This window comes from Streptomyces alboflavus (assembly GCF_000716675.1).
Lineage (GTDB): Bacteria > Actinomycetota > Actinomycetes > Streptomycetales > Streptomycetaceae > Streptomyces > Streptomyces alboflavus.
This window is the reverse complement of the sequence record NZ_JNXT01000060.1, coordinates 1-51,891: the sequence shown is the minus strand read 5'-3', so window position 1 is coordinate 51,891 and position 51,891 is coordinate 1. Positions and strand designations below refer to the sequence as shown.

At 72.3% G+C, this 51,891-nt stretch carries 41 protein-coding genes and 1 pseudogene; 29 read left to right on the top strand and 13 right to left on the bottom strand.

What is annotated here, in order from left to right:
• Nucleotides 1-1,195 (bottom strand): glycosyltransferase 87 family protein (locus OO63_RS42590; protein WP_169786650.1); only part of this gene is annotated, 1,195 nt, incomplete at its 3' end.
• A gap of 409 nt (nt 1,196-1,604) precedes the next feature.
• On the opposite strand from OO63_RS42590, the gene gatC reads away from it, so the two are divergent.
• The 12 genes from gatC to OO63_RS33695 all read left to right on the top strand — a co-directional run bounded on the left by gatC (nt 1,605) and on the right by OO63_RS33695 (nt 16,461).
• Nucleotides 1,605-1,901 carry an Asp-tRNA(Asn)/Glu-tRNA(Gln) amidotransferase subunit GatC gene (gatC, locus tag OO63_RS33750; protein WP_010984178.1) on the top strand — a complete coding sequence of 99 codons (297 nt, stop codon included), beginning with the start codon at nt 1,605-1,607 and terminating at the stop codon, nt 1,899-1,901.
• A gap of 6 nt (nt 1,902-1,907) precedes the next feature.
• Nucleotides 1,908-3,410 (top strand): Asp-tRNA(Asn)/Glu-tRNA(Gln) amidotransferase subunit GatA, encoded by a 1,503-nt coding sequence (gatA, locus tag OO63_RS33745; protein WP_030358966.1) that lies wholly within the window; start codon nt 1,908-1,910, stop codon nt 3,408-3,410.
• A complete protein-coding gene (locus OO63_RS33740; RefSeq protein WP_030358967.1) occupies nt 3,407-3,652 on the top strand; it encodes a hypothetical protein in 246 nt (81 codons plus the stop codon). Before gatA ends, OO63_RS33740 begins: the two co-directional genes overlap by 4 nt.
• Before the next feature lie 18 nt (nt 3,653-3,670).
• A complete protein-coding gene (gatB, locus tag OO63_RS33735) occupies nt 3,671-5,188 on the top strand; it encodes an Asp-tRNA(Asn)/Glu-tRNA(Gln) amidotransferase subunit GatB (protein WP_030358968.1) in 1,518 nt (505 codons plus the stop codon).
• Nucleotides 5,189-5,564: 376 nt separating this feature from the next.
• Complete coding sequence (locus OO63_RS33730) at nt 5,565-5,981, top strand: hypothetical protein (RefSeq protein ID WP_030358969.1); 417 nt, start codon at nt 5,565-5,567, stop codon at nt 5,979-5,981.
• A 196-nt stretch (nt 5,982-6,177) separates the two neighbouring features.
• A complete protein-coding gene (locus OO63_RS33725) occupies nt 6,178-8,274 on the top strand; it encodes a phosphocholine-specific phospholipase C (protein WP_030358970.1) in 2,097 nt (698 codons plus the stop codon).
• Nucleotides 8,275-8,535: 261 nt separating this feature from the next.
• Nucleotides 8,536-10,779: an MMPL family transporter gene (locus tag OO63_RS33720; RefSeq protein WP_030358971.1), complete on the top strand. Its 2,244-nt coding sequence runs from the start codon at nt 8,536-8,538 to the stop codon at nt 10,777-10,779.
• Between the two features lie 35 nt (nt 10,780-10,814).
• Nucleotides 10,815-11,393: a GNAT family N-acetyltransferase gene (locus OO63_RS33715; RefSeq protein WP_030358972.1), complete on the top strand. Its 579-nt coding sequence runs from the start codon at nt 10,815-10,817 to the stop codon at nt 11,391-11,393.
• A gap of 130 nt (nt 11,394-11,523) precedes the next feature.
• On the top strand, nt 11,524-12,174 hold the full coding sequence (locus OO63_RS33710; protein ID WP_030358973.1) for a hypothetical protein: 651 nt from the start codon (nt 11,524-11,526) through the stop codon (nt 12,172-12,174).
• A gap of 366 nt (nt 12,175-12,540) precedes the next feature.
• Complete coding sequence (locus OO63_RS33705) at nt 12,541-12,732, top strand: hypothetical protein (protein ID WP_030358974.1); 192 nt, start codon at nt 12,541-12,543, stop codon at nt 12,730-12,732.
• Nucleotides 12,733-13,027: 295 nt separating this feature from the next.
• Nucleotides 13,028-16,120, top strand: a complete 3,093-nt coding sequence (locus OO63_RS33700; protein WP_033264712.1) for a helix-turn-helix transcriptional regulator — start codon at nt 13,028-13,030, stop codon at nt 16,118-16,120.
• A gap of 107 nt (nt 16,121-16,227) precedes the next feature.
• Nucleotides 16,228-16,461 (top strand): DUF6191 domain-containing protein, encoded by a 234-nt coding sequence (locus OO63_RS33695; protein WP_033264711.1) that lies wholly within the window; start codon nt 16,228-16,230, stop codon nt 16,459-16,461.
• Between the two features lie 206 nt (nt 16,462-16,667).
• On the opposite strand, the gene OO63_RS33690 is transcribed toward OO63_RS33695, so the two are convergent.
• Together OO63_RS33690 and OO63_RS33685 are read right to left on the bottom strand one after the other, a co-directional pair.
• Nucleotides 16,668-17,846: a PQQ-dependent sugar dehydrogenase gene (locus tag OO63_RS33690; protein ID WP_234311198.1), complete on the bottom strand. Its 1,179-nt coding sequence runs from the start codon at nt 17,844-17,846 to the stop codon at nt 16,668-16,670.
• A 162-nt stretch (nt 17,847-18,008) separates the two neighbouring features.
• Nucleotides 18,009-19,007 (bottom strand): aldo/keto reductase, encoded by a 999-nt coding sequence (locus OO63_RS33685; protein ID WP_030358977.1) that lies wholly within the window; start codon nt 19,005-19,007, stop codon nt 18,009-18,011.
• 106 nt (nt 19,008-19,113) lie between these two features.
• On the opposite strand from OO63_RS33685, the gene OO63_RS33680 reads away from it, so the two are divergent.
• The 6 genes from OO63_RS33680 to serA all read left to right on the top strand — a co-directional run bounded on the left by OO63_RS33680 (nt 19,114) and on the right by serA (nt 29,413).
• Nucleotides 19,114-20,061, top strand: a complete 948-nt coding sequence (locus OO63_RS33680) for a 2-hydroxyacid dehydrogenase (protein WP_030358978.1) — start codon at nt 19,114-19,116, stop codon at nt 20,059-20,061.
• Nucleotides 20,062-20,538: 477 nt separating this feature from the next.
• Nucleotides 20,539-23,670, top strand: a complete 3,132-nt coding sequence (locus OO63_RS33675) for a putative bifunctional diguanylate cyclase/phosphodiesterase (RefSeq protein WP_030358979.1) — start codon at nt 20,539-20,541, stop codon at nt 23,668-23,670.
• Between the two features lie 253 nt (nt 23,671-23,923).
• A complete protein-coding gene (locus OO63_RS33670) occupies nt 23,924-25,783 on the top strand; it encodes an acetolactate synthase large subunit (RefSeq protein ID WP_078619528.1) in 1,860 nt (619 codons plus the stop codon).
• Nucleotides 25,784-25,825: 42 nt separating this feature from the next.
• Complete coding sequence (gene ilvN, locus OO63_RS33665; RefSeq protein WP_030358981.1) at nt 25,826-26,350, top strand: acetolactate synthase small subunit; 525 nt, start codon at nt 25,826-25,828, stop codon at nt 26,348-26,350.
• A 129-nt stretch (nt 26,351-26,479) separates the two neighbouring features.
• Nucleotides 26,480-27,478, top strand: a complete 999-nt coding sequence (gene ilvC, locus OO63_RS33660) for a ketol-acid reductoisomerase (protein WP_030358982.1) — start codon at nt 26,480-26,482, stop codon at nt 27,476-27,478.
• 330 nt (nt 27,479-27,808) lie between these two features.
• Complete coding sequence (serA, locus tag OO63_RS33655; RefSeq protein ID WP_030358983.1) at nt 27,809-29,413, top strand: phosphoglycerate dehydrogenase; 1,605 nt, start codon at nt 27,809-27,811, stop codon at nt 29,411-29,413.
• A 114-nt stretch (nt 29,414-29,527) separates the two neighbouring features.
• On the opposite strand, the gene OO63_RS33650 is transcribed toward serA, so the two are convergent.
• The gene (locus OO63_RS33650) at nt 29,528-31,132 is read right to left on the bottom strand and encodes an MFS transporter (protein WP_078619527.1); all 1,605 of its coding nucleotides are present in this window, start codon (nt 31,130-31,132) and stop codon (nt 29,528-29,530) included.
• 122 nt (nt 31,133-31,254) lie between these two features.
• Here OO63_RS33650 and OO63_RS33645 point away from each other — a divergent pair, with 122 nt between their 5' ends.
• The 3 genes from OO63_RS33645 to OO63_RS33635 all read left to right on the top strand — a co-directional run bounded on the left by OO63_RS33645 (nt 31,255) and on the right by OO63_RS33635 (nt 33,720).
• Entirely contained in the window at nt 31,255-31,848 is a 594-nt protein-coding gene (locus tag OO63_RS33645; RefSeq protein WP_030358985.1) for a TetR/AcrR family transcriptional regulator, read from the top strand.
• A gap of 94 nt (nt 31,849-31,942) precedes the next feature.
• Nucleotides 31,943-32,950, top strand: a complete 1,008-nt coding sequence (locus OO63_RS33640; protein WP_030358986.1) for a GlxA family transcriptional regulator — start codon at nt 31,943-31,945, stop codon at nt 32,948-32,950.
• Between the two features lie 146 nt (nt 32,951-33,096).
• Nucleotides 33,097-33,720, top strand: coding sequence for an isochorismatase family protein (locus tag OO63_RS33635; protein WP_030358987.1), 624 nt, complete (start codon nt 33,097-33,099; stop codon nt 33,718-33,720).
• A gap of 15 nt (nt 33,721-33,735) precedes the next feature.
• On the opposite strand, the gene OO63_RS33630 is transcribed toward OO63_RS33635, so the two are convergent.
• On the bottom strand, nt 33,736-35,043 hold the full coding sequence (locus tag OO63_RS33630) for a helix-turn-helix domain-containing protein (protein ID WP_397622191.1): 1,308 nt from the start codon (nt 35,041-35,043) through the stop codon (nt 33,736-33,738).
• A gap of 171 nt (nt 35,044-35,214) precedes the next feature.
• Between OO63_RS33630 and OO63_RS33625 the strand changes: the two genes are divergently transcribed.
• Both OO63_RS33625 and pruA read left to right on the top strand, forming a co-directional pair.
• Nucleotides 35,215-36,141, top strand: a complete 927-nt coding sequence (locus OO63_RS33625) for a proline dehydrogenase family protein (RefSeq protein WP_030358989.1) — start codon at nt 35,215-35,217, stop codon at nt 36,139-36,141.
• Between the two features lie 50 nt (nt 36,142-36,191).
• A complete protein-coding gene (gene pruA / locus OO63_RS33620; protein WP_030358990.1) occupies nt 36,192-37,823 on the top strand; it encodes an L-glutamate gamma-semialdehyde dehydrogenase in 1,632 nt (543 codons plus the stop codon).
• 114 nt (nt 37,824-37,937) lie between these two features.
• Here the strand turns inward: pruA and OO63_RS33615 are convergent, their stop codons facing one another.
• The 5 genes and pseudogenes from OO63_RS33615 to OO63_RS33595 all read right to left on the bottom strand — a co-directional run bounded on the left by OO63_RS33615 (nt 37,938) and on the right by OO63_RS33595 (nt 42,694).
• Entirely contained in the window at nt 37,938-38,807 is an 870-nt protein-coding gene (locus OO63_RS33615) for an alpha/beta fold hydrolase (protein WP_030358991.1), read from the bottom strand.
• A gap of 130 nt (nt 38,808-38,937) precedes the next feature.
• Nucleotides 38,938-39,669: a nitroreductase family protein gene (locus tag OO63_RS33610; protein WP_030358992.1), complete on the bottom strand. Its 732-nt coding sequence runs from the start codon at nt 39,667-39,669 to the stop codon at nt 38,938-38,940.
• A gap of 102 nt (nt 39,670-39,771) precedes the next feature.
• Nucleotides 39,772-40,926, bottom strand: a pseudogene (locus OO63_RS33605) (lysophospholipid acyltransferase family protein); the annotation flags it as partial.
• Nucleotides 40,927-41,150: 224 nt separating this feature from the next.
• On the bottom strand, nt 41,151-42,014 hold the full coding sequence (locus OO63_RS33600) for a phosphatidate cytidylyltransferase (RefSeq protein WP_030358994.1): 864 nt from the start codon (nt 42,012-42,014) through the stop codon (nt 41,151-41,153).
• Nucleotides 42,011-42,694, bottom strand: a complete 684-nt coding sequence (locus tag OO63_RS33595; RefSeq protein ID WP_234311200.1) for a CDP-alcohol phosphatidyltransferase family protein — start codon at nt 42,692-42,694, stop codon at nt 42,011-42,013. The genes OO63_RS33600 and OO63_RS33595 overlap by 4 nt, the downstream gene beginning before the upstream one ends.
• Before the next feature lie 77 nt (nt 42,695-42,771).
• Here OO63_RS33595 and OO63_RS33590 point away from each other — a divergent pair, with 77 nt between their 5' ends.
• On the top strand, nt 42,772-43,332 hold the full coding sequence (locus OO63_RS33590; RefSeq protein WP_234311201.1) for a GNAT family N-acetyltransferase: 561 nt from the start codon (nt 42,772-42,774) through the stop codon (nt 43,330-43,332).
• Nucleotides 43,333-43,393: 61 nt separating this feature from the next.
• On the opposite strand, the gene OO63_RS33585 is transcribed toward OO63_RS33590, so the two are convergent.
• The gene (locus OO63_RS33585; RefSeq protein WP_030358997.1) at nt 43,394-44,404 is read right to left on the bottom strand and encodes an NADP-dependent oxidoreductase; all 1,011 of its coding nucleotides are present in this window, start codon (nt 44,402-44,404) and stop codon (nt 43,394-43,396) included.
• 124 nt (nt 44,405-44,528) lie between these two features.
• On the opposite strand from OO63_RS33585, the gene OO63_RS33580 reads away from it, so the two are divergent.
• Both OO63_RS33580 and OO63_RS47435 read left to right on the top strand, forming a co-directional pair.
• A complete protein-coding gene (locus OO63_RS33580; protein WP_030358998.1) occupies nt 44,529-45,431 on the top strand; it encodes a LysR family transcriptional regulator in 903 nt (300 codons plus the stop codon).
• A 282-nt stretch (nt 45,432-45,713) separates the two neighbouring features.
• Nucleotides 45,714-45,842, top strand: coding sequence for a hypothetical protein (locus tag OO63_RS47435; RefSeq protein WP_087885970.1), 129 nt, complete (start codon nt 45,714-45,716; stop codon nt 45,840-45,842).
• A 36-nt stretch (nt 45,843-45,878) separates the two neighbouring features.
• On the opposite strand, the gene OO63_RS33575 is transcribed toward OO63_RS47435, so the two are convergent.
• Nucleotides 45,879-47,468: a purple acid phosphatase family protein gene (locus OO63_RS33575; RefSeq protein ID WP_030358999.1), complete on the bottom strand. Its 1,590-nt coding sequence runs from the start codon at nt 47,466-47,468 to the stop codon at nt 45,879-45,881.
• Nucleotides 47,469-47,644: 176 nt separating this feature from the next.
• Between OO63_RS33575 and OO63_RS33570 the strand changes: the two genes are divergently transcribed.
• Both OO63_RS33570 and OO63_RS33565 read left to right on the top strand, forming a co-directional pair.
• A complete protein-coding gene (locus tag OO63_RS33570; protein ID WP_030359000.1) occupies nt 47,645-48,685 on the top strand; it encodes a 3-isopropylmalate dehydrogenase in 1,041 nt (346 codons plus the stop codon).
• A gap of 249 nt (nt 48,686-48,934) precedes the next feature.
• The gene (locus OO63_RS33565) at nt 48,935-50,023 is read left to right on the top strand and encodes a branched-chain amino acid aminotransferase (RefSeq protein ID WP_030359001.1); all 1,089 of its coding nucleotides are present in this window, start codon (nt 48,935-48,937) and stop codon (nt 50,021-50,023) included.
• 147 nt (nt 50,024-50,170) lie between these two features.
• Here OO63_RS33565 and OO63_RS33560 read toward each other — a convergent pair whose 3' ends face one another.
• Nucleotides 50,171-50,833, bottom strand: coding sequence for a TetR/AcrR family transcriptional regulator (locus tag OO63_RS33560; RefSeq protein WP_030359002.1), 663 nt, complete (start codon nt 50,831-50,833; stop codon nt 50,171-50,173).
• Nucleotides 50,834-51,001: 168 nt separating this feature from the next.
• On the opposite strand from OO63_RS33560, the gene OO63_RS33555 reads away from it, so the two are divergent.
• Nucleotides 51,002-51,891: zinc-binding dehydrogenase (locus OO63_RS33555; protein WP_051811422.1), on the top strand; the 890-nt coding region annotated here is incomplete at its 3' end.

Here is a 51,891-nt window from a genome sequence, read left to right as displayed (position 1 = left end):
CCGAATCCCCCCACCCCCCGAACACCCACACCGCCCACACCACGAACCCAAGACCGACCCACACATAGAAGTTGCCCGACAGGAAGTGGAACGGGTCCCAGTCCTGCTCGCGGTGCCAGTGGGGCGTGTACCAGAGGAGTCCGTAGGGCAGCAGCGGCCGGGTCGGGTCCCAGGTGCCGAAGCCGTCGATGCGGATCGGCCACGCCGCGAACAGCGTGAACAGGCCAGCCACCCACAGCCAGGCGCGGGCCGTGGCCCGCCGGGCCGCCGCGTCGGCCGCGAGGACCAGGGCCGGGACGATCCACACCCAGTGGTGGGTCCACGACAGCGGCGAGCACAGCAGCGTCAGCGCCCCGACGACGCAGATCGCCACCAGTTCCCGGCCCCGCCGCGACGCCACCGCCGCCGCGGCGAGCCCGGCCACCACGAGCAGCCCGCACACCGCGCCCCACACCGGCCCGCCGACCCCGTCGCCACCGAAGCCGAGCCGGACGAAGACGCCGTTCAGGGACTGGTTGGCCAGATAGTCGCGGCCGCCGGGGCTGCCCGCGAGCGCCCCGCCCCAGAAGTCCGCCGACGCTTCCGGCAGCGCGATCCAGCCCGCGAGCACGGTTCCCGCGAACGCCGCCGTCGCCAGGCCCGCCGCCCGGAACCGCCGGGTGAGCAGGAGGTACACGATGAACAGGCCCGGCGTCAGCTTCAGGCCCGCCGCGACGCCGACGCCGAGCCCCTTCCACAGCCGCCGGTCGGACGTCGCGAGGTCCATGACGACCAGCGCCATGAGGACGAGGTTCACCTGCCCGAAGTCCAGGTTCTGCAGCACCGGCTCGGTCCACAGCGCGGCCCCGGCTACGGCGCACGCGCATCCGGCGGTGACCGCACCGGCCGCCCACCGGCTCCCCGCCCGCCCTCCGGACCCCGTCGCCGCCCGCGCCCCGCGCGCGACCCGCACCGCCGCCCACGCGACCAGCACCATCGCCACGACCGAGACCCCCGCGAGGACCCGCACCGCCACCGTCAGATCCGCGCCCGCGAAGGCACGGAACGGCAGCAGGGCGAACGGCGGATACAGGTACGGCAGCCCGTGGATCCCGTATTTGCCCGCGTACAGGCCCCGGTCCGGCGCGTCCGCCGCGTCCAGGTACACGCTCAGGTCGGCCGGGCTGCGCGCCCCCGTGTACGCCGGGTCCGTCACGACGTACCACCAGGCGATGAGCGAAGCCGTGAGGAGCAGCGCGCCGCCGAGGGGCGCCGCGAGGGCGAGGCCCCGTCCGCCCCCGGTGGCGCGCAGCCCCGTGAGAGCCCGATCCCTTAGTGCCCTGCCGGTCTGACGCAGTCCCATGCACGCATGGTCGGCCCCGCCGCGCGCCCCGTCCGGGCAGCTCACCGGCGGCTCACCGGGGGAGCGGGGGAACAGTGCGCCGGGTGGCGCAACGACGGAGCCGCGGCACCGCACAAGCACCGCACAAGCACCGCACAAGCCCCCCGCACGCACCCCGCCGGGACCCCGCGCGCGGCCCCGGAGGGAACTCGGGCGCGGGCAGCACGGCCAGCCCCATAGGATTGGGGGCGAAACCATCACACTCACCCCTGAGGATCGCTGCATGCCTGGCATCACGCGCGAGGAGGTCGCCCACCTCGCCCGCCTTGCACGTCTGGAGCTGAAGGCCGAGGAGCTCGACCACTTCGCCGGACAGCTCGACGACATCATCGGCGCGGTCGCACGCGTCTCGGAGGTCGCCGACCAAGACGTACCGCCGACCTCCCACCCGCTGCCGCTGACGAACGTCATGCGCGCGGACGAGGTCCGTCCGTCGCTCACCCCCGAGCAGGCGCTCTCCGGAGCCCCGGCACAGGAGCAGCAGCGTTTCAAGGTGCCGCAGATCCTGGGGGAGGACTAAGAAGTCATGACGGACCAGAACCACATCATCAAGCTCACCGCTGCCGAGATCGCCGAGAACATCGCCTCCGGCGTGCTCACCGCGGTCGAGGTCACCGAGGCCCACCTGGCCCGCATCGAGGCCGTCGACGAGAAGGTGCACGCCTTCCTGCACGTCGACCGCGAGGGCGCGCTCGCGCAGGCCCGCGCCGTGGACGCCAAGCGCGCGCGGGGCGAGAAGCTCGGCCCGCTCGCCGGTGTCCCGCTCGCGCTCAAGGACATCTTCACCACCGAGGGCGTGCCGACCACGGTCGGCTCCAAGATCCTCGAAGGCTGGATCCCGCCCTACGACGCGACGGTCACCAAGCGCCTCAAGGCCGCCGACGTCGTCATCCTCGGCAAGACCAACATGGACGAGTTCGCCATGGGGTCCTCGACGGAGAACAGCGCGTACGGCCCGACGGGCAACCCGTGGGACCTCACCCGCATCCCCGGCGGCTCCGGCGGCGGCTCCTCCGCGTCCCTCGCGGCGTACGAGGCCCCGCTCGCCATCGGCACCGACACCGGCGGCTCCATCCGCCAGCCCGCGGCCGTCACCGGCACGGTCGGCGTCAAGCCGACCTACGGCGGCGTCTCCCGCTACGGCATGGTGGCGTTCTCGTCCTCCCTGGACCAGGGCGGCCCCTGCGCCCGCACGGTCCTGGACGCGGCCCTCCTGCACGAGGTCATCGCCGGGCACGACCCGATGGACTCCACGTCCATCGACGCCCCGGTCCCCGCGGTCGTCGAGGCCGCCCGCAACGGCTCGGTCCAGGGCATGCGCGTCGGCGTCGTGAAGCAGTTCCGCGGCGAGCACTACCAGGCCGGCGTGATGCAGCGCTTCGACGAGTCGGTGGAGCTGCTCAAGGAGCTCGGCGCCGAGGTCGTGGAGCTGGACTGCCCGTCCTTCGACCTGGGCCTGTCGGCGTACTACCTGATCGCGCCGTCCGAGTGCTCCTCGAACCTGGCCCGCTTCGACGCCATGCGCTACGGCCTGCGCGTCGGCGACGACGGCACCCGCTCCGCCGAGGACGTCACCGCGCTCACCCGCGAGGCCGGCTTCGGCGACGAGGTCAAGCGCCGCGTGATGCTCGGTACGTACGCCCTCAGCTCCGGCTACTACGACGCGTACTACGGCAGCGCCCAGAAGGTCCGCACGCTCATCACGCGCGACTTCGAGAAGGCCTTCGAGCAGGTCGACGTGATCGTCTCGCCGACCACGCCCACCACCGCCTTCCCGATCGGCGAGCGCGCCGACGACCCGATGGCGATGTACCTGGCCGACCTGTGCACCATCCCGACCAACCTGGCGGGCAACGCCGCCATGTCGCTGCCCTGCGGCCTGGCGCCGGAGGACGGCCTGCCGGTCGGACTGCAGATCATCGCCCCTGCCCTGAAGGACGACCGCCTTTACAAGGTGGGCGCGGCCGTAGAGGCCGCCTTCGTGGAAAAGTGGGGCCACCCGCTGCTTGAGGAGGCACCGTCGCTGTGAGCAGTAAGACACTCTCCAAGGCCAAGGGCTTCAAGAAGTCCAAGACCGGCACGTATCTGTCCATCGGCACCACCGCGTTCGGCGCGCTCGGCACGCTCAAGCAGGTCAAGAAGGCCCGCGCCGAGCACGACACGCTCAAGCTCGTCGACGCGGTCGTCTCCGCCGCCGCCATCGTCACGGGCATCGCCATCCTGGTGCGCGAGCTGAAGCGCATCGGCGACGACGACGTTCTGCTCGGCTGAGAGGGAAGTTCCAACACCGTGACTGCCACGACCACCCCCGAGCTGGTGTCGTACGAGGACGCGCTCGCGACGTACGACCCGGTCATGGGCCTTGAGGTCCATGTCGAGCTCGGCACGAAGACCAAGATGTTCTGCGGCTGCTCCACGGAGCTGAAGCAGGACGCCAACACGCAGACCTGCCCCACCTGTCTCGGCCTGCCCGGCGCGCTGCCGGTCGTCAACGAGATCGGCGTGGAGTCCGCCATCAAGATCGGCCTCGCGCTGCACTGCGAGATCGCCGAGTGGTGCCGCTTCGCCCGGAAGAACTACTTCTATCCGGACATGCCGAAGAACTTCCAGACCTCCCAGTACGACGAGCCGATCGCCTTCAACGGCTATCTGGACGTCCAGCTGGAGGACGGCGAGGTCTTCCGCGTGGAGATCGAGCGCGCCCACATGGAGGAGGACACCGGCAAGTCGACGCACGTCGGCGGCGCGACCGGCCGCATCCACGGCGCCTCGCACTCGCTGCTCGACTACAACCGCGCGGGCATCCCGCTCATCGAGATCGTCACCAAGCCGATCGTCGGTGCCGGGGAGCGCGCCCCCGAGGTCGCCAAGGCGTACGTCGCCGAGCTGCGTGAGCTCATCAAGGCCCTCGGCGTCTCCGAGGCCCGCATGGAGCAGGGCCAGATGCGCTGCGACGTGAACCTCTCGCTGCGCCCGCACGGACAGGAGAAGTTCGGCACCCGCTCCGAGACGAAGAACGTCAACTCGCTGCGCTCCGTGGAGCGGGCCGCCCGCTTCGAGATCCAGCGCCACGCCGCCGTCCTCGGCGCGGGCGGGACGATCATCCAGGAGACCCGGCACTTCCACGAGGACGACGGTTCGACCACGTCGGGCCGGGTGAAGGAAGAGGCGGAGGACTACCGCTACTTCCCGGAGCCGGACCTGGTGCCGGTCGCCCCGTCCCGCGAGTGGGTCGAGGCCCTGCGCGCCACCCTGCCCGAGCTGCCGCTCGCCCAGCGCAACCGGCTGCGCGAGGAGTGGGGCGTGTCCGCCCACGACATGCAGTCGATCCTCAACGCCGGTGCCATCGGCCCGATCGTCGCCACGATCAACGCGGGCGCGGACGCCGTCTCCGCCCGCAAGTGGTGGATGGGCGAGCTGGCCCGCAACGCCAACGAGCAGGGCGTGGACCTCGGTTCGCTGCCGATCACCCCGGAGCACGTGGCGCGGGTCTCCGCGCTCGTCACCGCCGGTGAGCTGAACGACAAGCTGGCCCGTCAGGTCATTGACGGCGTCCTCAAGGGCGAGGGCACGCCCGACGAGGTCGTCGACAAGCGCGGCCTGAAGGTCGTCTCGGACGAGGGCGCGCTCAACGCGGCCGTCGAGGAGGCCATCGCCGGCAACCCGGCCATCGCGGACAAGATCCGCGGCGGCAAGGTGGCGGCGGTCGGCGCCCTGGTCGGCGCGGTCATGAAGGCCACCCGGGGGCAGGCCGACGCGGCCCGCGTCAAGGAGCTGATCCTGGAGCAGCTGGGCGTCGAGGGCTAGCCCTTCGCGATCCTCCCGCCCGCACGAGGGGCGCCGCACCACACGGTGCGGCGCCCCTTCGCGCTGGTGATGGCCAGTGCCAGAACCAGCCCTTGCCGGGATCAGTTGCCCAAGCGACTTGTCCCTGCCAACTGCTGCTCACTCGCGCCCCTCTGGAGACGCATCGACCGGCACCGGCCACGGGGGCGTGCCTGGGCCGGGGTCCCGTCGTCGGTCCCGCCGCCGAGCCGACGGCAGAAGGACGAGGTCAGCAGGCGTTCCGCAAGGTTGGCCCGTTGCCGTTCCCTGGCCGGTTGGCGCGCCTGCGCATCCCTGTGCCACGCACCTACCGTCGGCCCTCCTTGCTCACCCGGGTCAACCGAAGGAAGTGATCCACGTGGCCGTGACCGCTCTGACCGTCCTGGAAGGCGACCAGCCCACCCCCGAAGGCTGGGTGAAGATCAACAAGGACCTGAACGCCGGGGCCGGCGGCGCCTATCTGTACTTCGCGTACGAACTGAGCGGCTCGCACCTGCCGCTCACGAACATCATCTTCCTGCTCGACCCGAGCCAGGAGGTCCCGCCGACCTACATCAAGATCCCCTTGGACCTCAACAAGGGCGCGGGCGGCAAGTACATCTACGCGGCCTACACACGCGACCCGGACGCCGGTTCGCCGATCCAGTCCCTCGACGTACTGCTCAGTGACGACTCCGGGGCCGAGCCGCAGAAGCCGTGGCAGCGCTACGACACCGACCTCAACATGGGCGCGGGCGGCAAGTACGTGTATCTGAACCACCTTTCGGTCAGCTAGGTCCGGGCGGGCCCCGACGGCTCCTCGGAGCGGTCGGCCGGGCCGTGCCCGCCGCGGGCGCGGCCCGGTGGCCGGGGACGTTCACCATTACTTCCGTCCCGCGTCTTCCCTGAGCAACCAGGTGTCACTAGCGTCCCCGGCGAGCGCATGCAATGGATCGGTCCTGAACCATTGGGCGTTGACCGGGAGGTTGAGCGTGACCGCGGAGATTTCGCGCAGACGGCTGATGGCAGTGGGAGGCGGGGCGCTCGGTGCCGCCGCCGTGGGGTCGTTCCTGCCCCCGTCGTTGCAGCAGGCGCTCGCCAAGGAGCCGCCGAAGGGCGGGCTCGGCGCCATCGAGCACGTGGTGATCCTGATGCAGGAGAACCGCTCCTTCGACCACTACTTCGGGACGCTGCGCGGTGTGCGCGGCTTCTCCGACCGCAACGCGATCCAACTGCCCGGCGGCAAGAGCGTGTTCGAGCAGCCGGGACCACTGCGCTCGGTGCTTCCCTTCCCCGTCCGCGAGGCCGCGGCCGCGCAGCGACAGGACCTGCAGTACATCGGCGCCCTCGACCACTCCTGGAGCGGCGGCGCCAAGGCCTGGCACGACGGCTGGATGGACGGCTGGATCACCGCGAAGACCGCGGCCACGATGGCGTACTACACGCGCGAGGACATCCCGCTGCACTACGAACTCGCCGACACCTTCACCGTCTGCGACGCCTACCACTCCTCCATCCACACCTCCACCAGCCCCAACCGCAACCACCTGTGGAGCGGCAAGACGGGCTTCGAGGCGAACGGCAAGCGCGCCGTCGAGAACGACGCGTACGCCGAGGGCACGCACCCCGGCTACGACTGGGGGACGTACGCGGAGCGCCTGGAGAAGGCCGGGATCAGCTGGCAGACGTACACCGAGTGGGAGAACTTCACCGACAACCAGATCGAGTTCTTCACCACCTTCAAGGCCATCGCGCGCAAGGTCCTCGCCAAGACCGGCGACACCTTCATGGAGGCGTTCTACGCGAAGGTCCGCGACGCCAAGGACGAGGTGGAGCGGGGCAAGCTGCTCGCCGCGCTCGACGAGGGTGTCAAGACGCTCAGCAAGCGGGAGCGGTCGCTGTTCGAGCGGGGGCTCAGGCGGGTGCCCACCGGCACGCTGGCCGACCGGTTCGCCAAGGACGTGGCGCGCGGCAAGCTGGCCAGGGTCAACTACCTGGTGCCGTCCGCCCTGGACTCCGAGCACCCCTCGGTGTCCTCGCCGGTGCACAGCGCCACCATCGTCTACAAGGTCCTGGACGCGCTCGCCTCGCACCCCGAGGTGTGGCGGCGCACCGCTGTCTTCATCAACTACGACGAGAACGACGGCTTCTTCGACCACGTGCCGCCGCCCGTGCCGGGCGGGGACTCCGCCGAGGAGCAGGCGGAGCGCTGGCAGGGGCGGCCGACCGGGCTCGGGGCGCGGGTGCCGATGCTCGTCGTGTCGCCGTGGACCGTCGGCGGCTACGTCTGCTCCGAGGTCTTCGACCACACCTCCGTCGTGCGCTTCCTGGAGAAGTGGACGGGTGTGCGCGAGCCCAACATCGGCTCCTGGCGCCGGAAGGTCGTCGGCGACCTCACCAGCGCCTTCGACTTCCACCGCGGCCACCGCCAGCCCGAGGTCGAACAGCCCGGCACCATCCCGGTGTTCTCCGGCCGCTGGCAGCCGAAGCCGCCGGAGAAGCAGGTCATGCCCGTGCAGGAGCCCGGCGCCCGCCGCGCCCGCCCGCTGCCGTACCAGCCGGACGCCGACCTCAAGCGCACCAAGGACGGCGCCCTGAAGGTGCGGCTGCGCAACGGCGGCCGGCGCGCCGCGCACTTCGCGCTGTACCCGTACGCGGGCGAGTTCCCGATCCCGCAGCACCAGGACGTGTCCCACGACGGCTCCTGGATCCTGCCCGAGCAAAGTGACGCGTATCACTTCACCGTCACCGGGCCGAACGGATTCCGCCGCGAATTCGTAGGACAGAGGGAAGGCGCGGCCGCCCTCTCCTCGGCGATCACCCGGCGCGAGATCCATCTGACGCTGGCCAACCGGGGCAAGGGGAGCCTCGTCTTCACGGTCAAGCCGCTCGGATACGTGGAGGAAGCGGACGTCCGGCGGCGCACCCGCACGGTCCGGATCAAGGCAGGAAGCAGCCGCACCATCGCCTGGCAGACGGGCGACGAGCGCGGCTGGTACGACATCGAGGTCACCGCCGAGGGCGACAAGGGCTTCCGGCGGCGCCTGATGGGACACATCGAGAACGGTCGCGCCAGCGTCTCGGGGTGATCTGTGCACCGGGAGTCCCAGCGGGCTTCGAGGGTTTCGATGCCCTCTGGGATTCCCCTTGTGCCCTTGTGAGTAAGGCCACGAAAGGGACTAAGGATCTCCGGGGACTGTCAGAGTGTCTGCGCATGGGTCATCTCGCCGCATAAGCGATGATCATGATCCATTTCCCCGCTCATGTCGCTCATGTGTTCTTTACGGGTCACTCCGACGCTTCCCGGCTGCTCCCGCTGAAGATCCAGGAATCACTCAGGGAGCCCGTTCGTGGCAGCACTCGCCCGGTGGTGCGTCCGGCACCGCCTAGTCGCCGTACTGCTCTGGCTCCTCGCACTCGGCGGCACGGCCGCCGCTGCCGCCGCCGTCGGCTCCGCGTACTCGAACAACTACGAAGTGCCCGGCACCGAGTCCGACCGCGCCACCAAGCTCCTCGGCGAGGGCTTCCCCGACCTCGGCGGCGACAGCGACACCGTCGTCTGGCACACCGGAGCCGACCAGAAGGTCCGCTCGGCCGCCGTCGAGCAGACGATGACCGAGACCCTCGACAGCATCGCGGAGCTGCCCGGGGTCGCCTCCGTCACCAGCCCGTACGCCGACCGGGGCGCCGCCCAGATCAGCGCGGACGGCCGCACCGCGTACGCCACCGTCACCTTCCGTGACCAGATCGACTCGGTCGACCGGGCCGACGCCCAGGCCGTCGTCGACACTGCCAAGGCCGCCGAGAGCGAAGGCCTCGACATCGAGCTGGGCGGCGGCGCGATCGGCCTCACCGAGTCCAAGAGCGCCAAGACCGCCGAGATCGTCGGCGTCGCGGTCGCCGCCGTCGTGCTCTTCCTGGCCTTCGGCTCGCTGGCCGCCTCGCTGCTGCCCATCGCCACGGCCGTCGTCTCCGTCGGCACGGCGTACGCGGGCATCGTGCTGCTCGGCCACTTCATGACCGTCGCCGACTTCGCCCCGATGCTCGGCACCCTCATCGGACTCGGCGTCGGCATCGACTACGCCCTGTTCATCGTGACCAGGCACCGCAAGGGCCTCAAACGCGGCCTGCCCGTCGCCGAGGCCGCCGAACGGGCCGTCGCCACCACCGGCCGCGCCGTCGTCTTCGCGGGCGCCACCGTCTGCATCGCCCTGCTCGGCATGCTGATCCTGCGCCTGAGCTTCCTCAACGGCGTCGCCATCGCCGCGTCCCTCACCGTGATCCTGACCGTGGCCGCGTCGGTGACGCTGCTCCCCGCGCTGCTCGCCTTCATCGGCCCCCGCGCCCTCAGCCGCCGCGAGCGGCGCAGGCTCGCCGAGCGCGGGCCCGAGCCCGAGGTGCCGACGGGGCTCGCCGCCCGCTGGTCGGCGTTCGTGGAGCGCCACCCCAAGCTGCTCGGCGGCGTCGCCGTGGCCGTGATCGCGCTGCTCGCCATCCCCACCCTCTCCCTCCACCTGGGCACGTCCGACCAGGGCAACAACCCCTCGTCGGCCACCACCCGGCAGGCCTACGACCTCCTCGCCGACGGCTTCGGCCCCGGCGTGAACGGCCCCCTCACCCTCGTCACCGAGGTCAACGGCGCCGCCGACCGGCTCGCCGTCGACAACCTCGGCTCCACCCTGACGTCCACGCCGGGCGTCGCCTCCGTGAGCCCCGTGACGTACGACGACGGCGGCAGCGCGGCCTTCCTCACCGTCGTGCCGGACTCCGCGCCCCAGTCCAAGGCGACCAGCGACCTCGTCGACCGGCTCCGCACCGACGTGCTGCCCAAGGCCGAGACCGACACCTCCCTCGACGTGCACGTCGGCGGTGTGACGGCCGGGTACGACGACTTCGCGGAGATCATCGTCGGCAAGCTCCCGCTGTTCGTGGGCGTCGTGATCGGCCTCGGCTGCGTCCTGCTCCTGCTCGCCTTCCGCTCGGTCGGCATCCCGCTCAAGGCCGCCGTGATGAACGTGGCGGCGGTGGCGGCGGCGTTCGGTGTGGTCGTGGCGGTGTTCCAGTGGGGCTGGGGGAGCGAGCTGATGGGCCTCGGCCGGGCCGGGCCGATCGAGCCCTTCCTGCCCGTGATCATGGTCTCGGTTCTCTTCGGCCTCTCCATGGACTACCAGGTGTTCCTGGTCAGCAGGATGTACGAGGAGTGGCTGGAGACCGGCGACAACCGCGTCGCCGTCCGGGTGGGCCTCGCCGAGACCAGCCGCGTGATCAACTCCGCGGCCGTGATCATGATTTCGGTCTTCCTGGCGTTCGTGCTCAGCGGGGACCGGGTGATCGCGATGTTCGGCATCGCGCTCGCGGCGGCCGTCGCGCTCGACGCGTTCGTCCTGCGCACGCTCCTGGTGCCCGCCCTGATGCACATGCTCGGCGGCGCCAACTGGTGGCTGCCCAAGCGCCTCGACCGCTGGCTGCCCCGCATCAGTATTGAGGTGCCCGAATCGCGCGTGCGTGCGACGATCCCCGGGCAGTGTGCGACGGAGGATGCTCCGCTCACGCTGGAGGACGTGACGGCTGAGCGGCACGGGGGCGCGCGGTAGGGCGCGCGGGCGTGCCGACACGTGTGAGGAGCGGGATGTTCGCGATATCCGTGGGCGAAGGGGCCGAGCTGCGGCCGATCGAGCCGTGGCAGGCCGAGGAGCTGCTCGCCCATGTGGAGCGGGCGCGTGAGTACGCGGGGCCCTGGGTCCCGTTCACCGTCAAGGTCACGGACATGGAGTCGGCGCGGGCCCACCTCCAGCACTTCGCCGAGCGGCAGGCCGCCGACACCGGGCGCTTCTACGGCATCTGGCTCGACGGGACGCTCGTCGGCGGCGTGCTCTTCCGGATCTTCGACACCGCCGTCGAGTCCTGCGAGGTCGGCGTGTGGCTTGAGCCGTCGGCGGCCGGGCGCGGGCTGATCACCAACGCGTGCCGGGTCCTCATCGACTGGGCCGTCGACCAGCGCGGCATGCACCGCGTGGAGTGGCTCGTGTCCTCCCGCAACGACCGCAGCAAGGGTGTGGCGAAGCGGCTCGGCTTCGTGCGCGACGGGGTCCTGCGGGAGAGCTTCCCCTGGCAGGGGATCCGCCACGACATGGAGGTGTGGTCGGTCCTCGCGCCGGAGTGGCGCGAGGCGCGGGCCGAGCGGGAAGCGGCCAAGGCCCGGGACTAGGGCGGGGTGCGCCGGTGTCGTACGGGGGCGTGGCCCTCGGGGCGCCGGCCGCGCTCGGCGTTAAGCGGGCTCTCATAAACGGGCCTTCGCCGTAAGGGAGTTCTCATACTGCGTCCGTACGGTGCGGGGCATGGGAACCAAGGCAGTTGACGAGTCCGCAGACACCTCTGAGGCCGGGGCGGAGACCGAGGTCGACCTCAAGAAGGCCGAGGGGGCCGACGGGGCCGAGAAGGCGGGCCAGGCGCCCGCTGAGGCCGACGCCGCCGTGGCTGACGCCGCCGTGGCGGACGGGGAGCCCGCCGCCGCCGATGATGCTGCTGACGACGCCGACGAGGACGACCTGGACGACGAGTTCGAGGCCGCCGCGGGGGACACCGCCGCCTCGTCCGCCGGGGTCGGCCAGGGCGCCGGTGCCGTCGTCGCCGCCGCCCTCGGCGTGGTCGGGCTCTCCGGCGGCTGGCTCGGCACCGTCGCGTCCGCACGCGAGTCACTGATGGGGCAGCTCAAGACCTCGCAGGGCGCAAGCGTGGCCCAGCAGGTGGAGCAGGTCTACGGCGACTCCTGGAAGACCACCGCGCTGGTCGGCGGCCTCTTCGCGCTCGCGGCCCTGGTGATCGGCGCCGGTGTGCTGCTGCGGCCCGCGTTCGGCGAACCGGGGCGCGTCCAGGCGCCGTGGATCAAGTCGGTGGCGTGGGCCGGAGTCGCGCTCGGCGCGATCGGTCTGGTGCTGGCGATCGCGAAGTACTCGAACCTCCTCCTGGGACTGCCGTCGACGAGCTAGCGCACCGACAGCGAGCGGTGGGGCCATCGGCCCGCACGCATGCCCGCACGCATGCCCGCACGCATTTCCGGCAACGCGGCGCGCGGCTCGCCCGCGCGCTGCCAACTCCCTTCTGGCCTCGCCTTCCCGTCCGCTGAGGACGCGAGGGCGACACCCCGTCCTAGGCACTAGGCCCCCCCTCCCGCCCCCCTACCTAAGCCCTCACCTGCCCTAAGGACCCCCTCACCCCTGCCCTAAGGCCCCCACCCGCCCCAACATGCGGCACTCTCCCGATGTGCCGCACCCCCCTGGCAGACGAAAGTGGAGTCATCGCCGAGAACGAAGGCGAAACCCACTGAGCACCACCGACAAGCCAGGGAGCACACCGTGTTCGAGTACGAACTCCACCAGCAGCGGACCGCCGAACTCGCCCAGGTCGCCCAGCACGACCGCCTCGTCCGGGAGGCCCGCAAGGCCCGCACCGGACGCCGGGGCCAAGGCGGCAACAAGGCCGAGGGGCGGGTGAGCCCCGGGCGCGTAGCGGAACGGTTCACGGACCGCTTCACCCGCGCCGCGTAAGGGCCAGGGCGTGCACGCCCCGCACCCGGAGCCCGGGGTGAACCCCACCCCGGGCCCATCACCCCGCTCCACGCCCGCCACCCCGACCCGAGTCACATCCCTCACCTCGACCCGATCCACATCCGTCGCCCCGACCCGAGTCACCTCCCTCACCCCGACCCGAGCCACCCCGATCACGCAGAACACCCCGAACGCCCCGAACGCCCCGGCCCGGGCCACCCCGATCACCCCGCCCACGGCCGCCCCGGTTTCGCCCACCGGGAAACGCCCTGCCACGAAGTCGCAGGTCTGTGCGATGCTCACCGCCATGGAGACCAGGTCCGTCAGCCCGGTGTTCGTCGGCCGGACCGACGAACTGGGCGCTCTGCAAGACGCGCTCGCCCGCGCCGCCGACCCGGCGGCGGGCGAGCCACAGGCATTGCTGCTCGCCGGTGAGGCGGGCGTCGGCAAGACCAGGCTCCTGGAGGAGTTCGCGGCCGTGGCCTGCGCGCGCGGCGCGATCGTCGCCGTCGGCGGCTGCGTCGAGATCGGCGCCGACGGGCTCCCCTTCGCCCCCTTCTCCACCGCCCTGCGCACCCTGCGCCGCATGCTGCCCGCCGAGTTCGCCGCGGCGGCCACGGGCCAGGAGGAGGAACTGGCCCGGCTGCTGCCCGAGCTGTGCGACTCGACCCCGCTGCGCGGCGTCGACGGGCGCAACGGCGAGGAGGCCACCGCCCGGCTCTTCGAGCTGACCGCACGCCTCCTCGAAGCCCTCGCCGCCGAGCAGACGGTCGTCCTCGTCCTCGAAGACCTGCACTGGGCCGACGCCTCCACCCGCCACCTCCTGTCGTACCTCTTCCGCACGCTGCGCCGCGGCCGCCTCGTCGTCCTCGCCACCTACCGCGCCGACGACATCCACCGCCGCCACCCGCTGCGCCCCCTGCTCGCCGAACTCGACCGGCTGCGCACGGTCCGCCGCGTCGAGGTGGCCCGCTTCACCCGCGACGAGGTCGGCCGCCAGATGGCCGGGATCCTCGGCGCCGCACCCGCCCCGAAGCTGGTCGACGACATCTTCGCGCGCTCCGACGGCAACGCCTTCTTCGTCGAGGAACTCGCCGTCGCCTCCCACGGCGGCAGCTGCGCCACCCTCACCGAATCGCTGCGCGACCTGCTGCTCGTGCGCGTCGAGGAACTGCCCGAGGACGCCCAGCGGGTGGCGCGGATCGTCGCCGAGGGCGGCTCCACCGTCGAGTACGACCTGCTCGCCGAGGTCAGCGGCCTCGGTGAGGACGACCTGATCGACGCCCTGCGCGCCGCCGTCGGCGCCAACATCCTGATCCCCGCGCCCGACGGCCACGGCTACCGCTTCCGGCACTCCCTGGTCCGCGAGGCCGTCGGCGACGACCTGCTGCCCGGCGAGCGCTCCCGCATCAACCGCCGCTTCGCCACCGCCCTGGAGGCCGACCCCGCGCTCGTCGCCCCCGACCAGCGCGCCACCCGCCTCGCCAGCTACTGGTACTGCGCCCACGACGCCGCCAAGGCCCTGCCCGCCGTCCTCAACGCCTCCGTCGAGGCCCGCCGCAGACACGCCTACGCCGAGCAACTGCGGCTCCTGGAGCGGGCGATGGAACTGTGGGACGCCGTCCCCGACGACGTCCGCGTCCAACTGCGCCCCGTCGACTACACCGAGGTCTACCCGCCCTGCGGCTGCGACCCCGAGACCACCCCGTTGTGCTTTCTGGACCTGATGGCCGAGGCCGCCGTCGCGGGCCGCCTGTGCGGCGAACGCGAACGTGCCCTGAAGATCACCAAGCGGGCCCTGCGGCGCCTCGACGACGAGCCCGACGCGCTGCGCGCCGCCTGGTTCTGGGTGCAGCGCTCCCGGCTCGTGCAGACCCTCGCCCGCGGCGACGGCTGGAAGGAACTCGCCACCGCGCAGGACCTCGTCCGCGGCCTGCCGCCGTCGGTCGTGCACGCCGAGGTGCTCGCCATGGTCGCCGGGTGGTCGATGCTCCACGAGCCGGGCCCCGAGGCCTTCGCCGCCGCCGAACAGGCCGTGGAGTACGCCCGCATGGTCGGCGCCCGCGACATCGAGCTGTCCGCACGCCTCACCCTCGGTGGCCTGATGGTCGACGCGGGCGACGTCGACGCCGGGGTCGCCGAGATGTTCGCGGTGCGCGAGGAGGTCCTCGCCGGCGGCAGCGCCGGACCGATCGGCCGCACCTTCATCAACCTGCCCTCCGTCCTCGAAGGCATCGGCCGCTCCCGCGAGGCCTCCGAACTCCTCGACGAGGGCATCCGCCTCGCCCAGCGCTACGGCCTCCTGGAGTCCGAGCCCTGGATGTGGGTCAACCGGTCCGAGGCCTTCTACGCCCTCGGCCGCTGGACGGAAGCCGTCGACGCGGCCCGCCGCGCGGGCCAGAGCGCCAAGCCGCGCGGCGGCGCCAGCCTGCGCCTGGCCCACCTCGCCCTCGCCCGCGGCGACATCGCCGAGGCCGCCCACCAACTCGCCCAGGCCCGCGAGCACTTCGGCACCCACGACCCGATGCCGCAGAACTCCCTGCCGCTGCACCGCGTCGCCATCGGCGTCGCCGCGGGCGAGGGCCGCCTCCTCGACGCCCGCACCGAACTCGACCGGGCCCTCGCCGAGGGCTTCCCGCCCGGGACCCAGCGCTACGGCTGGCCGCTGCTCCTCGCCGCCGCCACCGCCGAGGCCGACGCCCGGGGCCTGCCCATCGCCGCCCCCGGCCGCGCCGACACCCTCCACCTCATCCGCACCACCGCCAAGTCCCTGCCCACGACCGCCCCGGTCTGGCAGGCGTACGAACTCTGGGTCCGCGCCGAACTCCTGCGCGCCGAAGGCCGCGCCACCCCCGACGACTGGCTGGCCGTCCTCACCGCCGTCGGCCCGCTGGAGCGCCCCTACGACCTCGCCCGGGTCCGGCACCGGCTCGCCGCCGCGCTGCTCACGCCCGGAGCGGGATCCGGAGGTGGGGCCGGGGCCGGTGACGCCGACCGGGACCGCGCCGCCGAACTCCTCCGCCAGGCCGGAGCCGTCGCCGAGCACCTGGGCGCCCGCCCCCTCGCCGAGTGCGTCGACCGGCTCGCCCAGCGCACCCGGCTCTCCCTCACCGGCGCGCCCCCGGCCGGACCCGTGGACCCGGCCGACGCCCTCGGCCTGACCTCCCGCGAACGGGACGTGCTGCGCCTGGTCACCGCCGGCCGCACCAACCGCCAGATCGCCGAGGAGCTGTTCATCTCCCCGAAGACGGCGAGCGTGCACGTCTCCAACATCCTCGGCAAGCTCGGCGTCGCGGGCCGCGGCGAGGCGGCCGCCCTGGCCCACCGTCTTCAGCTCTTCCCCGGCGACGGGCCGCAGTCGGCCGACGCCGCGGTGCGCGCCCCTTAGGGGCACGCCGCTCCCCGCGCCCCGTCCGGGGCGCGGGGCCCGGCTCGTTTCCGGCGGCGTCGCTTACGCTGGGAAGGGCAGGACCACCGTCCGGCCTTGGAGGCGCAGTGTTCAACGTGTTCGAGCAACTCTTCGCCCCGGGGCGCAAGCACACGGACGACGAGAAGAAACGCCTGGAGCTGACGCGGGTCGACGTGGACGACGGCGATCCCGGCCGCGGCCCGATAGACCTGTCCTCCGGCAAGGTGGTGGTGCGGGTGCCGCAGCAGGGTCCCGGGAGCCGCACGGACCACACCGACGACGCCGACCGCGCGGGTCCCGAGGAGGAGCCCGAGGCCTGACGCCCGGCCTTCCCGACGCTCGCCCCGCACCTCACGGACGTCTGACGCCCGGCCCTCTGGCGTCCGCCCCGCACCTCGCCGACGTCTGACGCCCGGCCCTCCGACGTCCGCCCCGCACCTCGCCGACGTCTGACGCCCGGCCCTCCGACGTCCGCCCCTCGCCGATGCCTGCCCCCTCCCTGGTCGGCCGCCGCCTCACCGGTGCCTCACTTCACGCGCACCTCCAGGATCTTGTCGTCCTCCTTCCCCAGCGTCCCCCGGGAGTCCGTCTCACTGGTCACCAGCCACAGCTTGTCGCCGCCCGCCGCGACCACCGTGCGCAACCGTCCGTACTTCTCCGTGAGGAACGCCTCCGTCTTCGGCTCGCCGGCCACACCCCGCACCGGGATCCGCCACAGCCGCTCGCCGCGCAGACCCGCCATCCACACCGAGCCCTTCGCGTAGGCAACGCCGCTCGGCGAGGCCTCGGACGTCTTCCACTGGGCGACGGGCGCGTGGAAGGCGTCGTCGGAGTCGTCCTTGCCCTCGACCTCCGGCCAGCCGTAGTTGTCGCCGGCCTTGATCTCGTTCAGCTCGTCCCAGGTGTCCTGGCCGAACTCCGAGGCCCACAGGCGCTTGTCCTCGTCCCAGTCCAGGCCCTGGACGTTGCGGTGGCCGAGCGAATACACGGGGGAGTCGGCGAAGGGGTTGCCCGGGGCCGGGTCGCCGTCCGGGGTCAGGCGCAGGATCTTGCCGCCGAGGGACTTCTTGTCCTGCGCCAGATCCGTCTCGCCGGTCTCGCCCGTGCCCGCGTACAACATCTTGTCCGGGCCGAAGGCGATCCGGCCGCCGTTGTGGATCACGCCCTTCGGGATGTCCTTGAACACCGTGTCGGGGGCGCCCAGTTGCTGGCCGGAGGGCTTCTTCTCGTCGTACAGCATGCGGGCGATGCGGTTGTCGGACTCCGTGGTGAAGTACGCGTACACCTGGTGGTCCGATGCGTACGTCGGGGAGAGGGCGAGGCCCATCAGGCCGCCCTCGCCCGCGGCGGCGACCCCGGGGACCGAGCCGACCTCGGTCTTCTTCCCGCTCTCGCCGTCGATCCGGGTGATCGTGCCCTCGTCGCGCGAGGACACCAGGAGGTCGCCGTCCGGCAGCGGGGCCAGGCCCCAGGGGGACTTCAGGCCCGTGGCGAGGGTCTTGGTGACCTCGGCCGCGCCCTTCTCGGGCGGCGCGTCGGCGGCGTCGCCCGACGGCGACGCGCCCGGGTCGGCGGAGCCGGACTCCGCGCTCTTGTCGCCGGAAGGGCCGTCGTCGTCCGACGAGCACCCGGTCGCCAGGAGAAGCGCGGCGGCGGCAAGCACGGCCGTCGCGGCGGCACGACGGGGGTGGTGAGCACTCAGCACGGTCAGGATCCCTTCGACGCGGAGCTTCTACTGTTCATACACCGCAGCCGCCCCGCAGGTTCCCATCCACCGCGCGCCATTTCCGGGCGTCGGTCCCACGACCGCACGACCCCGTCAGTACCGGACGCCGTCAGTCCCGGACCCCGTCAGCCCCAGACCCCGTCAGTCCCACGACCCCTGCGCCGGAGGCAGTGCCGCAAGCTCCGCCAGGTCCGCGGGCGTGAGCTGCACCTGCGCGGCCCCGGCGTTCTCCCGCGCCCACCGCTCCCGCTTGGCGCCGGGCACCGGCACCACCTGCGGTCCCTGCGCGAGCACCCACGCGAGGGCCACCTGCGCGGGCGTCGCGCCGTGCCGTTCGGCGACCCGGCGCAGGCCCACCACCAGCGGCTGGTTGGCCGCCATCATCTCGGCGGTGAACCGGGGATGCCGGGCCCGCAGGTCGTCCGGCTCGAAGCCCTGCCCCGGCGTCAGCGTGCCGGTGAGGAAGCCGTTGCCCAGCGGCATCGCCGCGAGCAGCCCCACACCCCGCGCGGCGCACCACGGCAGCAGCGCCACCAGTGCCTCCGGCGACCACACCGAGAGCTCGGCCTGCACCGCCGCCACCGGGAAGACCTGCTGGACGCGCTCCAACTGCCGGATCGTGGCGTCGTGGAGACCCGTGCGGGCCCCCGCGCGACGGCCGGCCCGCGCGCCCACCGCACACAGCCCGAGCGCGCGCACCTTCCCGGCCGACACCAGCTCGGCCATGGCGCCCCAGGTCTCCTCGACGGGCACCTCGGGGTCGGCGCGGTGCAGCTGGTACAGGTCGATGGTGTCCGTCTGCAGCCGCCGCAGCGACGCGTCGCAGGCGCGCTTCACATAGCCGGGGCGGCCGTTGGCGACGATGTGCTGCTCGCCGACGAGCAGCCCGCACTTCGTGGACACGAAGGCCTCCGCGCGCCGCTCCTTCAGCACCCGGCCGATCAGCAGCTCATTGGTGAAAGGACCGTACATGTCGGCGGTGTCGAGGAGCGTCGAACCCTCGTCGAGCGCCGCGTGCACGGTCCGCATCGAGGCGTCACCGCGCTGTCGGGAGCCGGTGTAGGCCCAGCTCATCGGCATGCAGCCGAGTCCGACGGCGCCCACCGCGAGCGCCCCCGCGCCGATCGTCCTGCGCTCCACCTGGCCGTACCCTCCCCTGTCCGGTGATCTTCGTCCGGGCGGCCCCCAACGTAACCTCTGCGCCCGCGCACGCCGCGTGCGGCCTGTGCGCATTAGCCTCCTGGACATGACGACCGACGTATGGCTGCCCGTGGCGGCGTCCGAGATCGAGGGCCTGCCCGCCCCTCACGACGAGGGCTTCACCTACCGATTCTGGGACGGCGGCGACTATCCCGCCGACCCCGCCGACTGCGTCTTCTACGGGGTCCCCTACATGATCGACCCCGCGGTCTGCGCGCGCCCGCTGTCCGAGATGACGTCCCTGCGCGTCGTCCAGACCCTGACCGCGGGCGTCGACCACGTGCTGCCCGCCGTCGAACGGCTCGCTCCGGGTGTTCAGTTGTGCAACGCGCGCGGGGTCCACGAAGCCAGCACCGCCGAGCTCGCCCTGACGCTGACCCTCGCCTCCCTGCGGGGCATTCCGCGTTTTGTGGAGGGACAGCGGGTACAGGAGTGGCGACAGGGGTTCAACCCGGCCCTCGCCGACAAGTCCGTCCTCATCGTGGGCTACGGAGCGATCGGTTCGGCGATCGAGGACCGGCTCACGGGCTTTGAGTGTGCGCGGGTGGCGCGCGTTGCGCGCTCCGAGCGTGCCACGGAGCGCGGTCCCGTGCTTCCGCTCTCCGAACTGCCCCGACTGCTGCCCGAAGCCGATGTCGTGATCCTTTCCACGCCGCTCACGGACTCCACGCGCGGAATGGTGAACGCCGATTTCCTCTCGCACATGAAGGACGGCGCGCTCCTGGTGAACGTCGCCCGCGGCTCCGTTGTCGACACCAAGGCGCTCCTGGCCGAGCTGGAGAGCGGCCGCCTCACCGCGGCCCTGGACGTCACCGACCCGGAGCCGCTGCCCCCCGGTCACCCCTTGTGGCAGGCCCCCGGCGTGCTCATCAGCCCGCACGTGGGCGGCCCGACGTCCGCCTTCCTGCCCCGCGCCAAGCGCCTCCTTTCCGGCCAGTTGAACCGGTACGCGGCCGGGGAGCCGCTCGCCAACGTCGTCCTGACGACCGCGTAGCCGAGGGGCGCGGAAGCGGTAGGGAACGTTCCGTGCACGCTCCGCACCCGCCCGCGTGCGCCGCGTGTCCGCATTGACGCTGGCAGTCACGGAGAGTAGAGCAACCCTGTCCCTGAGTGACGAGACTGGTGTATCGTCCCGACTGGGGATGCGCCGTGAACCGTTCGGCGCCGGGGACGTGGCAACAGGACTGCGAGGGGGGCGACGGGCGATGTACGGCCTATGGGCGAACGATCCGACGCGGCGGGACCACCGCCGACGACTCTCGCGCACACCGATCCGCAGACGCCGGGACGCCACCCGGCGTCACCGACCGCTGTGCCGCTCCGGCGGCCCGTGCCCGGCCTGCGGCCACCCGCGGCCGGCGCGCACCCGCCCGCCCCGCACGAGCCCGCCCTGCCGCGGCCCCGCACCTGGCCCGGTCCGTGGACGTGGCGCCCCAGGCCGGGGCGCCGCCGCGAGGAGCGGGGCGGACCGGTGAGCGGGCAGTCGGCTTCCGTGACCGTCCTGGAGGGCCGGATCGGGCCACCCGTGCCGCCGCCGGGAGCGCCGCTCACCCGGCGCCCGGCCTCCGGCTCCGGACTGCTCTCGCAGGTCGTCCTGCTGCTGGTCTGCGGGGGATACGCGACCGGGTCCGCGCTCGGCTGGGGCTCCGACCGCCTCGCGCTCATCATGGGGGACTTCGGGCTCAGCGCGGCCGCCGCCGTCGCCGCCGTCTCCTGCTTCCGGTACTCCCGCACCCGCCGCAGCCGCTTTCGACCCGCCTGGCTGCTGTTCGCGCTCTCCTCGGCGATGGCGGCCTGCGGCAACGGCGTCTGGGGATGGTACGAGGTCGTCCTCGAGCGCCCCGTGCCCAGCCCGGGCTACGCGGACCTGTTCTTCCTGTGCTTCGCGCCCCCCGCCATCATCGGGCTCCTCGTGCTCGCCAAGCGGCCGGTCACGAAGGCCGGTTGGGTGTGCCTCGCGCTCGACGCCTGGCTCATCGGCGGCTCCCTGCTCACGCTCTCCTGGAGCCTCGCCCTCGCGCACAACGCGCAGTTCGAGGGCCCCAGCGTCGCGCACGCCGCGCTGTCGCTCGCGTATCCGCTCCTGGACATCGCGCTCGTCAGCATGGTCCTCGCGCTGCACTTCAGACGATCCTCGGCGAACCGCACCGCCGTGAACACCGCCATCGGCGCCCTCGCGCTCACGGTGATGTGCGACGCCCTGTTCACCTCGCCGATGCTGCACGCCAGTTACCGCTCGGGCCAGCTGCTCGACGCCGGCTGGTTCGCCGGTTCGCTCCTGCTCGCCTACGCACCCTGGGCGGCCTCCGGGCACGGCCGCGGCCACTTCGGGACCGCCCGCGCCGGCGAGAGCCCGGTGCGCGCGGCGTACCGGGCGTACAGCAGGACCCGCTGCCCCGACGGCCGCGGCCTCCGCGCGCACGACGAGCGCTACGACCGCGAGGACCGTCCCGGCGAGCGCCCCGACGGCCGCGGGCGGTACGCCACCACCCGCCCCATCGCCGGATCGCTCGCCGCCCTCACGCCCTACCTGGCCGCGGCCGTCTGCACCCTGGGGATCCTCTACAACGTCCTCAACGGCCGCAGCGTCGACGAGGTCGTGCTGTTCACCGCGGGCACGGTCGTCCTCGCACTCGTCGTGCGCCAGGGCATCATGCTGCTCGACAACATCACGCTCACCCAGGAACTGGCCCAGAAGGAGAACCACTTCAGGTCCCTGGTCCAGGGGTCGAGCGACGTCATCATGATCGCCGCGCCCAGCGGCATCCTGCGCTACGTCAGCCCGGCCGCCGCCGGGGTCTACGGCCGCGACGCCGACGACCTCGTGGGCTCCGAACTGGCCACGCTCATCCACCCCGAGGACCTCGGCCGCGTCGTCCACGAAGTGCGCCGCTTCCTCGCCGCCAACCCCGTGGAGGAACCCACCACCCGCATCGAATGCCGCTTCAAGTCCGGCTGCGGCGACTGGCTCAACGTCGAGTCCACCGTCAACCGCCACCACGGCGGCCTCATCTTCAACAGCCGCGACGTCACCGAACGGGTGCGCCTCCAGGCGCAGTTGCAGCACAACGCCGAGCACGATCCACTCACCGACCTGCCCAACCGGGCACTCTTCACCCGCCGAGTCGCCTCCGCGCTCGGCGGTCGCAGAGTCACCGACCGGGGCACCGCAGTCCTCTTCATCGACCTCGACGGATTCAAGGCCGTCAACGACACCATCGGGCACCAGGCGGGCGACGCCCTGCTCGTGCAGGCCGCCCAGCGGCTCCAGGAGGCCGTCCGCGCCTCGGACACCGCGTCCCGGCTCGGCGGGGACGAGTTCGCCGCCCTCATCGTCGGCGACGGAACCCGCGACCAGGCCGCCCGCGAGCGGCACATCTTCGAGCTGGCCGACCGCCTCAGAATCCGCCTCTCCCAGCCCTACGACATCGACGGCAACGACGTCCGGGTCGCCGCGTCCATCGGCGTGGCCTTCGCCGAACCGGGCGTGGGCGCGGGCGAGTTGCTGCGCAACGCCGACCTCGCGATGTACCGCGCGAAGGCGGCGGGCAAGGGCCGCGTCGAACTGTACGCACCCCAGATGCAGGCCGACGTCGCCCGCAAGGCCGAGCTGGCCACACGGCTGCGCAGCGCCCTGCACGACGGCGAGTTCGTGCTCCTGCACCAGCCCGTGGTGTCCCTGGAGACCGGCCGGGTCACCTCTGTGGCGGCCCAGGCGCGCTGGCGCTCGGCCCAGGGCATCCTCTTCACGCCCGCCGAGTTCCTGCGCACCGCCGACGGCGACGACCGCGCCGCCGAGCTGGGCCGCTGGCTCCTGGAGGAAGCCGTCGAGCAGGCCGCCGAGCGCGGCAGGACGGGCCACGCGGTGCCCGTCTGCGTGCGGGTCGGCGCCCGCCGCCTGGTGGACCGCTCCATGCCGCTCGGCTCCATCGAGGCGCTGCTCACCCGGCACGGCCTGCCCTCCGGCGGACTCGTCATCGAGCTGGCCGACAGCGACCCGCGGGTGTCCGTGGACGACCTGGAGCGCCGTCTTGCGTCCCTGCGCCGCCTCGGCGTGCGCATCGCCCTCGACGGCTTCGGCAGCGGCAGCGCGGCGATCACGGCACTGCGCCGGCTCCCCGTCGACGTACTGAAACTGGACCGTGGTCTGGTCGAGGGCGTCGTGGAGTCCGCGCGGCTGCACAAGATCACCTCGGGCCTCCTCCGGATCGCGGGCGACCTCGGCCTGTGCTCCGTCGCCGAGGGCGTCGACCTGCCCGAACAGGTCATCGCCCTGCGCGCGATGGGCTGCACGCACGGGTACGGCATGGCGTTCTCGGGCCCGCTCGACGAATACCGGCTGCGCCGGGCGCTCACGGTGGGGGAGTACCCCGTGCCGCACGGCGCCGTGGAGCCCGTGTGTGTGGGCGGCGGCCCCGCTTCCGAGCCCGCTGTCTACGGAGAGGGCGCGCCCGCCTTCAAGGCCGCCTCGGCGGCGTACGGCGAATCGCCGACGCCCTTCGGCGGTCCCACCACACCCTTCGGCGCGGCGGGGGCGGCTCTCGCAGCCGGATCTCCCTCCTACGGTCGCTCACATAATGAGACGCCCATCCCACCTACTTGACAGGTGTGGCGCGCCAGGGGGAGGGTCAGAGCCATGCGCACCCGAATTCTCGTACTTGGAAAGCGCGTCGGCTGAAGCTGGGACGCACCGGTCCGGACACCGGAGACACCCAGCGACCGCACCCGGCGCGCTCCCCTCGCTTGCCTCACGGCACGAGGGGTTTTTTGTTGCACTGGCACCTGCCAAACCCTGGCAAAAACCCCGCGCCACCCCCGCAGAATCCTCAGCAAAGACCCTCAGCTTCGAGAAGAGAATGCCGATGACCGAGCAGGCCACCGGGGCCCACCATCCGCAGCCCCGGCCCCGATCCTCAGGACCGCAGTCCGTCGCCGTCGAGCACGTCACGGGCGCGCAGTCGCTGATCCGCGCTCTCGAGGAAGTCGGGGCCGACACGGTATTCGGCATTCCCGGAGGAGCCATCCTCCCCGCGTACGACCCGATGATGGACTCCACCCGGGTGCGCCACATCCTGGTCCGCCACGAGCAGGGCGCGGGCCACGCGGCCACCGGGTACGCGCAGGCCACCGGCAAGGTCGGCGTCTGCATGGCGACCTCGGGGCCCGGCGCCACCAACCTGGTCACGCCCATCGCGGACGCCCACATGGACTCCGTCCCGCTGGTCGCGATCACCGGCCAGGTGGCGTCCAAGGCGATCGGCACGGACGCCTTCCAGGAGGCGGACATCGTCGGCATCACGATGCCGATCACCAAGCACAACTTCCTGGTCACCAAGGCCGAGGACATCCCGCGCACCATCGCGGAGGCCTTCCACATCGCCTCCACAGGACGCCCGGGCCCGGTCCTCGTCGACATCGCCAAGGACGCCCTGCAGGCGCGCACCACGTTCTCCTGGCCGCCCCAGCAGGAGCTGCCCGGCTACCGCCCGGTGACCAAGCCGCACGCCAAGCAGATCCGCGAGGCCGCGAAGCTCATCACCGCCGCCAAGCGCCCCGTCCTGTACGTCGGCGGCGGCGTCATCAAGGCCGGCGCCACCGCCGAGCTGAAGGTCCTCGCCGAACTCACCGGAGCGCCCGTCACCACCACCCTGATGGCGCTCGGCGCGTTCCCCGACAGCCACCCGCTGCACGTGGGAATGCCGGGCATGCACGGTGCGGTCACCGCCGTCACCGCGCTGCAGAAGGCCGACCTGATCGTCGCCCTCGGAGCCCGCTTCGACGACCGCGTCACCGGCAAGCTGGACAGCTTCGCCCCGTACGCCAAGGTCGTGCACGCCGACATCGACCCCGCCGAGATCGGCAAGAACCGCACCGCCGACGTCCCGATCGTCGGCGACGCCCGCGAGGTCATCGCCGACCTGGTGCAGGCCATCCAGGCCGAGCACACGGCAGGACACACCGGTGACTACGCCGCCTGGTGGGCCGACCTGAACCGCTGGCGCGAGACGTACCCGCTGGGCTACGACCACCCGGACAACGGGCAGCTCTCGCCGCAGCAGGTCATCGAGCGCATCGGCCAGCTGGCGCCGGAGGGCACGATCTTCGCCGCGGGCGTCGGCCAGCACCAGATGTGGGCGGCGCACTTCATCCAGTACGAGCAGCCCGCGACCTGGCTCAACTCCGGCGGCGCCGGAACCATGGGCTACGCGGTGCCGGCCGCGATGGGTGCGAAGGCCGGACAGCCCGACCGTACGGTCTGGGCGATCGACGGCGACGGCTGCTTCCAGATGACCAACCAGGAACTGACCACCTGCGCCCTGAACAACATCCCGGTCAAGGTCGCCATCATCAACAACGGCGCGCTCGGCATGGTCCGCCAGTGGCAGACGCTGTTCTACAACCAGCGCTACTCCAACACCGTGCTGCACAGCGGCCCGGAGGCGGACGGCAAGCAGCCGAGCGCGGGCACCCGGGTCCCGGACTTCGTCAAGCTGTCCGAGGCGATGGGCTGCCACGCGATCCGCTGCGAGGACCCGGCCGACCTGGACAAGGTCATCGAAGAGGCCAACGCCATCAACGACCGCCCCGTCGTGATCGACTTCATCGTCCACGAGGACGCCCAGGTGTGGCCGATGGTCGCCGCAGGCACCTCCAACGACGAGGTCATGGCCGCCCGGGGCGTCCGCCCCGACTTCGGCGACAACGAAGACGACTGAGAGCAGCAGGAACCAGGAAGAGGAATGACCGCCATGACCCCCATGTCGAAGCACACGCTCTCGGTCCTCGTCGAGAACACCCCCGGCATCCTGGCCAGGATCGCCGCCCTCTTCTCCCGCCGCGGCTTCAACATCGACTCCCTCGCCGTCGGCGTCACCGAGCACCCCGACATCTCCCGCATCACCATCGTCGTGAATGTCGAGGAACTCCCGCTCGAACAGGTCACCAAGCAGCTCAACAAGCTGGTCAACGTCCTGAAGATCGTCGAACTCGAGCCGGGTGCGGCCGTGCAGCGCGAGCTGGTCCTCGCCAAGGTGCGCGCCGACAACGAGACCCGCTCCCAGATCGTCGAGATCGTCCAGCTGTTCCGCGCCAAGACCGTGGACGTCTCCCCGGAGGCGGTCACCATCGAGGCCACCGGCAGCAGCGACAAGCTGGAGGCCATGCTCAAGATGCTGGAACCCTTCGGCATCAAGGAGCTGGTCCAGTCCGGCACGATCGCGATCGGCCGCGGCTCGCGCTCCATCACCGACCGCAGCCTGCGCGCCCTCGACCGCTCCGCGTAGTGCCCGCCCCGCGCGCGGACCACCCCCTTCCGCGCGCGGCGCGGGTCCCGGATCGCGAGACCCGACAACTTCCCTCACCCAGCCCGCCGTACGGTGGGACGCAACACCAGCACACATAGGAGATATCCAGTGGCCGAGCTGTTCTACGACGCCGACGCCGACCTGTCCATCATCCAGGGCCGCAAGGTCGCGGTCATCGGTTACGGCAGCCAGGGTCACGCCCACGCCCTCTCGCTGCGCGACTCCGGTGTGGACGTGCGGGTCGGCCTCCACGAGGGCTCCAAGTCCAAGGCGAAGGCCGAGGAGCAGGGCCTGCGCGTGGTCACGCCGGCCGAGGCGTCCAAGGAGGCCGACGTCATCATGGTCCTGGTCCCGGACCCGATCCAGGCCCAGGTCTACGAGGAGTCCATCAAGGACAACCTCAAGGAGGGCGACGCGCTCTTCTTCGGCCACGGCCTGAACATCCGCTTCGGCTTCATCAAGGCCCCCGAGGGCGTCGACGTCTGCATGGTCGCCCCCAAGGGCCCGGGCCACCTGGTGCGCCGCCAGTACGAGGAGGGCCGCGGCGTCCCGTGCATCGCGGCGGTCGAGCAGGACGCCACCGGCAAGGGCTTCGACCTGGCCCTGTCGTACGCCAAGGGCATCGGCGGCACCCGCGCGGGCGTCATCAAGACGACCTTCACCGAGGAGACCGAGACCGACCTCTTCGGCGAGCAGGCCGTCCTCTGCGGTGGTACGGCCGCGCTGGTCAAGGCCGGTTTCGAGACCCTCGTCGAGGCGGGCTACCAGCCGGAGATCGCCTACTTCGAGTGCCTGCACGAGCTGAAGCTCATCGTCGACCTGATGTACGAGGGCGGCCTGGAGAAGATGCGCTGGTCGGTCTCCGAGACCGCCGAGTGGGGCGACTACGTCACCGGCCCCCGCATCATCACCGACGCCACCAAGGCCGAGATGAAGAAGGTCCTCGCCGAGATCCAGGACGGCACGTTCGCCAAGAACTGGATGGACGAGTACCACGGCGGTCTGAAGAAGTACAACGAGTACAAGACGCAGGACTCGGAGCACCTCCTGGAGACCACCGGCAAGGAGCTGCGCAAGCTCATGTCTTGGGTCAACGACAACGAGTAGGGCTACGTCGACGGGGGTCGGGGCCGATTGCCCCGGCCCCCTCGGCCGTAGCACCGCCTCGGGGCTCTGCCCCGGACCCCGCTCCTCAATCTCCCCCAAGCTCTTAAGGAGCAGGGGGGACCCCCATGAGGGGCTGATTCTGTTGTCCGTCGCGGCCAGCCACGTCCGGGTGATCCTTCCAGTGAGGCGTATAAGGCACCCGGACGCGCCACTACACTGCAAACCACATTCGCGTCAGGCCCACAGCGTCGTGCGTCTTCCACGCGGTAGCCACCTCCACCGCCTGCGGCCGCCGGGACGGCCGTCTGCATTGGACTAGTGAGGACTCACGTGAGCACTGCTGCCACCGGCAAACCGGTCGTACTCATCGCTGAAGAGCTGTCGCCCGCGACTGTCGACGCGCTGGGCCCGGACTTCGAGATCCGGCACTGCAACGGCGCGGACCGCGCCGAACTGCTGCCCGCCATCGCCGACGTCGACGCCGTCCTGGTCCGCTCCGCGACCAAGGTCGACGCCGAGGCCATCGCCGCCGCCCCCAAGCTGAAGGTCGTCGCCCGCGCGGGCGTGGGCCTCGACAACGTCGACGTCTCCGCCGCCACGAAGGCGGGCGTCATGGTGGTGAACGCGCCCACCTCGAACATCGTCACCGCCGCCGAGCTGGCCTGCGGTCTGCTCGTCGCCACCGCGCGTAACATCCCGCAGGCCAACACCGCCCTGAAGAACGGCGAGTGGAAGCGCTCCAAGTACACCGGCGTGGAGCTGGCCGAGAAGACGCTCGGCGTCGTCGGCCTCGGCCGCATCGGCGCGCTCGTCGCCCAGCGCATGAGCGCCTTCGGCATGAAGGTCGTCGCCTACGACCCGTACGTGCAGCCCGCGCGCGCCGCCCAGATGGGCGTGAAGGTCCTCTCCCTCGACGAGCTCCTCGAAGTCTCCGACTTCATCACCGTGCACCTGCCGAAGACCCCCGAGACCCTCGGCCTCATCGGCGACGACGCGCTGCACAAGGTCAAGCCGTCCGTGCGCATCGTCAACGCCGCGCGCGGCGGCATCGTCGACGAGGAGGCGCTGTACTCCGCCCTCAAGGAGGGCCGCGTCGCGGGCGCCGGACTCGACGTGTACGCCAAGGAGCCGTGCACCGACTCCCCGCTCTTCGAGCTCGACCAGGTCGTCTGCACCCCGCACCTCGGCGCGTCCACCGACGAGGCCCAGGAGAAGGCGGGCATCTCCGTCGCCAAGTCCGTCCGGCTCGCCCTCGCCGGTGAGCTGGTGCCGGACGCCGTGAACGTCCAGGGCGGCGTCATCGCCGAGGACGTGCGCCCCGGGCTGCCCCTCGCCGAGAAGCTCGGCCGGATCTTCACCGCCCTCGCGGGCGAGGTCGCCGCGCGGCTCGACGTCGAGGTGTACGGCGAGATCACCCAGCACGACGTCAAGGTGCTCGAACTCTCCGCCCTCAAGGGCGTGTTCGAGGACGTCGTCGACGAGACCGTGTCGTACGTCAACGCCCCCCTCTTCGCCCAGGAGCGCGGTGTCGAGGTGCGCCTCACGACCTCCTCCGAGTCGCCCGACCACCGCAACGTCGTCACCGTGCGGGGCACCCTCGGCGACGGCGAGGAGATCGCCGTGTCCGGCACGCTCGCCGGGCCCAAGCACCACCAGAAGATCGTGGCCGTCGGCGACTACGACGTCGATCTCGCGCTCGCCGACCACATGGTCGTCCTTCGCTACGCCGACCGGCCCGGTGTCGTCGGCACCGTCGGGCGTGTCCTCGGCGAGGCCGGGATCAACATCGCCGGGATGCAGGTCGCTCGCGCTGACGTCGGGGGCGAGGCGCTCGCCGTCCTCACCGTCGACGACACGGTGCCGCAGCCGGTCCTCGCGGAGCTGGCGGAGGAGACCGGGGCGACCTCGGCCCGGTCGGTGAACCTGGCGGACTAGGGCTCCGACCGGGGGTGGGTGTCCCGTGCGGGTGGGACAGCCTCCCCCGAATCGGCGCTCCGCGCCTCGTCCTCAATCGCCGGACGGGCTAAAACGGTGCCGCAGCGGCGCTGTCTATAGCCCCTCCGGCGTTTGAGGAGCGGGGTCTGGGGCGGAGCCCCAGGATCGGGAAGGGGCGGGCTTGGGGAAGGCTCCGCGCAGCGCCCCCGCCGCCACCCCCGCCGCAGTGAGCAGCACCCCCGCCCCCACCAGCGCAGCGACATGCATGCCGCTGGTGAACGCCGAACGCGCCGCCGCGGTGAGGGCGTCGGCCGCCGGTGACGGCAGATGACCGGCGGCGGCCAGCGCGCCGCCGAGGGTCTCGCGGGCCTCCGTCGGCGCCCCCGACGGCATCTCGTGCCGGTACACGCCGGTGCCGACCGACCCGAGGACGGCCATCCCGAGCGCCCCGCCGAACTCCTGCCCGGTCTCCATGAGCGACGCCGCCGCCCCGGCCTTCTCGGCGGGCGCGGACCCGAGGGCCAGGTCGGTCAGTCGGGAGCCGACGACGACCGTGCCGCAGGCGAGCACGCCCGCCCCGGCGAGCACCGTCCACAGCGCGTCGGTGTCCGCGAGGAACAGCAGCCCGTACCCGCACGCGGCGACGCCGAAGCCGCCCGCGACCACGTACGCCCGGTCCACGCCCCGCCGCACCAGCGCCGTCGCGACCGGCGCCCCGCAGCCGATGAGGACCGAGGGGAGCAGCGCCCACAGGGCCGCCTCCAGCGCGCTCTTGCCGAGCACGGACTGCAGGTACTGCGTCGTGAAGTACGCCGAACCCATCACCGCGAACGACGAGACGAGGTTGAGGGCGACGGCGGGGCCGAAGCCGCGTGCCCGGCGGAACAGGGCGGGGGAGATCAGCGGTGACGTGGCCGTGCGCTGGCGGTGCACGAAGAGGAGGGCGAAGACGAGGCCCACGGCGATCGACACGACGTACTGCGGACGCGGGCCCTCGGAGGGGATCTCCTTGAGGCCGTAGACGACGGGGAGCACCGCCGCCAGGGAGAGGGGCACGCTCAGGACGTCGAAGCGGCCCGGGCGCGGGTCCCTTGACTCCGGGATGAGGACCGGCGCGAGCGCCAGGAGCAGCGCCATCGCGGGCAGGTTCACCAGGAACACCGAGCCCCACCAGAAGAACTCGACGAGCAGCCCGCTGAGCACCGAGCCGAGCGCGACACCCGCGACCAGGACTCCGGACCAGATGCCGATCGCCGTCGCGCGCTGACCGGGATCGCGGAACAGGGTGCGGACCAGGGCCAGCGTGGACGGCATCAGCGTGGCACCGCCGATGCCGAGGACGGCGCGGGCGGCGATGAGGAGTTCGGGGCTGCTCGCGTACGCGGCGGTCAGGGAGGCCGCGCCGAACGCGGCGGCGCCGCACAGGAGCAGCTTGCGGCGGCCCACGCGGTCGCCGAGCGAGCCCATGGTCATGAGCAGCCCGGCCAGCACGAAGGCGTAGATGTCGAAGATCCACAGCTGCTGGGTGCCGGTGGGCTCCAGGTCGGCGTTGATCGCGGGGACCGCGAAGTACAGGACCGAGACGTCCATCGAGACGAGCAGCAGCGGAAGCATCAGGACGGCGAGCGCCGTCCACTCCTTGCGGCCCGCGCGGGCGGGGACGGGCGTGGTGGTCACGGGCTGCGGCGGCTGCGGGGCCGGGGGTGGGTTCGTAGGCATGAGCGGGACTGTACGAGCGTATAAAACAACTGTCTAGTACGAGCGTATGGGACGTGCGTGTAGGACGGGCGTGTGGGACGATCGTGTGGGACAGGTGTCTGGATCGTGGGTAGGGTTGGCGCATGGGACACCGTGAGGATCTGCTGGAAGGCGCCAAGCGCTGCCTGCTGGAGAAGGGGTTCGTGCGCACCACGGCCCGCGACATCGTCAAGGAGTCGGGGACGAACCTCGCGTCGATCGGCTACCACTACGGCTCCAAGGACGCGCTGCTCGCGCAGGCCTACATCGCGCTCATCGAGTCCATCGGCGACGCCTTCGGCCCGGCGGCCGGGGCCGGCGAGGCGCCCGGCGGGTCCCTGGAGCGGTTCCAGGAGGTGTGGGGGAACGTCATCCGTACGTTCCCTCAGGCGCGCGGGGTGTGGGTGCTCACCATGGAGTTCATCACCCACGGCGACCGGCTGCCCGGCGTGCGCGAACTGGTCGTCAAGGCGCAGAAGGAGGGGCGCGCGGGGTTGGCCGCGCTGATCCTCGGCATCGACGAGGACCGGCTGCCCGACGACGTCCTGGAGGCCGAGGGGCGGCTCTATACGACGCTGCTCAACGGGCTCATGGTGCAGTGGCTCTTCGACCCGGACTCGGCGACGGACGCGGCGCAGCTGACGGAGGGGCTGCGGCGGGTGATGGCGCGGGCGGGGGCGCCCGGCCCGGACTCCTGACGCGCGCGTGTCCGGATTCCTGGCGCACGCGCGTGTCCGGATGTGACAGAAGCCCGTCATTGTGGATGTGCGGGGCGCGGGCGACGATAAGTCCATGCCCCGTTCCCGACGCATCGTCATCGCGGTCTTCCCGGACGTCGACCTGCTCGACGTGACCGGCCCGGCCGAGGTGTTCGCGCTGGCCAACCGCGAGACCGGCGGCCGCGCGGGCTACGACGTGCAGCTTGCGGGGCCGACCGGCGGCGCCGTCACCACGTCGGCGGGGGTGCGGCTCCTCGCCGACCTCTCGTTCGCCGAGGTCGGCGGCGGCGGGGCGCGCGGGGGCGGCGGTGTCATCGACACGCTGCTCGTGCCCGGCGCCGTCGACATGCTTCCCGAAGGCCCGGTCGCCCGGATCGACCAGGACGTCGTGGCGTGGGTGAAGGAGACCGCGCCCGGCGCCCGGCGGGTCGCGTCGGTGTGCGTCGGCGCGCACGTCCTCGCCGCTGCGGGGCTGCTCGACGGGAAGCGGGTGACCACCCACTGGTCCACCGCCGCCCAACTCGCCGCCGAACACCCGGAGGTGACGGTCGACGCCGACCCGATCTTCGTGCGGTCCGGGCGGGTGTGGACCGGGGCGGGCATCAGCGCCTGCATGGATCTGGCGCTCGCCCTGGTCGCCGAGGACCTGGGCGAGGAGGTCGCCCTCACGGTGGCCCGGCAACTGGTGATGTACCTCAAGCGTCAGGGCGGGCAGAGCCAGTTCTCCGTACCGCTGAGCCGGCCGCCCGCGTCCCGGCGGGACATCGAGGAGCTGCGGACGTACATCGCGGAGCACCTCGACGCCGACCTGTCGGCGGGGGCGCTCGCCGGGCGGATGGCCCTCAGCGAACGGCACTTCGCGCGGGTCTTCCGCCAGGAGACCGGCACCGGACCCGCCGCCTACGTCGAGGCCGTCCGGGTGGAGGCGGCCCGCCGCCTCCTCGAAAGCACCGACGAACCCCTGGAACGGGTCGCCGCCGCCAGCGGGTTCGGCTCCGTGGAGACCCTGCACCGGGCGCTGCGCAAGCAGATCGACACGACCCCCGCGGCCTATCGCCGCCGCTTTCGCACCGCGACCTGACCCGCCGCTTCCGCACCACGATCCGGGCCGCCGGATCCGGCACCGCTCTCACCGACCGAACCCGGGCACCGGGGCACTCACGCGAGCCGTGCGGCTTCGCCGTGCCCGCGCGCCCGCCACGTACCCACCTCGAAAGGAACCCCCTCATGACCGCTCCCACGCAGCCCTCCGCCACCCTCCGTCAGGTGATCGGCCTGGAGGCCGAGCTGCCCCGGCTCGGTGACACCACCCTCGTCCTGATCGACTACCAGAACACGTACACCACCGGCGTGATGGAGCTGGAGGGCGCGAGCGAGGCGCTCGCCGCCGGGGCCCGGCTCCTCGCCGCCGCCCGCGCCGCCCGGATCCCCGTGGTCCACATCGTGAACGACGGGGGAGAAGGCACCCCGTACGACATCCGCGCGGAGATCGGCGCCATCTGCGACGAGGTCGCCCCCGTCGACGGGGAGCCCGTCGTGGTCAAGCAGTTCCCGAACTCCTTCCACGACACCCGGCTCCAGGAGGTCCTCGGTGAGCTGGGCGTCGAGGCGGGCGCGGATCTTGTGCTCGCCGGGTTCATGACGCACATGTGCGTCACCTTCACCGCCCAGGGGGCCTTCAACCTCGGCTACCGGCCCACCGTCGTCGCCGAGGCCACCGCCACCCGCACCCTCGCCGACACCGACGGCGCCGCCCTGCCCGCGGCGGCCCTGCACACCGCCGCGCTGGCCACGATCGGCGACCTGTTCGGCCGGGTCGCGCCGACGGTGGACGACCTGGTCAAGGCCTGATCGGCCAGGCGTCCGCTACAGGCGTGACGCCTTGAGGACCATGTGGAGCAGGAGCCGGTCCTCGCCCTCGTCCAGGTCCAGCTTCGTGAGCTGCTCCACGCGCGAGAGGCGGTAGTAGAGGGTCTGGCGGTGGATGCCGAGCTCGGCCGCCGCCCGTCCCGCCTGGCCCGCGCGGTCGAGGAACACCTCGGCCGTGCGGGCCAGTTCGCGATGGGCGGGGGAGAGCAGCTCGCGGGCCGCCGCGTCCCGCGCCGCCTCCGGGGGCAGCGCCGTGAGCAGCCGGTACGGCCCGATGTCCGACCAGCGCGCGAGCGGCGCGAACCGCGGTTCGGCGAGCGCCGCCCGCGCCGCCGCCGTCGCCTCGCCCCAGGCCGCCCCCAGGTCGTCGAGCCCCCGCCGCGCCCCGGCCACCCCGGCCGCCGCGCCCTGCCCCGCCGACTCGGCCAGGCGGGCGGCCGCCGTGAGCGCGGGCGTCAGGGCGTCCGCCGACCGAAGGCGCACCAGGACCGCGAGCGCCTGGCCGAGGACGCCGGGCGCCGTGGTCCACGGCACCGTGCACAGGGCCGCCGCGCCCGGCACCGTCCGCAGCGCGGGCGCGTCGTCCGGGTCGGCGACCGGGTCCGGTGCGGGGGCGGTGCGCGCGGGTCCGCTGCCGGAGTGCCGCCGGGAGCCGGGGGCGTGCCAGGGCGCCACGCACACCAGGGCGTGCGGCCCGTCCGCGCGCGGGCCGAGCGCCGTGTGCAGCGCCGCCACCGTCATGTCCCGCTGCCAGCCGCGCTCCGCCGTCAGGGCCGCCCGGAACTCCCGGGTGAGGTCGGCGCCCGCCCGGACCTCCTCCGCGAGCAGCGCCCCGATCCGCGCGGCCACCTCCATGGCGGCGGTGAGCTGCGCGTCCGTGGGGCCCGGCTCGTCGTCGAGCAGCCAGACGTATCCCAGCGCGAACCCCCGATGGCGTACCGGAAGGCAGACGCGGCCGCGGTGCACGCCCGCCTCCGGGGTGGGCGGGATACGGACCGGTCCTGTGGCGCGGGTGATGCCGAAGCTCTCGAACCAGGCGCGGACCTGGGCGGTGGAGCGGCGGGTGAGGATCGAGCGGGTCCTGACCGGATCGAGGTCGGGGGCGTCGAGGCCGTCGCCGCCGTCGTGCGCGCCGAAGGCGATCAGCTCGAAGTCGCGGTTCTCCAGCGTGGCGGGCGCGCCGAGCAGGGTCGAGATCTCGTCGACCAGTTCCTGGTAGTCGCCCTTCACCCGCCGCCGCCCTTCCCTCGCACTCGTGCCGTACGCAGCCCGTCCCGGGCCCGTCCGGAATCCATTGTCACGCAGTCCCGCCCGCCCCTCATACATATGTCTGAGATCCAGCCCACGGATGCGTGACAGGTGTCGATGGCCCAAGGTCGGACGGATCCATAAGTTTCACGGTGGTTCTCCGTGTCGTACCGGTTTTGTCGCAAAATTGTCGGTACGGCACTCGCTCGTACTCCCGTGGAGGTGCCCGTGCTGGGTCCCGTGATCCTTGCCGCGTCGCGCAGTGACCAGATGCGCCGTTTCGTGTCGGCGGCGCCGGGCACCAAGCAGGTCGTCGACCGCTTCATCGCCGGTGAGACCGTCGACCAGGTGGTCCCGATCGTCGTCGACGCCGCCGACAAGGGCCTTGAGGTCACCCTGGACGTGGTGGGCGAGGACATCACCACGGTGGAGCAGTCCCACGCCGCGCGCGACGCCTACCTGGAGCTGATCGACCGGCTCAAGGACCTCGGTCTCGGCACGAAGGCCGAGATGTCCGTGAAGCTGTCGATGTTCGGCCAGGCGCTGGAGGACGGCCATGACCTGGCCCTCGCCAACGTCCGCCCGGTCGTCGAGGCCGCCGCCGCGATCGGCACCACCGTCACCCTCGACGCCGAGGACCACACCACCCTCGACTCGATGTTCGCCATCCACGAGGAGCTGCGGAAGGACTTCCCGCAGACCGGCTGCGTCATCCAGTCGTACCTGTTCCGCACCGAGGACGACGCCCGCCGCCTGGCCGCGAACGGCAGCCGCGTGCGGATCGTGAAGGGCGCCTACAAGGAGCCCGCCGAGGTCGCGTACCAGGACAAGGCCGAGATCGACAAGGCGTACGTCCGGATCCTGAAGATCCTCATGGAGGGCTCCGGCTACCCCATGATCGGGTCCCACGACCCGCGGCTCATCGCCATCACCCAGGAGCTCGCGCGCCGCGCCGGGCGCAAACTGGATGAGTACGAATTCCAGATGCTCTACGGCATCCGTAGCGACGAGCACCTGCGGCTCGCCGCCGAAGGCCACCGGATGCGCGTGTACACCGCCTACGGCACCGACTGGTACGGCTACTTCATGCGCCGTCTCGCGGAGAAGCCGGCGAACCTGCTGTTCTTCGCCCGTTCGGTCCTCACCAAGGGCTGAGCCCGCCCCCGGCCGCCAGATTTCCCCCGCACAAAGGAGTTACGGAACTCATGGACGCTGTGACCCAGGTCCCCGCCCCGGTCAACGAGCCGGTCCACGGCTACGCCCCCGGCTCCCCGGAGCGCGCCCGGCTCGAGACCAAGCTCAAGGAGCTGTCCGAGAACCCGATCGAGCTGCCGATGACGATCGGCGGCGTCAAGCGCCTCGGCGGCGGCGAGCCCTTCCAGGTCGTGCAGCCGCACAACCACAAGGCCGTCATCGGCACCGGCCGCGGCGCCACCCAGCAGGACGCGCAGGACGCCATCGACGCGGCCCTGGCCGCCGCCCCGGCGTGGCGCGCGATGTCCTTCGACGACCGCGCCGCGATCATCCTGCGCGCCGCCGAGCTGCTGTCCACGACGTGGCGCGAGACGCTGGCCGCCTCCACCATGCTCGGCCAGTCCAAGACCGCCCAGCAGGCCGAGATCGACACGCCCTGTGAGCTCGTCGACTTCTGGCGCTTCAATGTGAAGTACGCCCGTGACCTGCTCGCCGAGCAGCCCCCGGCGAACTCCACGGGCGTCTGGAACCGCCTCGACCACCGCCCGCTCGAGGGCTTCGTCTACGCGATCACGCCGTTCAACTTCACGGCCATCGCGGGCAACCTCCCCACCGCCCCCGCCCTGATGGGCAACGTGGTCGTGTGGAAGCCGTCCCCGACGCAGACGCACGCCGCCGTCCTGCTCATGCAGCTCCTGGAGGAGGCGGGTCTGCCCAAGGGCGTCATCAACCTCGTCACCGGCGACGGCATCGCGGTCTCCGAGGTCGCCCTGCACCACCGCGACCTCGCGGGCATCCACTTCACCGGCTCGACGGCGACCTTCCAGCACCTGTGGAAGACGGTCGGCGAGAACATCGCGAAGTACCGCACCTACCCGCGTCTGGTCGGCGAGACCGGCGGCAAGGACTTCGTCGTCGCCCACCCGAGCGCCGACCGCGCCGTCCTGAAGACCGCGCTGACCCGCGGCTCCTTCGAGTTCCAGGGCCAGAAGTGCTCCGCGTCCTCGCGCGCGTACGTCCCGGCCTCCATCTGGAACTCGGGCTTCAAGGAGGAGTTCGCCGCCGAGGTCGACGCCATCAAGATGGGTGACGTCACCGACCTGTCGAACTTCATCGGCGCCGTCATCGACGAGCGCTCGTTCGCCAAGAACAAGGCCGCGATCGACCGCGCCAAGGCGGACGAGACCTGCACGATCGTCGCCGGTGGTACGTACGACGACTCCGTCGGCTACTTCGTGCGCCCGACCGTCGTCGAGTGCACCGACCCGGCGAACGAGGTCTTCACGACCGAGTACTTCGGCCCGTTCCTCGCCGTCCACGTCTACGAGGACGACAAGTACGAGGAGATGCTGACCCAGATGGAGTCGGCGTCGGACTACGCCCTGACCGGCTCGGTCATCGCGGGCGACCGCGCGGCCGCCGCGTACACGATGGAGAAGCTCCGCTACGCCGCGGGCAACTTCTACATCAACGACAAGTCGACCGGCGCCGTCGTCGGCCAGCAGCCCTTCGGCGGCGGCCGCGCCTCCGGCACCAACGACAAGGCCGGTGCCCCGCAGAACCTGCAGCGCTGGACCCTGACCCGCGCCATCAAGGAGACGCTGGTCCCGCCGACCGACTACTCCTACCCGCACATGGGCTGATCCCCCGACCGGCGTCGGGCCCGCCTGCGGCCCGACGCCACCCCGACCCCCGCCCCCGGCCTGGGCCCCACCCCGGCCGGGGGCGGTGACGTATCCGTGTCGGCCCACCCGACTTCAGCACACGCGCCGGGCCAGGAAGTCGTCCATCAGGCCCGCGATCTGCTCCGCGTGCGTCTCCAGGGCGAAGTGGCCCGTCGGCAGCAGGTGGATCTCCGCCTCGGGCAGGTCGCGCTGGAAGGCGAGCGCCCCGGCGGGCACGAAGATCTCGTCGTGGCCTCCCCACACGGCGAGCACCGGCACCTGGCTCGCGCGGAAGTACGCGTGGAAGTCCGGGTAGAGGTCGATGTTGCTGCCGTAGTCACCCATGAGGGCGAGCTGGATCTCGTCCTGGCCGTCCCGCGCCATCATGGCCACGTCGTGGTCCCAGGCGTCCGGGCTGACCGCGCTCGGGTCCGGTACGCCGTGCGTGTACTGCCACTTGATGCCCTCGGGGGAGCGGATCTCGCGGACGGGCCCGGCCGTCTCCTCGCTCGGCGCCGCGATGTACGCGAACACGGGCGCCCACGCCTCCTTGCCGAGCCCGTCCTCGTAGGCGTTGCCGTTCTGCGTGACGATCGCCGTGACCCGGTCCGGGTGGGCGAGCGCGAGGCGCAGGCCGATCGGGGCGCCGTAGTCCTGCACATAGAGCGCGAACCGGTCCAGGCCGATCTTCTCCGTGAACTCGGCGGTGACAAGGGCGAGTTCGGCGAAGGTGTACGGGAAGTCCGTGGCCGCGGGGGTCGCCGAGCGGCCGAAGCCGACGTGGTCCGGCGCGATGACGCGGTACCGCCCGGCGAGGCGCGGGATGAGGTCGCGGAACATGTGCGAGCTGGTCGGGAAGCCGTGCAGGAGCAGCAGGGCGGGGGCGTCGGCGGGACCCGCCTCGCGGTAGAAGATCTCGTGGCCGCGGACCTCGACGGACCAGTAGTGCACCTGGGCGCGCATATCTAACCCCTCATCGCTCTTTCAGTGGTTGTCGATGAGGTGATTCGAGCATGCCTCCGGCTAACCAGTCAAGTGTCTTTTACTGGTTAGCCGGAGGCGGGGGTGCGGTGCCGGGGGCGGGCCGGTGCGGTCAGACCTCCACGAGGACCTGGTCCAGGGACTTCCGTACGAGGTCGGGGACCTGGCAGTCCGGGGCCGGATAGCCGACGGGGAGCACCGCGAACGCCTTCTCGTTCGCCGGGCGGCCGAGCACCTCCGACAGGAAGCGCATCGGGCTCGGCGTGTGCACCAGCGCGGCCAGGCCCGACAGGTGCAGGGCCGAGAGCAGCATGCCGACGGCGATGCCCACGGACTCGTCCACGTAGTAGTGCTTGTGTTTCGTGCCGTCCTCGCCGAGCCAGTAGCGCTGCTGGAAGACGACGATCAGCGCGGGCGCGTCGGTGAGGTGCCGCTTCACCTCGTCCGTGCCGAGCGGGCGCAGCGCGGCCAGCCACTCCTCGCCGAGCCGCCCGTCGTAGGAGATGCGCTCCTCGTGCTCGGCGGCCTCGCGGATCCGGCGGCGTATCTCCGGATCCTGTACGAGGACGAAGGTCCACGGCTGCTGGTGCGCGCCCGACGGCGCGGTGGCCGCGCAGGCGATGGCGTCCCGCACGGCCTGCGTCGGCACCGGGTCCGACGAGAACTGCCGCACCGTGCGGCGCTCCCGCATGCGGTCCCTCAACTCCGCGGCCTGGCTGAGGGATTCGGCCTCCGGCATGCGGGCCGGGCGGTAGGGGACGGAGCGGTAGGGCTGCCCGTGGATGGGGGTCCAGCGCTCTTCGGTGTGTCCGGTCTCCGGCTTGCTCTGTTCGGTATCAGGCATGAGCCGAGTGTGCCGCGCGGGGGCGGGGGCGGACAGGGGGCGGCGGCGGGTTTCGGGGGCGGGGCCGGTGCCCGTGGGGCGGCCCCGCCGGGCAGTCGGCGGTCAGCTCCAACTCCGTACGATCAGCGTCAGGCCGATCGTGAATCCGGTGCCGAGCAGGGCCAGATACAGGCCGTAGAACCGGCGCAGGCGGTGGGCGAGGAAGCCGAACGCGCCGCACACGAGGCCCACCGTGAGGGTGCGCGAGCCGCGCGCGAGGGCCGACTGGGCCAGCCAGTCCGGGGCCGGGACGTCGGCCTTGCCCGCTCCGGCCGCGTACACCTTGAAGGGGATGCCGTTCCACGGCTGGTCGTGGACGGCCGTCGCTCCGTGCGCGGCCAGCTCCGCGCGCACCTCCGCGCGCATGCGGTCCGTGGTCAGGGGCTGCGGCAACTGCGCGCCCGACGCGGCGAGTTGGAGGGCGAGGACGCCGCCCGCCAGCGTGCCCGCCAGGGCCGCGAGGGACAGCTTCAGGGCGCGGCGCGGCACCGCAACGCACACGATCGCCAGGAGCAGCTCCGGCATCAGCGGCCAGCTCAGGGCCTCCGCGAACGCCCAGGCGAACGCGAGCGGGAGGGCCCAGCGGGTCGCGAGGACGCGGGCGACGCGCTTGCGGACGCGGGAGTCCCTGAGGGGTTCCTCGGTCGTACGGCGGTGCAGTTCCGACACCGCCGCGCGGGCCTCCTCCGGGGTCGCCGTCGGCGGGAGCGGGGTGCCGATGCGGACGCGGACCAGGGACGGGCGCAGGGTGCCGTGCTTCGGCAGGAGGCGGTCCGTGCCCGCGATGCCCACCGGGACCACGGGGACGCCCGCCGCCCTCGCCAGGACCAGGGCGCCCTTGTGGAACGCGCCCAGCTCGCCCGCCCGGGCGCGGGTGCCCTCCGGGAACAGGACCACCGCGCGGCCCGCGCGCAGGTCGGCCGTCCTCGCCAGGAGGTCGTCCATGCCGCCGCCCGTGCGGCGTACGGGGAAGCCCGCGGCGAGGCGGGAGCAGATGCGGCTGCGCCAGGGGGAGGCGAACCAGTAGTCCGCCGCGGCGGCGATCGTGGGGGCGTGGCGGGCGTCCAAGGCGGCGAGGAGGGCCGCCGTGTCCGCGTGGGAGCTGTGGTTGGCCACGACCACGCAGCCGCCCTTGGGGAGGTGGCCGTGGCGGGAGACGCCTCCGGTGAGGGTGAGGAGGGTCCACCAGAGGGCTCTCCGTAGGAAAGCTGCGCTGCGCTTTCCCCGATCCCGCCCCTTCCCGAAACCGGGGCTGCGCCCCTGGACCCCGGGGGTGGGTTTTCCCGTCGGGTGGGACGGGGGCGCCGTCGAATCGGCGCTTCGCGCCTCGTCCTCAAACGCCGGACGGGCTGAAAACTTCGCCCGGCCGCGTGTTCGGCGAGCCGGACCGTGGAGGCGGTGCGGGCGTCCCACTCGGTGCGGACGGGTGCGGGTCAGCGTCGTCACAGTGTCACCGCCATCGTCACCAGGAGGGCCAGGAGCAGGGAGTCGATCCGGTCCAGGAGGCCGCCGAAGCCGGGGAGCCAGGTGCCCGCGTCCTTGACGCCCGCCTCGCGTTTCACCATGGACTCCAGGAGGTCGCCGAGGACGCAGCCGGTGAGGACGGCGAGCCAGAGCAGGGGCGTGAAGGCGCCGACCGCGGCCAGGGCTGCCGCGGTCGCGGCGGCCGAGCCGAGGACGCCCGCCCAGGTCTTGTTGGGGGACAGGGCGGAGAGGGGGCGGGCCAGGGGGCCGCGGCGGCCCAGGGCCGTGCCGCCGCACCACGCGCCCACGTCGCCGAACGCCACCGCCACGCCCACCGCCACCGCCGTGTCGCCCAGCAGCACGAGGCCGGTCAGGGACACGGGGATCCACAGCAGGCCGAAGACGGTACGGGCGGCGCGGGTGAAGCCGTGGGCCGCGTCGCCCGAGAACAGCGCGGGCAGCGCGGCGACGAGCAGGAGTCCGCCGACGACGCGTACGTCCAGGGTGTCCGGCGCGGCCCAGGCCGCCGCCGGGAGCAGCACCGCCGCCGCCCACAGCACCGCGCGCTCGGCGCGCGGCAGGGCCGCCATCCGCGCGTACTCGCCGACCGCGACCGCCCCGAGCCCCGCCGCGAGCACGAACGCGCCCGCCGGGCCCGCCCAGAACGCCCCGAGGAACAGCGGCGCCGCCAGCGCCCAGGTCCGCCACCGCCGCCGCAACTCGGCCCGCATCCGCACCCGCGCGGGCAGCGCGGCCACGGCCACACCCCCGGCGCCCAGCACCCCCGCCACGACCGGCACGGCCCGCCCGACCGTCTCCCCGACCAGGATCGCGAGACTCATCGCGCCCTCAACTCCTGCTGTGTCGAGGGGACGTCGGCCTGCTCGGGTGTCCGGGGCCGCCCCGGCTCCTGCGTCCGCCCCAATTCCCCCCACAGCCGCACGCCCCGCGTCACCGCCGTCACCGCCGAGCCCGCCGCGATCACCGCGAGGACCGGCACCCACCACCCGGACGCCGCCGCCACGACCGCCAGGGCGCAGCGTTCCGTCTTGCCGACCGGGCCGCCGTTGAGACGCGGTGCGCCCGCCGCCGCGCCCGCGAGGGACACCCAGGACGGGAGGGTCGCGGCCAGGGCCGCCGTGGCCACCAGCCACAGGGGGGCGAGCGTGAGGAAACCGGCGATGACGGCCAAGTCGGCCGCTCTGTCGCCCAGTTCGTTGAGGAGGGAGCCGCGGCGCGTCGTGCGGCCGGTGTCGCGGGCCAGGGCGCCGTCGAGGTTCGCGAACGCCAGGCGGGCCGCGAGCAGGAGCGCCACCGGCAGCGCCGCGAGCGGGGCCGGGAGCCAGGCGAGGGCCGCCCCCGCGCCCGCCGCGCACACCACGCCCGCCGCGGTCAGGGTGTCCGGGGACACCTCGCGGCGGGCCAGCGCGCCGCGTACGCCGGAGAGCTTCCGCGCGTACCACGGCTTCAGCGCGTACAGGCCGGGACCCGGGGATCCCGAGGAGCCAGAGGAAGCGTTCATGCAGGTGACTCTGCCGCCGCCGGGGGCACCGGAAAATCGGGGTGCGTACTCAAATGGGGTCTGAGTACCGTGGGTCCGTGATCAGTCAGACCACCTCTCCTTCCGCCGGCGGCACGGTGCTGCGCACAGCCCACACCGCCGACCTCTCCGCCGCCGAACTCCAGGCAGGACGCGCCCTGATGGACCTCGCCTTCGACGGCGACTTCGGCGACGAGGACTGGGCCCACGGGCTCGGCGGCATGCATGTGCTCGTGCACGACTCGGACGGCACGCTGCTCGCGCACGGCTGCGTCGTCCAGCGGCGCGTCCTGCACAACGGCCGTTCCCTGCGCGTCGGTTACGTCGAGAACGTCGCCGTGCGCCCCGACCGGCAGCGCCAGGGCCTCGGCGGCCAGGTGATGAGCGCCCTGGAGCGGATCGTCGACGGCGGCTACGACCTCGGCGTCCTCTCGCCCTCCGACGAGGGCGAGAAGCTGTACCGCGCGCACGGCTGGGAGACCTGGTCGGGCACCGTCGGCACGCTCGGCCCCGAGGGCCCGGTGTCCATGCCGGACGAGGACCCGCCGATGGTGTGGGGCTCCGACCTCGACCCGGCCCACGAACTGCTCATCGACTGGCGGGACGGGGACGTGTTCTAGGGCCTGTCGACGGGTCGGCGCGGCGTCGCGACGGACAGGCCCCAGCGGTCGTGCCGTACGGCTACGCTGGTGTCGCGCGAATGATCATCTTGCCCACGTTCTCGCCGCGCAGCATCCCCAGGAACGCCGTCACGATGTGGTCGAAGCCGTCCACGATCGTCTCGTCGAGGCCGATCCGGCCGCTCTGCAGATGCGGCACCACGAAGTCGTACAACTCGTCCTGCAGATGACGGTGGTTGCGCACGTGGAAGCCCTCCATGCGCAGGCTCTTCTCCACGATCTCGGTGAGGTTGCGGGGCGCGGACAGCGGCTCCAGGGCGTTGTACTGCGCGACGGTGCCGATCCGCACGATCCGGCCGAACTCCCGCAGCCCCTCGATCGCCGCCTCCAACTGCTCGCCGCCGACGTTGTCGACGTACACGTCCACGCCGTCGGGGGCCGCCTTCGCGAGCAGGTCCACGGCGGGACCCGCGTGGTAGTCGAAGGCGGCGTCGTAGCCGACCTGCTCCGTCAGGTACGCCACCTTCGCGGGCGAGCCCGCGCTGCCGACGATCCGGCCCGCGCCCATGACCCGCGCGAGCCGCCCCGTGGCCGTGCCCACGCCGCCCGCCGCCGCGGAGACGAACAGGTCCTCGCCCTCGCGGAGCTTCGCGATCCGGGTCAGGCCCACGTACGCCGTCAGGCCCGTGCCGCCGAGGATGCTCATGTGCGCCGACAGCGGCACCCCGTCGAAGCGCGGAAGCCGCTGGGCCTCCTCCGGGGTGACCACCGCGTGGGTGCGCCAGCCCTGCCGATGGAAGACGATCTCGCCCTCGGCGATCTCCGGCGTCCGGGAGGCGGTCACGCGGCCGATGGTGCGCCCTTCGAGCGGGGCGTTCAGGGCGAACTCGCCGTCCATCATCTCGCGGTGGTAGGGGTCGACGGACCAGTACAGGTTCTCCACCAGGGCGGTGCCCGGCGCGGGCTCCGGCACCGCGGACTCCACGAACGCGAAGTCGTCGGGGGTGGGGAAGCCGTGCGGGCGGGCGATCTGGTGGACGGTGCGGGCGGTGGCGCCGGAGATGCTGTTCATGGAGCCGACCGTAGGCGGGGAATGCGGGGGAGCGGCAGAGGGTTCGGTTCATGGAACGCGCCGAAGCATGAGCGCTCCTCATGGGAATCCATGACACGAACCAGACAGGACCAGGTGGGAACCGGTGGCCGAGCCCGACCTCGCCCCGCACGAGCTGCGGATCATCGTCGCCGTCGAGCGCGCCCGGAGCTTCTCCGGCGCCGCCCGGGACCTCGGCCTCACGCAGTCGGCGGTGTCGCACTCCGTGCGCGGCACGGAGCACAAGCTCGGCGCGGTGCTCTTCGAACGCGGCCGCAAGGGCGCAACGCCCACCCCGGCGGGCGAGCGGGCCGCCGCCCACGCGCGCCGCGTGCTGCGGCTCCTGGAGACCCTCGTCGCCGAGACCAGAGGTGCGGCAGGTGCCGCGGACGGCAGCGGCCCCGGGGCGCCCACCCTCACCGGACCCCTCCGCGTCGCCGCCTTCCGCAGCGCCGCCCTGCACCTGCTCCCGCCCGCCCTCGCGAACCTGCGGGCCCGCCACCCCGGCCTTGAGCCCGAGGTCCGCGTCGTCCGCGAGCTGGGCCGCGGCACCGCGGGCGAGGTCGCCGACGGGCGCGCGGACCTCGGCATCGCCACCATCGGCACCACCTCGCCGATCCCGCAGGGCCTTGTCGGCGATGTGCTCGTCGAGGAGCCCTACTCCTTCGTGCACCCGGCCGGGCACCCCGACCCGCGCTCCCTGCCGCTGGTGGACTGGGCCGAGAACTGCACCTCGTACACCCGCGACTGGTGGGCGGGCCAGGACTGGATCCCGCGGGCGACCACGCAGACCGAGGACGACGGTGCGGTGCTCGCGATGGTGAGCGCCGGGCACGCCATGGCGATCATGCCCGCCCTGTCCCTGACCGGAGCGCCCCCGACGGTGCAGATCACCGATCTCGGCGCCGACAGACCGACACGCTCGGTGGGCTATGTCACCACGCCGGAGCTGGCCGGATCGCTGGCCGTCCGGGCCCTGATCCGGGAACTGCGGGCGCTGCGCGCGTGACCCGAAACGGAAGAGGAGGCGGTCGACCCGGTGGGAGCCGTCTCAGATAGTAGGAAGCCCGAGTAATTGTAGAGACAAGTGAGCGAAGCTGTCTTAGCTTTGTAGGAGCCGAACGTCTCGCTCGATCAAGCGATTGGCGGCTGCGAGCCGGGCCCCGCGCAGGCGAACCCTGCGGCCCGCGCTCCCCGCCCTTCTGGCGTCTCGTAACCCTCCCTATTTCCGCGTACGACCGTACGTACGTGGATCCGCACTCCCGGATGCGATCTAAGGAGTCGATTTCCCATGGCCGAGACGACCGCCCGCCGAGTCCGCCACGCCGTCCGCCCCAGCGAGTCCGAGCGCAAGAACGCCGCCGCCGCCCTGCAGCGCGCCCTCGACCGCAGGGACAACGGCGGCGAGACGGGGCACTGAGCCCCGCCCGCCCGCGCTGCCCGCAGCCGTCCCGCGCTACTTGCCGCGCCTGATCTCGAAGTGGTCGACGCGCTCGCCGCTCTCCGCGAGCGCCGAGACCGTGAGCTTCGGGTCGGACCCGGCCGTCACCTCCACCGCGAGGAACGAGAAGCCGGTGTAGCGCACCCGTGACCACTGCACCGTGTCCGGGTCGGGCAGGCGCAGCTTGGTCCAGTGGAAGGTGAGGATCGTGCCCTCGTCCTTCTCGTGGCCCTCGTAGCTGTCGTCGACCCCGGCCGGGAAGCTGTACAGGTCCTTGCCGGCGCCGCCCGCGGTGACGTACACGATGCCGTCGCGCGTCGGATCGGTCGACGCGCCGACCGGCACCGGCTTGCCGACCTCGCCGCCCTTGACGGCGTCGGTCCGCTCGTAGACGTGGTTGTGGCCGTTGATCACCAGATCCACCTGATGCCTGGTGAACAGCGGCAGCCACGCGTCGCGCACCCCGCCGTCGGAGCCGTGCGTCGCCGTGGAGTACGTGCAGTGGTGGAAGAACACGACGATGAAGTCGATGTCCTCGTCGGCGCGCAGCTGCCCGAGCCGCTTGTCGAGCCAGGCGGTCTGCTTGCCGTCCGTGTAGCCCTTGTTGGCGGGGATCTCGTACGAGACGTCGTTCGCGTCCAGGGCGACGACGCCGACGTTGCCGTAGCGGAACGAGTAGACGCCCGGCGCGTTCTTCGCGTCGAAGCCGTTCTCGGGCAGCGACCAGCGGGCCGACTGGCCGCCGTAGCCGTTCGGCGAGTACCACGCCTCCATGTCGTGGTTGCCGGTCGTCACCATCCACGGCACGGACTTCGCCACCGACTCGGTCTGCGCGAGGAACTGGTCCCACACGCGGGCGTCGTACCTGTCGCCCTCCTTGCCGTGGCCCGTGGTGTCGGCGTAGCAGATGTCGCCCGCGTGCAGATGGAACGACGGGTTCTGGCCGAGGATCAACTGGTCGTTGGCCAGCGCCTCGTAGCTCACGCCCTGGTCGCCGAAGGCCGTGAACACGAACCTCTCCGGGCGCGCGGGCGCGGTGCGGAACGAGCCGAGCGTGGCCATCCGCTCCGGAGACGCCGGGTCGAAGCCGTCGTGGCCGACGCCGTAGTAGTACGTCGTGCCGGGCTTCAGGCCGTCGAGCGCCACGTGCAGGTAGTACTGCTCGACCTTCGGGAGCTTCTTCGACAGGGACGGCGTGTGCAGGTCGCGCACCTCCGCCTCGATCTTCCGGCTCAGCTCCCAGGGCTTCAGGCCCACCCGTACGTAAGGGGACTTGACCGCGAACGGCACCTGCCAGGAGATCCGCATCTGGGTCTTCGGGTCGGCGCCGAAGGCGAGATGGCGGCCGAACGGCGCGACGAGCCTCCCGTCGACCTTCACCGGGCCGCGCGGGGCGGCGAGCGGGGCCGTGCCGGTGGGGCGCTCGGCGTACGCGCTGCCCGAGCTGCCCGCGAGCAGGCCGATGCCGCCGGCGACGCCCGCCGTGGCGAAGGAACTGGCGAGCACCTTGCGGCGCGAGAGCTTCCCGCGCAGGTACTCGTGCTGCTCCGGCATGCTCAGGCGGCTCGCGAGCTCCTCCGGGAGCCCGACGTTGGGGGTGTCCATGACCAGGGAACTTCCCAGGAGCGTCCAACTCAGGCCGGACGTACAGGTGAAGGATGCGTGTCCATGTGGTGGCGCACGCGCGGAACCCGGCCGCCGCCGTCCGCGGGTCCGCCACGCGCCTGTCCGTATGACGGACAGGGAATGTCATTGGATGGGACGAGGAGTACGGTGCCGTCATGTCTCGCAGCATCAATCTCGCAGTGATCCCCGGAGATGGGATCGGCCAGGAAGTCGTGGCCCAGGGGCTCAAGGTCCTCAACGCCGTCCTCCCGCAGGATGTGAAGCTGGAGACCAAGGAGTACGACTTCGGGGCCCGCCGCTATCACGCCTCCGGTGAGACCCTCACCGACGCCGACCTCGCGGACCTCAAGAAGCACGACGCCATCCTGCTCGGCGCCATCGGCGACCCCTCGGTCCCCTCCGGCGTCCTGGAGCGCGGCTTCCTGCTCAAGCTCCGCTTCGCCTTCGACCACCACGTCAACCTGCGCCCCTCGCGGCTGCTCCCGGGTGTGGCCACGCCGCTCGCGGGCCAGCCCGAGATCGACTTCGTGGTCGTGCGCGAGGGCACCGAGGGCCCCTACACCGGCAACGGCGGCACCATCCGCAAGGGCACCCCGCACGAGGTCGCCACCGAGGTCTCCGTGAACACGGCCTTCGGTGTGGAGCGCGTCGTCCGGGACGCCTTCGCCCGCGCGCAGGCCCGCCCGCGCAAGAAGCTCACGCTGGTCCACAAGAACAACGTGCTCGCCTTCGCGGGCCATCTGTGGACGAACGTCTTCAACAAGGTGGCCGAGGAGTTCCCCGAGGTCACCACCGACTACATCCACGTCGACGCGGCCACGATCTACCTGGTCACCGACCCCGCCCGCTTCGACGTGATCGTCACCGACAACCTCTTCGGCGACATCATCACCGACCTCGCCGCGGCCGTCTCCGGCGGCATCGGCGTCGCGGCCTCCGGCAACATCAACCCCAGCCGCGAGTTCCCCTCGATGTTCGAGCCCGTGCACGGCTCGGCGCCCGACATCGCGGGCCAGGGCAAGGCCGACCCGACCGCCACCGTGCTGTCCGTCGCCCTGCTCCTGCGCCACCTCGGGTACGACAACGAGGCGGGCCGCGTCGAGGAGGCCGTCTCCGCCGACCTCGGCGGACGCGGGGACACCACTCGTACCACCGACGAGATCGGCGACGCGCTCGCCGTACGCGTAGCGGGCTGATCCGCCGGCCACCAGCTCCGTCACAGCAAGCCGCCGGGTCGCACGCGCACCCGGCGGCTTCTCGTTTGCGGTCCCCGGGTGTCACCATCGAACCCAGGGCCGCCCCAGGCCGCCGTTTCGTCCAGGTCGTCCCACGAGCGATAATCGAACGTGGGGCCGCGAAACGGCGCACGCCCGGACGCCGCGAGCAGCGCGCGTACGGGTCTCGGCGCGGTCCGTCACACACAAACCGGTGAAGGACACGCAACCATGACGACGCCCACGATCGAGCTCAAGCCCTCCTCGACCCCGGTCTCCGCCAAGGAGCGCGAGGCGGTCCTGGCCAGCCCCGGGTTCGGCCGCCACTTCACCGACCACATGGTGACCATCCGCTGGACGGAGGGCCGCGGCTGGCACGACGGCCAGCTCGTGCCGTACGGCCCGCTCGCCCTGGACCCGGCGACGACCGTCCTGCACTACGCCCAGGAGATCTTCGAGGGCCTCAAGGCCTACCGCCAGCCCGACGGCTCCGTCGCCCTGTTCCGCCCCGAGGCCAACGCCCGGCGCTTCCAGGCCTCCGCCCGCCGCATGGCCATGCCGGAGCTGCCCGTCGAGACCTTCCTCGACGCCTGTGACGCGCTGGTCCGACAGGACATCGACTGGGTGCCCGCGCACGGCGGCGAGGAGTCGCTGTACCTGCGCCCGTTCATGATCGCCACGGAGGCCGGGCTCGGTGTGAAGCCCGCCAACGAGTACCTCTTCGTCGTCATCGCCTCGCCCGCCGGCGCCTACTTCCCCGGCGGCGTCAAGCCCGTCTCCATCTGGCTCTCCGAGGACCGCGTGCGCGCCGTCCCCGGTGGCATGGGCGACGCCAAGACCGGCGGCAACTACGCCGCGTCCCTGCTCGCCCAGGCCGAGGCCGCCGAGAAGGGCTGCGACCAGGTCGCCTACCTCGACGCCGTCGAGCACAAGTGGGTCGAGGAACTGGGCGGCATGAACCTGTACTTCGTGTACGGCGACAAGATCGTCACCCCCGAGTTGACCGGCTCCCTGCTCGCCGGGATCACCCGCGACTCCCTCCTCTCCGTCGCCCGCGACCTCGGCTACACCTCCGAGGAGGGCCGCGTCTCCATCGACCAGTGGCAGGCCGACACCGCGAACGGCACCCTCACCGAGGTCTTCGCCTGCGGCACCGCCGCCGTCATCACGCCCGTCGGCACGGTCAAGTCCGCCCGGGGCGAGTGGACGCAGAGCGACGGCGCGCCCGGCGAGGTCACGATGAAGCTGCGGGACGCGCTGCTCGACGTGCAGCGGGGTGTCGCGGCGGACCCGCACGGGTGGATGCACCGCCTGGGCTGAGTCCTTCCCGCACCGTACGGCCACGGAGGCCGGGCCCGGCAGTCGCTGCCGGACCCGGCCTCCGTGCCGTTTCTGTGCCGTTCCATGCCGCTTCTGCGCGGTTTCTGCGTCGCCTCTGCGCCGCTTCCGTGCCGCTTCCGGGTTGCTTCAGGCGGGCCCGGTGCGCGCGGTGAGCGCCAGGCTCTCCGGCGCGGCCGCGCTCGCCCGGCGGAACGCGGCGGCCAGAGCGGCCCGTTCGGGCGCGGGCGCGCCGGTCGTCCATGAGTCCAGGCCGCGGTGCCAGGCGGCCACGAGCAGGTCCACGGCCAGCCGCGCGCGGAGGTGGTCCGGGTCGTCCGGGACGCCGCCGAGCTCGAAGCGGCGTACGACGATGTCCAGGGCGGCCCGGCCGGTGCGGTCGCAGAACGCGAGGCCGTGCGCGTCCATCGACGGGTTCCGCGCGGCGAGACGGCGGCTCAGGAGCACGCGGTGCGCCCACTCCTCGCCGGGCATCCGGTCGAGCGTGCCGAGCAGGACGTCACGCAGCAGCTCGTGCAGCGGCCCGCCCTGCGGCCGCGCCTGCTCCAACTCCTCCAGGAACGCCGTCCACAGGTCGTGCAGCGGTGCGCAGGCCACGTCCTCCTTGCTGGTGAACGTCCGGAAGAAGGTCCGCTTCGACACCTCCACGGTGTCGCAGAGCTCGTCCAGCGTGACGCCGTCGAAGCCGCGCTCCGTGAACAGCACCAGGGCGGAGTCGACCAGGGCCTGCCGGGTGCGGAGCTTCTTGCGTTCGCGCAGCGGGAGCTGGGGGGCGGGGCGGGCGGAGTCCATGCGGGGAGTGTAGCCCGGTAGCCAATGCCCCTTGATGGCTTCTGCCACTGAGTGGCACTATGGCTGCGCCGCGGTTCGGCGCCGCCGGGCTGCGCCCCGCCCTGCCCCGCGCTGTGGCGCTCTGTCTGCTCCGCCTGCCCTGTCGTGCCTGTGAAAGGTGACTTCGTCATGCGTGCTCTCCTCGTCGACCCCGACGCCTCCGCCGGACTCCGTCTCGGCACCGCGCCCGACCCCGAACCCGCCCCGCACCAGGCCCTGGTCCGGGTCGCCGCGACCTCCCTCAACTACGGCGAGGTCGCGAGCGTCCTGCCCGGTGCCGCGCCCGGCGCCGTCCTCGGCTGGGACGCCGCCGGACACGTCGAGCGGGCCGCCGCCGACGGCTCCGGGCCCCCGGTCGGCACCCCCGTGGTGACCCTCGGCGAGGCGGGTGGATGGGCCGAACTCCGCGCCGTGGACACGGGGTTCATGGGTGCCGTGCCGGACGGGGCCGACCTCGGCGCCATCAGTGCGATCCCCGTCGCCGGGGCGAGCGCGCTGCGGGCCCTGCACCGGGTGGGGCCGCTGCTCGGGCGGCGGGTCCTGGTCACCGGGGCGACGGGCGGGGTCGGGCGGTACGCCGTGCAGCTCGCCCGGCGAGGTGGTGCGTACGTCGTCGCCTCGACCGGCGATCCGGGTGCGCGGGGCGAGTCGCTGCGGGCGCTCGGCGCGCACGCCGTCGTCGGGGACCCCGAGGAGGTCGACGCGCCGCTGGACGGCGTCGTCGATCTCGTCGGTGGGCGGCAACTCGTCTCCGCGTACGAGAAGTTGGCGGAGGGTGGGGTGCTGGTCGCCGTGGGGCACTCGGGTGGGGACGACGAGCACTTCGCGCACGGGGTGCTGTACGGGGACCAGGGGCGGCACGACCGGTCGATCGTGAGCTTCTTTCTGCTGGGGTGTGCGGGGTTGGGGCGGGACCTGGCGTGGCTGGCGGGGGAGGTTGCCGCGGGGCGGCTTGATGCGGGGGGGGCGTGGCGGGGGGCGGGGGGGGGGGCCGGGGGGGGGGGGGGGGGGGGGGGGGC

What these genes read in the sequence shown, in the direction of transcription:
- gatC (WP_010984178.1), top strand. Translation starts at nt 1,605, where the DNA reads ATGCCTGGCATCACGCGCGAGGAGGTCGCCCACCTCGCCCGCCTTGCA.
- gatA (WP_030358966.1), top strand. Translation starts at nt 1,908, where the DNA reads ATGACGGACCAGAACCACATCATCAAGCTCACCGCTGCCGAGATCGCC.
- OO63_RS33715 (WP_030358972.1), top strand. Translation starts at nt 10,815, where the DNA reads ATGTTCGCGATATCCGTGGGCGAAGGGGCCGAGCTGCGGCCGATCGAG.
- OO63_RS33710 (WP_030358973.1), top strand. Translation starts at nt 11,524, where the DNA reads ATGGGAACCAAGGCAGTTGACGAGTCCGCAGACACCTCTGAGGCCGGG.
- OO63_RS33700 (WP_033264712.1), top strand. Translation starts at nt 13,028, where the DNA reads ATGCTCACCGCCATGGAGACCAGGTCCGTCAGCCCGGTGTTCGTCGGC.
- OO63_RS33680 (WP_030358978.1), top strand. Translation starts at nt 19,114, where the DNA reads ATGACGACCGACGTATGGCTGCCCGTGGCGGCGTCCGAGATCGAGGGC.
- OO63_RS33670 (WP_078619528.1), top strand. Translation starts at nt 23,924, where the DNA reads ATGCCGATGACCGAGCAGGCCACCGGGGCCCACCATCCGCAGCCCCGG.
- ilvN (WP_030358981.1), top strand. Translation starts at nt 25,826, where the DNA reads ATGTCGAAGCACACGCTCTCGGTCCTCGTCGAGAACACCCCCGGCATC.
- OO63_RS33650 (WP_078619527.1), bottom strand. Translation starts at nt 31,132, where the DNA reads ATGCCTACGAACCCACCCCCGGCCCCGCAGCCGCCGCAGCCCGTGACC.
- OO63_RS33645 (WP_030358985.1), top strand. Translation starts at nt 31,255, where the DNA reads ATGGGACACCGTGAGGATCTGCTGGAAGGCGCCAAGCGCTGCCTGCTG.
- OO63_RS33640 (WP_030358986.1), top strand. Translation starts at nt 31,943, where the DNA reads ATGCCCCGTTCCCGACGCATCGTCATCGCGGTCTTCCCGGACGTCGAC.
- OO63_RS33635 (WP_030358987.1), top strand. Translation starts at nt 33,097, where the DNA reads ATGACCGCTCCCACGCAGCCCTCCGCCACCCTCCGTCAGGTGATCGGC.
- pruA (WP_030358990.1), top strand. Translation starts at nt 36,192, where the DNA reads ATGGACGCTGTGACCCAGGTCCCCGCCCCGGTCAACGAGCCGGTCCAC.
- OO63_RS33615 (WP_030358991.1), bottom strand. Translation starts at nt 38,807, where the DNA reads ATGCGCGCCCAGGTGCACTACTGGTCCGTCGAGGTCCGCGGCCACGAG.
- OO63_RS33610 (WP_030358992.1), bottom strand. Translation starts at nt 39,669, where the DNA reads ATGCCTGATACCGAACAGAGCAAGCCGGAGACCGGACACACCGAAGAG.
- OO63_RS33600 (WP_030358994.1), bottom strand. Translation starts at nt 42,014, where the DNA reads ATGAGTCTCGCGATCCTGGTCGGGGAGACGGTCGGGCGGGCCGTGCCG.
- OO63_RS33595 (WP_234311200.1), bottom strand. Translation starts at nt 42,694, where the DNA reads ATGAACGCTTCCTCTGGCTCCTCGGGATCCCCGGGTCCCGGCCTGTAC.
- OO63_RS33585 (WP_030358997.1), bottom strand. Translation starts at nt 44,404, where the DNA reads ATGAACAGCATCTCCGGCGCCACCGCCCGCACCGTCCACCAGATCGCC.
- OO63_RS47435 (WP_087885970.1), top strand. Translation starts at nt 45,714, where the DNA reads ATGGCCGAGACGACCGCCCGCCGAGTCCGCCACGCCGTCCGCCCCAGC.
- OO63_RS33575 (WP_030358999.1), bottom strand. Translation starts at nt 47,468, where the DNA reads ATGGACACCCCCAACGTCGGGCTCCCGGAGGAGCTCGCGAGCCGCCTG.
- OO63_RS33570 (WP_030359000.1), top strand. Translation starts at nt 47,645, where the DNA reads ATGTCTCGCAGCATCAATCTCGCAGTGATCCCCGGAGATGGGATCGGC.
- OO63_RS33565 (WP_030359001.1), top strand. Translation starts at nt 48,935, where the DNA reads ATGACGACGCCCACGATCGAGCTCAAGCCCTCCTCGACCCCGGTCTCC.
- OO63_RS33560 (WP_030359002.1), bottom strand. Translation starts at nt 50,833, where the DNA reads ATGGACTCCGCCCGCCCCGCCCCCCAGCTCCCGCTGCGCGAACGCAAG.